This is a genomic window from Phyllobacterium sp. A18/5-2, from assembly GCF_025452215.1.
GTDB classification, from domain to species: Bacteria; Pseudomonadota; Alphaproteobacteria; order Rhizobiales; family Rhizobiaceae; genus Phyllobacterium; species Phyllobacterium sophorae.
Map to the genome: position 1 here is coordinate 1,261,235 of NZ_CP104967.1, position 57,671 is coordinate 1,318,905.

General features: G+C 56.3%; 48 protein-coding genes and 9 pseudogenes (1 of these 57 cut by a window edge). 28 read left to right on the plus strand and 29 right to left on the minus strand.

Annotated features, from left to right (window positions below; translation table 11 throughout):
- Both N8E89_RS24780 and N8E89_RS24785 read left to right on the plus strand, forming a co-directional pair.
- Positions 1-565: the 3' portion of a sugar phosphate isomerase/epimerase family protein gene (locus tag N8E89_RS24780; RefSeq protein WP_262262460.1), read on the plus strand. Its footprint begins 257 nt before the window's first position; the window shows 565 of its 822 coding nt (coding positions 258-822); its start codon lies beyond the left edge, outside the window; it ends in the stop codon at positions 563-565.
- Positions 566-642: 77 nt separating this feature from the next.
- Positions 643-1,903 (plus strand): annotated as a pseudogene (locus N8E89_RS24785) (Gfo/Idh/MocA family protein).
- A gap of 25 nt (positions 1,904-1,928) precedes the next feature.
- On the opposite strand, the pseudogene N8E89_RS24790 reads toward N8E89_RS24785, so the two are convergent.
- The 4 genes and pseudogenes from N8E89_RS24790 to N8E89_RS24805 all read right to left on the minus strand — a co-directional run bounded on the left by N8E89_RS24790 (position 1,929) and on the right by N8E89_RS24805 (position 6,586).
- Positions 1,929-2,700 (minus strand): annotated as a pseudogene (locus N8E89_RS24790) (sugar phosphate isomerase/epimerase family protein).
- Positions 2,697-3,704 (minus strand): hydroxyacid dehydrogenase, encoded by a 1,008-nt coding sequence (locus tag N8E89_RS24795; protein ID WP_410010415.1) that lies wholly within the window; start codon positions 3,702-3,704, stop codon positions 2,697-2,699. The pseudogene N8E89_RS24790 and the gene N8E89_RS24795 overlap by 4 nt, the downstream one beginning before the upstream one ends.
- A pseudogene (locus tag N8E89_RS24800) lies at positions 3,704-5,558 on the minus strand (DUF2264 domain-containing protein). The gene N8E89_RS24795 and the pseudogene N8E89_RS24800 overlap by 1 nt, the downstream one beginning before the upstream one ends.
- On the minus strand, positions 5,555-6,586 hold the full coding sequence (locus tag N8E89_RS24805; protein WP_262262462.1) for a LacI family DNA-binding transcriptional regulator: 1,032 nt from the start codon (positions 6,584-6,586) through the stop codon (positions 5,555-5,557). The pseudogene N8E89_RS24800 and the gene N8E89_RS24805 overlap by 4 nt, the downstream one beginning before the upstream one ends.
- A gap of 149 nt (positions 6,587-6,735) precedes the next feature.
- Here N8E89_RS24805 and N8E89_RS24810 point away from each other — a divergent pair, with 149 nt between their 5' ends.
- Entirely contained in the window at positions 6,736-8,028 is a 1,293-nt protein-coding gene (locus N8E89_RS24810; RefSeq protein ID WP_262262463.1) for an ABC transporter substrate-binding protein, read from the plus strand.
- A gap of 182 nt (positions 8,029-8,210) precedes the next feature.
- On the opposite strand, the gene N8E89_RS24815 is transcribed toward N8E89_RS24810, so the two are convergent.
- A complete protein-coding gene (locus N8E89_RS24815) occupies positions 8,211-9,269 on the minus strand; it encodes a LacI family DNA-binding transcriptional regulator (RefSeq protein ID WP_262262464.1) in 1,059 nt (352 codons plus the stop codon).
- Positions 9,270-9,494: 225 nt separating this feature from the next.
- Between N8E89_RS24815 and N8E89_RS24820 the strand changes: the two genes are divergently transcribed.
- The 5 genes from N8E89_RS24820 (at position 9,495) to N8E89_RS24840 (ending at position 14,916) form a co-directional block, all read left to right on the plus strand.
- Positions 9,495-10,481 (plus strand): autoinducer 2 ABC transporter substrate-binding protein, encoded by a 987-nt coding sequence (locus tag N8E89_RS24820; protein ID WP_262262465.1) that lies wholly within the window; start codon positions 9,495-9,497, stop codon positions 10,479-10,481.
- Between the two features lie 90 nt (positions 10,482-10,571).
- Positions 10,572-12,071, plus strand: a complete 1,500-nt coding sequence (locus tag N8E89_RS24825; RefSeq protein ID WP_262263322.1) for a sugar ABC transporter ATP-binding protein — start codon at positions 10,572-10,574, stop codon at positions 12,069-12,071.
- On the plus strand, positions 12,064-13,065 hold the full coding sequence (locus tag N8E89_RS24830) for an ABC transporter permease (RefSeq protein ID WP_262262466.1): 1,002 nt from the start codon (positions 12,064-12,066) through the stop codon (positions 13,063-13,065). Before N8E89_RS24825 ends, N8E89_RS24830 begins: the two co-directional genes overlap by 8 nt.
- Positions 13,062-14,057 (plus strand): ABC transporter permease, encoded by a 996-nt coding sequence (locus tag N8E89_RS24835; RefSeq protein ID WP_262262467.1) that lies wholly within the window; start codon positions 13,062-13,064, stop codon positions 14,055-14,057. Before N8E89_RS24830 ends, N8E89_RS24835 begins: the two co-directional genes overlap by 4 nt.
- A gap of 4 nt (positions 14,058-14,061) precedes the next feature.
- Entirely contained in the window at positions 14,062-14,916 is an 855-nt protein-coding gene (locus N8E89_RS24840; RefSeq protein WP_262262468.1) for a sugar phosphate isomerase/epimerase family protein, read from the plus strand.
- A 35-nt stretch (positions 14,917-14,951) separates the two neighbouring features.
- Here the strand turns inward: N8E89_RS24840 and xylB are convergent.
- From xylB to N8E89_RS24895, 11 genes and pseudogenes are all read right to left on the minus strand, one after another.
- Positions 14,952-16,431, minus strand: a pseudogene (gene xylB, locus N8E89_RS24845) (xylulokinase).
- A complete protein-coding gene (locus N8E89_RS24850; protein ID WP_262262469.1) occupies positions 16,431-17,516 on the minus strand; it encodes an ABC transporter ATP-binding protein in 1,086 nt (361 codons plus the stop codon). Before N8E89_RS24850 ends, xylB begins: the two are co-directional and overlap by 1 nt.
- Before the next feature lies 1 nt (position 17,517).
- Positions 17,518-19,125 (minus strand): FGGY-family carbohydrate kinase, encoded by a 1,608-nt coding sequence (locus tag N8E89_RS24855; RefSeq protein WP_262262470.1) that lies wholly within the window; start codon positions 19,123-19,125, stop codon positions 17,518-17,520.
- 37 nt (positions 19,126-19,162) lie between these two features.
- Positions 19,163-20,134 (minus strand): sugar-binding transcriptional regulator, encoded by a 972-nt coding sequence (locus N8E89_RS24860; RefSeq protein WP_262262471.1) that lies wholly within the window; start codon positions 20,132-20,134, stop codon positions 19,163-19,165.
- Between the two features lie 8 nt (positions 20,135-20,142).
- Positions 20,143-21,060 (minus strand): sugar phosphate isomerase/epimerase family protein, encoded by a 918-nt coding sequence (locus N8E89_RS24865; RefSeq protein WP_262262472.1) that lies wholly within the window; start codon positions 21,058-21,060, stop codon positions 20,143-20,145.
- A complete protein-coding gene (locus N8E89_RS24870) occupies positions 21,057-21,869 on the minus strand; it encodes a carbohydrate ABC transporter permease (protein WP_112760562.1) in 813 nt (270 codons plus the stop codon). Before N8E89_RS24870 ends, N8E89_RS24865 begins: the two co-directional genes overlap by 4 nt.
- On the minus strand, positions 21,866-22,768 hold the full coding sequence (locus N8E89_RS24875) for a carbohydrate ABC transporter permease (protein ID WP_262262473.1): 903 nt from the start codon (positions 22,766-22,768) through the stop codon (positions 21,866-21,868). The genes N8E89_RS24870 and N8E89_RS24875 overlap by 4 nt, the downstream gene beginning before the upstream one ends.
- Positions 22,769-22,811: 43 nt before the next feature.
- Positions 22,812-23,363, minus strand: a complete 552-nt coding sequence (locus N8E89_RS24880; RefSeq protein ID WP_262262474.1) for an SIS domain-containing protein — start codon at positions 23,361-23,363, stop codon at positions 22,812-22,814.
- A 77-nt stretch (positions 23,364-23,440) separates the two neighbouring features.
- Positions 23,441-24,760 carry an ABC transporter substrate-binding protein gene (locus N8E89_RS24885; protein ID WP_262263323.1) on the minus strand — a complete coding sequence of 440 codons (1,320 nt, stop codon included), beginning with the start codon at positions 24,758-24,760 and terminating at the stop codon, positions 23,441-23,443.
- Positions 24,761-24,794: 34 nt separating this feature from the next.
- Positions 24,795-25,835: a zinc-dependent alcohol dehydrogenase gene (locus N8E89_RS24890; RefSeq protein ID WP_262262475.1), complete on the minus strand. Its 1,041-nt coding sequence runs from the start codon at positions 25,833-25,835 to the stop codon at positions 24,795-24,797.
- A gap of 443 nt (positions 25,836-26,278) precedes the next feature.
- The gene (locus N8E89_RS24895; protein ID WP_262262476.1) at positions 26,279-28,051 is read right to left on the minus strand and encodes an SLC13 family permease; all 1,773 of its coding nucleotides are present in this window, start codon (positions 28,049-28,051) and stop codon (positions 26,279-26,281) included.
- Between the two features lie 348 nt (positions 28,052-28,399).
- Here N8E89_RS24895 and N8E89_RS24900 point away from each other — a divergent pair, with 348 nt between their 5' ends.
- The gene (locus N8E89_RS24900; protein WP_410010464.1) at positions 28,400-29,887 is read left to right on the plus strand and encodes a S10 family peptidase; all 1,488 of its coding nucleotides are present in this window, start codon (positions 28,400-28,402) and stop codon (positions 29,885-29,887) included.
- A 72-nt stretch (positions 29,888-29,959) separates the two neighbouring features.
- Here the strand turns inward: N8E89_RS24900 and N8E89_RS24905 are convergent, their stop codons facing one another.
- From N8E89_RS24905 to N8E89_RS24915, 3 genes are read right to left on the minus strand one after another with little or no spacing between them, the layout of a single operon-like run.
- Entirely contained in the window at positions 29,960-30,220 is a 261-nt protein-coding gene (locus tag N8E89_RS24905) for a hypothetical protein (protein WP_262262478.1), read from the minus strand.
- 32 nt (positions 30,221-30,252) lie between these two features.
- Entirely contained in the window at positions 30,253-30,825 is a 573-nt protein-coding gene (locus tag N8E89_RS24910; protein WP_262262479.1) for an alpha/beta hydrolase, read from the minus strand.
- Positions 30,826-30,860: 35 nt separating this feature from the next.
- Positions 30,861-31,646: an alpha/beta fold hydrolase gene (locus N8E89_RS24915; RefSeq protein ID WP_262262480.1), complete on the minus strand. Its 786-nt coding sequence runs from the start codon at positions 31,644-31,646 to the stop codon at positions 30,861-30,863.
- A 426-nt stretch (positions 31,647-32,072) separates the two neighbouring features.
- On the opposite strand from N8E89_RS24915, the gene N8E89_RS24920 reads away from it, so the two are divergent.
- Together N8E89_RS24920 and N8E89_RS24925 are read left to right on the plus strand one after the other, a co-directional pair.
- On the plus strand, positions 32,073-33,347 hold the full coding sequence (locus N8E89_RS24920; RefSeq protein ID WP_262262481.1) for a helix-turn-helix transcriptional regulator: 1,275 nt from the start codon (positions 32,073-32,075) through the stop codon (positions 33,345-33,347).
- Between the two features lie 110 nt (positions 33,348-33,457).
- Positions 33,458-33,610 carry a hypothetical protein gene (locus N8E89_RS24925; protein ID WP_262262482.1) on the plus strand — a complete coding sequence of 51 codons (153 nt, stop codon included), beginning with the start codon at positions 33,458-33,460 and terminating at the stop codon, positions 33,608-33,610.
- Between the two features lie 101 nt (positions 33,611-33,711).
- Here N8E89_RS24925 and N8E89_RS24930 read toward each other — a convergent pair whose 3' ends face one another.
- Together N8E89_RS24930 and N8E89_RS24935 are read right to left on the minus strand one after the other, a co-directional pair.
- On the minus strand, positions 33,712-34,179 hold the full coding sequence (locus tag N8E89_RS24930; protein WP_262262483.1) for a hypothetical protein: 468 nt from the start codon (positions 34,177-34,179) through the stop codon (positions 33,712-33,714).
- A gap of 882 nt (positions 34,180-35,061) precedes the next feature.
- On the minus strand, positions 35,062-35,511 hold the full coding sequence (locus N8E89_RS24935) for an SRPBCC family protein (RefSeq protein ID WP_262262484.1): 450 nt from the start codon (positions 35,509-35,511) through the stop codon (positions 35,062-35,064).
- Positions 35,512-35,726: 215 nt separating this feature from the next.
- Between N8E89_RS24935 and N8E89_RS24940 the strand changes: the two genes are divergently transcribed.
- The 4 genes and pseudogenes from N8E89_RS24940 (at position 35,727) to N8E89_RS24955 (ending at position 38,740) form a co-directional block, all read left to right on the plus strand.
- Positions 35,727-36,707, plus strand: a complete 981-nt coding sequence (locus N8E89_RS24940) for an adenylate/guanylate cyclase domain-containing protein (RefSeq protein WP_410010416.1) — start codon at positions 35,727-35,729, stop codon at positions 36,705-36,707.
- A gap of 46 nt (positions 36,708-36,753) precedes the next feature.
- Positions 36,754-36,834 (plus strand): annotated as a pseudogene (locus tag N8E89_RS24945) (AraC family transcriptional regulator); the annotation flags it as partial.
- A 165-nt stretch (positions 36,835-36,999) separates the two neighbouring features.
- Positions 37,000-37,744: pseudogene (locus tag N8E89_RS24950) on the plus strand (SDR family oxidoreductase).
- Positions 37,745-38,380: 636 nt separating this feature from the next.
- Complete coding sequence (locus N8E89_RS24955; RefSeq protein ID WP_262262485.1) at positions 38,381-38,740, plus strand: hypothetical protein; 360 nt, start codon at positions 38,381-38,383, stop codon at positions 38,738-38,740.
- A gap of 288 nt (positions 38,741-39,028) precedes the next feature.
- On the opposite strand, the gene N8E89_RS24960 is transcribed toward N8E89_RS24955, so the two are convergent.
- From N8E89_RS24960 to kduI, 3 genes are read right to left on the minus strand one after another with little or no spacing between them, the layout of a single operon-like run.
- On the minus strand, positions 39,029-39,370 hold the full coding sequence (locus N8E89_RS24960) for a cupin domain-containing protein (RefSeq protein ID WP_262262486.1): 342 nt from the start codon (positions 39,368-39,370) through the stop codon (positions 39,029-39,031).
- Between the two features lie 12 nt (positions 39,371-39,382).
- Positions 39,383-40,147 (minus strand): 2-dehydro-3-deoxy-D-gluconate 5-dehydrogenase KduD, encoded by a 765-nt coding sequence (gene kduD / locus N8E89_RS24965; RefSeq protein ID WP_262262487.1) that lies wholly within the window; start codon positions 40,145-40,147, stop codon positions 39,383-39,385.
- A complete protein-coding gene (kduI, locus tag N8E89_RS24970; RefSeq protein WP_262262488.1) occupies positions 40,144-40,989 on the minus strand; it encodes a 5-dehydro-4-deoxy-D-glucuronate isomerase in 846 nt (281 codons plus the stop codon). Before kduI ends, kduD begins: the two co-directional genes overlap by 4 nt.
- 329 nt (positions 40,990-41,318) lie before the next feature.
- On the opposite strand from kduI, the gene N8E89_RS24975 reads away from it, so the two are divergent.
- From N8E89_RS24975 to N8E89_RS25005, 7 genes and pseudogenes are all read left to right on the plus strand, one after another.
- A complete protein-coding gene (locus N8E89_RS24975) occupies positions 41,319-42,923 on the plus strand; it encodes an ABC transporter substrate-binding protein (protein ID WP_262262489.1) in 1,605 nt (534 codons plus the stop codon).
- Between the two features lie 75 nt (positions 42,924-42,998).
- Positions 42,999-44,016, plus strand: a pseudogene (locus tag N8E89_RS24980) (ABC transporter permease).
- On the plus strand, positions 44,013-44,921 hold the full coding sequence (locus N8E89_RS24985; RefSeq protein ID WP_410010417.1) for an ABC transporter permease: 909 nt from the start codon (positions 44,013-44,015) through the stop codon (positions 44,919-44,921). Before N8E89_RS24980 ends, N8E89_RS24985 begins: the two are co-directional and overlap by 4 nt.
- 10 nt (positions 44,922-44,931) lie before the next feature.
- Entirely contained in the window at positions 44,932-45,792 is an 861-nt protein-coding gene (locus N8E89_RS24990) for an ABC transporter ATP-binding protein (RefSeq protein ID WP_262262490.1), read from the plus strand.
- Positions 45,789-46,548 (plus strand): annotated as a pseudogene (locus N8E89_RS24995) (ABC transporter ATP-binding protein). The gene N8E89_RS24990 and the pseudogene N8E89_RS24995 overlap by 4 nt, the downstream one beginning before the upstream one ends.
- 64 nt (positions 46,549-46,612) lie before the next feature.
- Positions 46,613-47,326 carry a FadR/GntR family transcriptional regulator gene (locus tag N8E89_RS25000; RefSeq protein WP_262262491.1) on the plus strand — a complete coding sequence of 238 codons (714 nt, stop codon included), beginning with the start codon at positions 46,613-46,615 and terminating at the stop codon, positions 47,324-47,326.
- Complete coding sequence (locus tag N8E89_RS25005) at positions 47,323-48,378, plus strand: dienelactone hydrolase family protein (protein ID WP_262262492.1); 1,056 nt, start codon at positions 47,323-47,325, stop codon at positions 48,376-48,378. The genes N8E89_RS25000 and N8E89_RS25005 overlap by 4 nt, the downstream gene beginning before the upstream one ends.
- A 57-nt stretch (positions 48,379-48,435) precedes the next feature.
- On the opposite strand, the gene kdgD is transcribed toward N8E89_RS25005, so the two are convergent.
- Together kdgD and N8E89_RS25015 are read right to left on the minus strand one after the other, a co-directional pair.
- A complete protein-coding gene (kdgD, locus tag N8E89_RS25010) occupies positions 48,436-49,305 on the minus strand; it encodes a 5-dehydro-4-deoxyglucarate dehydratase (RefSeq protein ID WP_262263325.1) in 870 nt (289 codons plus the stop codon).
- Positions 49,306-49,411: 106 nt separating this feature from the next.
- Positions 49,412-50,561, minus strand: a pseudogene (locus N8E89_RS25015) (mandelate racemase family protein).
- 512 nt (positions 50,562-51,073) lie between these two features.
- Here N8E89_RS25015 and N8E89_RS25020 point away from each other — a divergent pair.
- Positions 51,074-51,508: a hypothetical protein gene (locus N8E89_RS25020; protein ID WP_262262493.1), complete on the plus strand. Its 435-nt coding sequence runs from the start codon at positions 51,074-51,076 to the stop codon at positions 51,506-51,508.
- A 310-nt stretch (positions 51,509-51,818) separates the two neighbouring features.
- Here the strand turns inward: N8E89_RS25020 and N8E89_RS25025 are convergent, their stop codons facing one another.
- A complete protein-coding gene (locus tag N8E89_RS25025; RefSeq protein WP_262262494.1) occupies positions 51,819-52,385 on the minus strand; it encodes a L,D-transpeptidase in 567 nt (188 codons plus the stop codon).
- Between the two features lie 509 nt (positions 52,386-52,894).
- Between N8E89_RS25025 and N8E89_RS29585 the strand changes: the two genes are divergently transcribed.
- The 3 genes from N8E89_RS29585 to N8E89_RS25035 all read left to right on the plus strand — a co-directional run bounded on the left by N8E89_RS29585 (position 52,895) and on the right by N8E89_RS25035 (position 54,984).
- Positions 52,895-53,230 carry an FAD-dependent monooxygenase gene (locus tag N8E89_RS29585; protein WP_410010465.1) on the plus strand — a complete coding sequence of 112 codons (336 nt, stop codon included), beginning with the start codon at positions 52,895-52,897 and terminating at the stop codon, positions 53,228-53,230.
- Positions 53,125-54,549 (plus strand): GMC oxidoreductase, encoded by a 1,425-nt coding sequence (locus tag N8E89_RS25030; RefSeq protein WP_262262495.1) that lies wholly within the window; start codon positions 53,125-53,127, stop codon positions 54,547-54,549. The genes N8E89_RS29585 and N8E89_RS25030 overlap by 106 nt, the downstream gene beginning before the upstream one ends.
- 273 nt (positions 54,550-54,822) lie before the next feature.
- Positions 54,823-54,984 (plus strand): KTSC domain-containing protein, encoded by a 162-nt coding sequence (locus N8E89_RS25035; protein ID WP_262263326.1) that lies wholly within the window; start codon positions 54,823-54,825, stop codon positions 54,982-54,984.
- 272 nt (positions 54,985-55,256) lie between these two features.
- Here the strand turns inward: N8E89_RS25035 and N8E89_RS25040 are convergent, their stop codons facing one another.
- Entirely contained in the window at positions 55,257-55,520 is a 264-nt protein-coding gene (locus tag N8E89_RS25040) for a hypothetical protein (protein ID WP_262262496.1), read from the minus strand.
- Positions 55,521-55,838: 318 nt separating this feature from the next.
- Positions 55,839-56,216, minus strand: coding sequence for a DUF982 domain-containing protein (locus tag N8E89_RS29135; RefSeq protein ID WP_315975710.1), 378 nt, complete (start codon positions 56,214-56,216; stop codon positions 55,839-55,841).
- Positions 56,217-56,766: 550 nt separating this feature from the next.
- On the opposite strand from N8E89_RS29135, the gene N8E89_RS25050 reads away from it, so the two are divergent.
- Positions 56,767-56,970: a DUF4167 domain-containing protein gene (locus tag N8E89_RS25050; protein WP_262263327.1), complete on the plus strand. Its 204-nt coding sequence runs from the start codon at positions 56,767-56,769 to the stop codon at positions 56,968-56,970.
- Positions 56,971-57,291: 321 nt separating this feature from the next.
- Positions 57,292-57,558, plus strand: a complete 267-nt coding sequence (locus N8E89_RS25055) for a hypothetical protein (RefSeq protein ID WP_262262498.1) — start codon at positions 57,292-57,294, stop codon at positions 57,556-57,558.
- Positions 57,559-57,671: the final 113 nt, after the last annotated feature.

Consider the following 57,671-nt stretch of genomic DNA (forward strand, 5'->3'; position numbering starts at 1 on the left):
CGCGATAGATGAGGCCGCCACGCTCGGCGCAGATTGCCTGGTGCTCGTTGTTGGCGGCCTGCCGGGCGGTTCGCGGAATCTCGACGAGGCACGCAAGATGGTCGCCGATGGCATCTCGGCCGTTCTTCCGCATGCACGCCAGGCAAATGTGCCACTGGCCATAGAACCGCTGCATCCCATGTATGCCGCCGACCGCTCATGTGTGAATACGCTTGGCCAGGCGCTCGATATCTGCGAGGTGGTAGGAGAAGGCGCCGGTGTCGCGGTCGATGCCTATCATGTTTGGTGGGATCCCGACCTTGCGCAGCAGGTTGCGCGCGCCGGACAGATGAACGCCATCCTCGCCCACCACATTTGTGACTGGCTTGTTCCAACTGCACACATGTTGACGGATCGCGGCATGATGGGCGACGGCGTGATCGACTTGCCGGGCCTCCGCCGTATGATCGAAGCGGCGGGCTTTCACGGCGCGCAGGAGGTTGAGATCTTTTCGGACAATTGGTGGGCACGCCCGGCGCAGGAGGTCATTGCGACGTGCGTTGGACGATATCAGGCGTGCTGCTGATCGGGACGCAACATTTTAACAAGCCGGGTTTGTACCGATAAGCTGAACCCGACACGGCAGGAACCACGAGGCTAGCCATGGAAAAAAAGCGGCGTTTTGCACTCATCGGCACCGGTAATCGTGGCACGACCATGTGGGGCACTGATCTGCTCGCTGGCTGGGCAGAACATGTCGAGATGGTTGCGATCGTCGACCGGAATCGACTGCGAGCCGAACGGGCCCGGGCAATGATCGGCGCTGAGGCACCCATCTACACCGAGCTCGATCCAATGTTGCAGGGGGTAAGGCCGGACCTTGTTATTGTCTGCACACCCGACGATTCCCATGACGATATTGTCGTGCGTTCGCTCGAGTCCGGCGCAGATGTCATCACCGAGAAACCAATGACCACCACCGTCGACAAGATCTCGCCGCATCATTGAGGCGGAGAAACGAACCGGCCGGCGCGTCGACGTCTCCTTTAACTATCGTTACGCACCAACGGCCGCCCGCATCAAGACGCTGCTTGATGCGGGAGAGATCGGCCGGGTGACCTCAGTCGACTTTCATTGGTATCTCGACACCTCACATGGCGCCGACTATTTTCGCCGCTGGCATGCCTATGCCAAGCACTCCGGCAGTCTGTTCGTGCATAAGGCCACCCACCACTTCGACTTACTGAACTGGTACCTCAGCAGTGACCCGGAAGCTATTACCGCCTTTGCCGATCTTAAGGTGTATGGTCGCAAGGGCCCATTTCGCGGATCACGCTGCAAGCACTGCGCACACAAGAACGAATGTGATTTTTATTTCGATCTTGAAGCTGATCCCTTCCTCGACGCCCTCTACGAAGAACCCTCAAAGCTTGATGGTTATTTTCGCGACGGCTGCGTCTTCCGCGATAACATTGACATTCCCGACACGATGGTCGCCGCCATCCGCTACGGCAATGGTGTCCATGTGTCCTATTCACTCAACACTTTCCAGCCGATCGAGGGTCACCACATTGCCTTCAATGGAACCGGGGGACGTATCGAACTGCGGCAATATGAGAGCCAGCCCTGGGAGGTACCTGCGCAAGACACGATCCTGGTCGTGCGGAATTTCCAAAAGGGCGCGCAAGCTGTTGAACGCATTGCAGTACCGCACGCCTCAGGGGGGCATTATGGTGGTGACGACCGCATGCGCAACATGATCTTTAAGCCCGGCATGTCCGATCCGCTCGCGCAGCGTGCCGGCTCCCGCGCCGGTGCCGTTTCAGTTCTTTGCGGCATTGCAGCGCTGTCCAGCGCTCGCGCCGGCACAACGGTGCGCCTTGCCGAACTGATGCCAGAGCTCCTGGGCGAACAAATGCTCTAGCTATTGCCGGCCGGTGGCGGCTTTTTCACGCTTTAAGGATCTGGCTGAGCGTTGCCGCGTCATCGAGAAACGCGAGCGGATCGTCATCGGCCACAAATTCCAACATGGCAAATCGCCGGCCGGTCCACCTTGACGCGGGCATGGCGCTGAGCACAGTTCGCCAGTACGCAGACGCCGTCTTTAGCGAGAAGCGATTACGGGTGCTATTCCAGGCGAAGACATGGACATGGGACACATGCGCGCCAATTTCGGCGATCTCGGCCAGCGCGTCATCAAGCGGCAATCCAGGCCGCGGCTGCCAATAGAGATAGACGTTGGAATGGGCAATCGCATCAATCAGACGGCGGGCGGAATCGGTATTGTCGGTCAGCGAGAGCGGATGATATTCGAGAGCGACCGTCAAGCCGGACCGCGCTGCCTCCGTTGCCATGTCGCGGATCGCATCTACTGTGCTGCGCCGTTCGTCCGCATTGTAATCCGAAGACGGACGCTCGCGCGTGCCTGGCCAGATGCGAATATTGGAGGCATTAAGGGCGATCGCTGTTTCAAGTGCTCGTCGGAAGACAGCCAGGTCCGCGGTTGGTGGCGCCACATAGGAACCATAGGACGTTGCAAATCCTGCCTTGCGGCACAGGCGCGCGACATGCGTGGCGATCATCGTGTCGCCAAGGGGAACATGCGCGTCCCCGGCCCATTCGATGGCGGCGAGCCCGGCATCGAGCAGAAAGCTCCACGATTTTTTCCGGGGTCAATTTGCGGAAGGTGACCGAGCAGAGCGCTGGTTCGAAACTGCTCATGCCATGCGCTCCAGATCGTCCTTGCGAACCTCGAAAAGAAGTGGTTTGCCCTGAACGAACCTGGTGATTTCGTCGACCGCCGTCGCGCCGAGGCGCATGCGTTCAAGGCCGATGGCGCCGGCAATATGCGGTGTCAGGAACACGTTCACAAGTTGATATAGCGGCGAGTTTTTCTCTGGCACTTCAGGATCGGTCACGTCAAGGATGGCATCGATCGCACCTGATTTCAGCCGGTCGATCAGCGCCGCTTCGTCGATCAGCGCGCCACGCGCTGTATTTATCAAGGTCGCACCGTTTTTCATCAGGGCGAGGCGCTGCGCATCGATCATGTGCCGCGTCTGAGGAAGCAATGGCGCGTGCACCGATACAATGTCCGATTGCGCCATTAGCGTGTCGAGATCCACTTTCTCGACTTTAAGCAAGCGAGCGCTGTCGTGCCCGACCAGCGGATCATAGAGCAGTACGGTATAGTCAAACGGGCGAAGAAGTTCGATCACCCGTCGCCCGATGCGGGAAGCGCCGACAATCCCGACCGTGCGGCGATAATTTCCAATCGGCTGCGCCTGGAGCAGATGGGTTCGCATGCGTCCCTTGTCGGCGACATACAGATCACGCAATCGAATGATCTGCTTGCCGGCAAAGATGATAGCCGCAAGGGTAAACTCGGCCACGGGCTGAGCGTTTGCTTCAGCCGCATGACTGACGGCAATTCCAGCTTCGAACACGCAATCGTCGATCACGCCCTTGATCGTACCGGCCGCATGGACGAGGAGTTGGAGGCGCGGTGCTGATGCGAGCGTTGCTGCGTCAAACACAGGCGCTCCCCAGCCGGTCACAAGAATTTCCGCCTCAGCCAGCAGCCGTTTTCCCCGATCGTCGTCGAAGCGCGTCATCGGTTCCTGATCGAGAATGCGTCCGATATCATCGATTTTCGACAAAAGTTCGGGCGGGAAAACATATTGGGTCCGCTCCGGTTGCATGGCAAAGGCAATCGTCCGGCGCATCACGGCTTGTGCCCCGGCGCATCCATCGCGCTGACGGTCGCGCCCCTCGCATTCATGGCGAGCAACACGTTTAGACCCGGAGCCACCGGTGGCATCAACCAGGTGTCCGACACGGCGCCGGTGTCGCGAAGAGCCAGGACCGCGCAACGAAGAATGGTTTCACCCATCGGTATCGTGGCGCGCAATTGCGGCACCAGGGTCTTTGCCACCATCAGGTTGGTATTCGGGGGCGCCTTTTGCACCACACCGGTGCGCGCAACGCTCGAACCGAGGTCGCAGATACCGCTGAAATCATCCGCGCCAACGGCATGGGCTGTGCCTGTGCCAGAGGAAACGAAATCGGCGTCGAGATCTCTCCTGGCGATGGCAAATCCACCTTCGGCTATCTGAAGCGGCCTTGGTGTCGTAATCCGGTGCACGCGGATATGCCAGGGTGCACACGGCAACAGCCAGGTTTCAACAACGACATCTGGCCAAGGAGACCATTTGGAGAAAAGCACCTTGCCGGCAAGTTTGGCCTCCTGGTTGGTCTCGCGTACTCTGTAGTGGATGCCGTCATCGCTGAAGGCCAGCATTGAATCGAACGCGCCGCCGTTAAATGCCCGCTCATCGCTCTCCACGCTAAAGCCGTACCGGCTCGAATAGGCGAATTTCGCGTATTTTTTCCGAACCGAAGCGCATTTGCAGGTTCTCCTGGCCGGAGGAAAGCGCGACAACATCACCCTTGCAGGGCATAATCACCATGCCTGGATGACGAAGGGCCAGGGTCACGGCGGGTGTCTCAGGCACTGTTTCAGGGGTCGTCCAGAACGGGTGATCTTTGCTCACTGCCAGGGGCAGGAAGGCCTTGAAGGCCCAATAGGGCGAGCCGGCCGAATTGTAGTTTTCCGACATCAGTAAATTGGGGTAGCCGTACCCGATCGACAGCACGCCATCGCGATGCGTCATGGGCTTGTCCGCCCACCACCGCAGGTGCCGAAGGCACAAGGATTTGATCTCGCCCCAAGGCAGTGCCTCCAGATCGGCGAAGGCAAGCGCGGACCAAAACCCGGCGCAGGCGAAGCGATAGGTCAAGCTGCGGCCAAAGGCTATCGTCGCGCCATCTTGCGCGAACCAGTGACGAAAATCTTGTGCGAATGCGATCGCTCGGTCACGGTATCGCTTGGCGTGATCGTCTTCGACCAGGCGCGAATAGATCAGGCCGTAAAAATGCATGGCAAAGGGAATGTAATGGTCAACGCGCCTTACATTACCATCGCGGTACCAGCCATCGGCAATGTAGAATTCATCGAGTTCGGCCAGATAGCTTTTTGTCAAGCTGCGGTCGTACTTTATGCCAAGGCGTTCAAGGGCGATGTCAACGAGAATGCGGAAGAATTTCCAGTTATTGTCGGCATAATCGAACTGCCGGGCATCAAGGAGATAGTTGACGAGGTTGTCTCGCGCCCGTGCATTGAGCGGGTCCCACAATTTCTCCGGCACAAGGGCAAGCGCAAAACCAAGTGCGGCAAGCTCTACCATGCGTTGATCGCGGCCCTTGACGGTGCCCCAGTATTCGGGATGCGCAGGATCCGTGCCATTGGCGATACCCTGCGCATAACGGTCCCAGTGGGCGAAAGTGCCGCCACCGGCGCCGAGCGGCGCAAGACCCCAAAGTGGCCTTGCAAAGCCTTCCAGATCGGCCGCAGCGCGGTCGAAATGCCCGGCGGCAGCATCAAGACGCACGCGCGCATTGCCTGTTGAAAAATGCGGCAACAGCGGATTGAAGAGGTCAATGAGAGCACGCTGCATGTCGGTGCGTGTTTGCATTGGATTCGCGGCAAGGGGATTGGCGCTGGCGGGATCAGGGATCATGCGTGCAATCCTTCATCGGCAATCGTGCCTCCGGCAACCGGAACGACCGCGTGACAAACGTGACGGGCGGGTGCGTCCCGGTCGTGGAAGCGGGACGTCATCAAGCCGACCGCTTCACGACCAAGTGCGGCGCGGTCGACCCGCATCGTCGCAAGACGTGGATTGGCCATCTGGGCGCAAGGCAGGTCGTCGAAACCGACAATGGCGAAATCCTCTGGAACGCGAAGCCCAATTTCAGTAACCGCCTCGAGAACGCCCACGGCAATAAAGTCGTTCATGCAAAAAGCGGCCGTGAACCCCGGCACCTCTGCCAGTGTTGCAATCGTCGCTCCATGCGCTTCGATGCTCGCATTGGCTTGCAGCGCCAGCTGGACAATGCGAGCCTCGCCATCCTTGACTGATGCGAGTGCAGCTTCAAAACCGCGCACACGCTCGCGGATTGTGTGGCGATGCGATCCAGTCAGGTGCAAAATACGGTGATGACCAGCGTCAAGTAGTCGGCGCGTCGCGGCATAAGCGCCGAAGAAATTCGATGGAGAGACGCCATCGAAGCGCAATTGCGGGTCGGTACCGTTGACCAGGACCACCGGAATGCGGCTCTCCTCCAGCCATCCGCACAGCGCATCAGCTGGATCGATACCGACCAGGAAGAGCCCTTGTGCACCGACGGACTCCATTAGACCCTGAACGGTCTGCGGCGTTGCCTTTGCCTCACGCACAAGCCTGATTTCAAACGGCATGCCATGCTCAACCGCGCCGGAACGCAGGCCTTCGACAATGCCCTCATAAAAAACACTCAACCCACCGGTGACGCCGTCACTGGCAATGAGTGCAAGCGCTCCATGACTGGTCTTTGGACTGATCTTCAACGGATAGCCGATATCTGTTGCGACCTGCAGAATCTGCCGCCTGACGCTTTCGCTGATGCCTTGCTCGTTAGCAAGGACGCGCGAGACGGTGGAGACCGAAACGCCTGCCCGTTCGGCAATGTCGGCTTGACGGAATCGTTTGGGTGCAGGGTTGATCATGCCGCAAATATTGCGCAAATGACGCAAATTTGCAAGATATAAACAATTTCTTGCATCATATCGGTTTTTTGCATAGGATTTGATCTGAAACTTCGCCCCGTCAGACGCCGGAGGAGCGCAGCGGGTCGGCAATGACAGGGAGGAATGTCATGCTACACAATCGACGCTCATTCATGCTCGGCGCGGCGGGCACCGCCGTTGGTATCGCGCTCAGTTCTGTGGCGCCCCGACCGGCCCATGCGCAAAACGTGCGCCTGCGCGCTATGTGGTGGGGATCCAACGATCGTTCAAAGCGAACATTGAGCGTTGCCAAGCTGTTTCAGGAGAAGCACCCCGATATTGCGATTGTCGGTGAAACGCTCAGCGGTGACAGTTACTGGACGAAACTTGCGACCCAGATGGCCGGCCGCTCCGTCGCAGATATTTTCCAGCTTGAGCCAACGACGATATCTGACTACTCCAAGCGCGGCGCATGCCTTGCCCTTGATCCCTTCGTCCCGTCGGCACTCAATATCGACGCCTTCGGCAAAGACGTGCTGAAACTGACGACAGTCGATGAAAAGCTCTGGGGCATTGGCCTTGGTCTGAACTCTTTCGCCCTCATGTACGACGCCGATGCCTTTGCCAAAGCTGGCATCACGCCGCCCGGTGCAGAAACCACCTGGGCGCAATACGCCGATATCGCGGTCGAGATGACCAAGGCCGCTGGTAAGAAAAACTATTGGGGCGGCCCTTATGGTGCACGCTACCAATACGTCTTCGACGCCTGGCTGAGACAGCGCGGAAGCAGCCTTTACACCGATAGCGGCCTTGGATTTACCGTCGATGAAGCCAAGGAATGGTTCGCGTACTGGGAAGATTTGCGCAAGCGAGGCGGTACCGTTGGCGCCGATATCCAGACGCTTGACCAAAATACGATCGAAACCAACGGCCTGGCGCTCGGTAATGCCGCTATAAGCATGGCCTATTCGAACCAGTTGGTCGGCTATCAGCTATTGGCAAAGAGCAAACTCGGCATCACCATGCTGCCGCGTGGCAAAAAAGGTGGCCCCTCCGGGCATTATTATCGCCCGGCCTTGATCTGGAGCATCGGCGCAACGACAAAACATGGCGAGGATGCTGCAAAGTTCATCAACTTTTTTGTCAATGACGTCGATGCCGGCAAGATCCTCGGTGTCGAACGCGGCGTTCCGATGTCGCCGGCCGTGCGCAAAGCGATTTTGCCGTCGCTCAATCCGACGGAAACGGAAACGGTCAATTACATTAACGCCTTGGCGGATCAGGTGGGCAGCTATCCTTCGCCCGCTCCGCTTGGCTCCACCGAATTCGACCAGCGCGTTCTTCGTCCCATTGCCGACGAGCTTGCCTTTGAGCGGATTTCTGTCGCCGACGCCGCAACACGCTTGGTCAGCGAGGGCAAGTCCACCATCAAAGCAGGCTGATTGACCATGACAAGACCAAGCCAGGGCGAGAAACGGGCGACCATTGCCGAAGCGACTTCTATGAGAGGCCGCAACGACGTTGCGGCTCGCAGGGCACATTTAATCCTTCCGCAGCCCTACCCTCGCCGCGACCTCCGGGTCCCCAAACGGCCATGCCGTCATGGCCGCGGCGTTGCGCACACCTATTCGATGTCCTTTATGGCATCGAGAGGGCCCTTCAGTGCAGTGCGTGGCGGCACAAGGTGCGGCTCAATGAGGTAGGTGCGCACCGCCGGGCGATTCTCCGACAGGATCTGAAACGCTTTTGTGATCATCGCGTCAGCATCCTGGCGGATCATGATAACGGGGAACGGCAGGAATGACCCGAAAGGATCATAATCGTAGCAGCCGACAACGATATCCGCGAACGCCTCGTCTGGATGCTGTGACATGAACCGCAGCAGCCCCTCGAAATTGATCGACGAGTTTATGAAGAGCCCTCGCGGCAGTTTTCCCTCGCGCTCGTAAAACCGTTCGAACGCCGTTTGCGCCGTGTTGGGCGAATAGCCCGTGGGTTCGATACATTTGTCAGCGTCGCCCTGCATGCGTTCGCGCTTGATGGCGCGAAAGCCGCGGATGCGTTCACGGCTGGCATGGTCGTCACGCCCGCCGAACAGATAGAGTTCATCGGCTTTCAGCTGCATGTCTTGGCTGAAATGACAAATTATCGCCTCCGTCAGCATACGCGCGCCTTGATAATTGTCGCTGATTACAGAGGGAGCCAAAGTGCCAGGCAGGTCGATATTCACATGCCTTAGTCCTGATGCGGCGCAAAGGGCATGAACACCGTCCGGATCAGTGGCGCCGGCCACAATGAGCTCGTCGACGGAATAGGCAATGAGCGTTTCGACAGTATGGCGCTCCTCTTGCGGATCGCGGCAGGCACTGACGACGATTGGGCATTGCCCTCGGCTGCGCACGTGCGCTTCGAAGGTTTGTGCCATGGATGAAAAATAGCGGTTGTCATGAACCGGCAGCAGCAGTCCGACCAAACCGGAGCGGGAACTGCGCAGGCCTCGCGCCTGAAGATTGGCGGTATATTGATGCTGCTGCGCCAGATCGCGAATAAGGTTGGCCGTACTTTCCTTGATACGCCGCTTGCGCCACGTGCCGTTGAGCACCGCGCTGACCGTCGAGGGTGAGCTACCGGAAAGCACGGACAGGTCGTAGATCGTCGCCTTTTTCTTTGGTTGATGTTCCATCCCACTCTCCTGGCGTCTTCTAGTGCCAAAGACCGCTTGACGAACAATTAAAACTGACTGATATTTATTGCACCATCGATTGTGCAAATATGCAACAACAATGGTGCAAGAGCATACCGCGAGGAGGCGGTGACCAGGCAACTGGAACGTCCGGGCCATTTTAGCTGTCTGCTGTTTGGTTGGATGATAAGCTCCCGCAAGGAGCAATGTGGAGGAGGAATTCAAATGAAAAAGCTTTTGATCGCTGCATTTGCGGCAGCGCTGTCCTTGGCGGCCACGTTTACGGCAACTGCAGCCGATGGCAAGGTTGGTATCGTTGTCAAGATTGGCGGTATTCCATGGTTCAATGCCATGGACGCCGGCATCAAGGAGCAAGGCAAGAAAATCGGCGTTGACGCTTTCATGGTCGGTCCAACAAGTGCCGATCCTGCACTTCAGGTTCGCGCCATTGAGGACTTAATTGCGCAAGGCGTGAAGGTCATAGGCGTCGTTCCGAACGATGCGAAAGTGCTTGAGCCGGTGCTCAGCAAGGCAAAAGAAAAAGGCATCATTGTCATTACCCATGAGTCGCCGAGCCAGAAGGGCGCCGACTGGGATTTCGAGCTTGCATCTTCCACCGGGTTCGGGGAAGCACATGCGAAGCTTCTGGCCGAAAAGATGGGCGGAAAAGGCGAATATGCGGTTTTCGTTGGATCGCTGACCGTGCCACTTCACAATGCATGGGCTGACGCGGCCAACGAATATATCAAGAAGAACTATCCGGAGATGAAGCTGGTCGGTGAACGCTACGGTGTTGCCGAAGATGTTGACAAGAGCCGTTCCACTGCCCTCGACCTTATTTCGGCTCATCCGGACCTTAAGGGTTTCCTTGCCTTCGGCAGCCAGGGTCCGATCGGCGCAGGACGCGCTGTGGAGGAACGCCGCAAGATCGGCGAAATATTCGTGCTTGGCCCCTTTTCGCCTGGTCAGGGACAAAAGCTTATCAAGTCGGATGCAATCTCTGGCGGCTTTATGTGGAATCCGAAGCAGGCGGGCGAGGTCTTCGTCACACTTGCCGACAAGCTCATGAAGGGCGAAAAACTTAAAGACGGCGATAACATCGAGGGGCTTGGTGTAATCCACCCTGATTTCGAAAACCACAATATCATCGTCGACCAGTTGGTGCCCATCAATAAGGAAACCGTCGGCGACTTGGCCAAAATGGGCCTCTGATCCTTTGCGGATTTTTCTGCTGCCGGCGGTCATGGCCGTCCGGCAGTCTCGACTTTCGGTTTTGACGGGCAGAACACAATGGCTGAGATTATGAGCACTGGCGGCGTTAAACCGCTGTTGTCGTTGCACAATATCAATATGACCTTCGGCGGGATCAAGGCGCTCAAGGATGTGAGCTTCGAGGTGCTGCCGGGCGAGATTCATTGCCTGGCCGGCGAAAACGGCTCCGGCAAAAGCACGCTCATCAAAATCATAACCGGCGTCTATCGTCCTGAAGCCGGTGCTGTCATCGAGTACGACGGACAGACATATACGCATATGTCTCCCGTCACCGCTCAGGCCGGTGGAATTCAGGTGATCTGGCAGGATCTGGCACTGTTTCCCGAGATGACGGTGGCCGAGAACATCGCCTTTCACACTGTAATCGGACGCTGGCCACGACTGGTAAACTACCGGCATATGCGACGAACCGCATTAAAGGCGCTCCAACGCCTTGGCGTTGCGCTTGATGTCGACCTCCCATTGAAAGACTATTCCATTGCGCAGCGGCAGATCGTGGCAATCGCCCGTGCTCTTGTGGGCGAGGCCAAGCTCGTATTCATGGATGAACCTACAGCCTCGCTGACACAGTCGGAAACCGATCACCTGATCGACATCGTGCGTTCCCTTTCAGTCTCCGGCGTCGCGGTGGTTTTCGTCAGCCACCGCCTGGCCGAAGTACTGGAAATCTCCAACCGTATCACCGTGCTGCGTGACGGCGCGCTTGTCGGCGTCTATCCGGTGGAAGGTATGACACAGTCGCGCATTACCGAGCTAATGACTGGGAAGACATTCGACCAGCAGGTTCGTGCAAAGCCGGTTGGTGATGAACCCATCGTTCTGGAGGTCAAAGGCCTGTCGCGTCCGGGGCAGTTTGAAGATATATCGTTCGCCGTCCGGCGCGGCGAGACCCTCGGCATAACCGGGCTCTTGGGCGCCGGCAGAACGGAACTTGCTTTATCGATCTTCGGCATGCTGAAACCCCGCTCCGGTCGTGTCTGGCTGAACGGAAGGCCGGTGCGTTTTTCCTCGAACCGCAAGGCAATCGAGGCGGGGGTTGCGTATCTTTCGGAAGACCGCCTGTCGCTTGGTCTCATTCAGCCGCAGTCGATTGCCGACAATTTGGCGATCGCCTCGCTCGACCGTATCAAATCCGGCGGTCTGCTGTCCGATGAACGCAAAAGAAGATTGGTCGGCCGTTGGATTGCTGATCTGGGAGTCAAGATCGGCCGGCAAAGCGATGCGGTTTCAACCTTGTCGGGCGGCAATCAGCAGCGCATTGCCATTGCCAAATGGCTGGCCACTGATCCGAAACTTCTTATTCTCGATGCGCCGACGGTTGGCGTTGATGTTGGCGCACGTGCAGGTATTTTTGAAATTGTCGCCAAGCTTGCCGAAAGTGGCCTGGCTATCATCCTGATTTCGGACGAAGTCCCGGAAGTTTATTTCAACGCCGACCGGGTGCTCCATATGGCGCAGGGCAAGATGGCCGGATGGTTCGATCCGCGCACATGCTCCCTTGGGCAAATCGAGGCTGCCGTCTATGCGTAAGCTCGTTCGATCCCACGCCACCGAGTCCGCGCTGCTCGCCGTCATTGCGGCGATGTGCGTTTTCCTTTCCCTTGCGACGAACAATTTCTTTTCCCTGGGAAATGCATTCGATCTGCTCAATACAAGCTCCGTCAACATCATCTTCGCTGTCGGGCTGCTGGTCGTCCTTATTGCGGGGGGTATCGATATCTCGTTCGCTGTCGCTGCGTCCGTCGTCCAGTACGGGGCGGCCCTGATCCTTGGCTGGATCGGCGGCGGCGGATGGATAAGCGGGCTGCTGATCGCCGGCGGCCTCGGGATCCTGCTTGGCGCATTCAACGCTTTTCTGATCCACCGGTTTCGCATTATTTCCATCGTCGCGACCATTGCCACCTTCAACATCTATTTCGGCCTGCTGATGTTCTTCACGCAGGGCGTTTCAATCTACGACCTGCCGGATTGGCTGACGGACAGGGTCATACTCTTCGAACAGGAGATGGCTGACGGTACGTGGGCGGAAATAACATTGCCAGTGCTGGTCATGGCAGTCTGTGTCTTTGCGACCTGGCTGCTTATTACGCGTACGACAACCGGGCGGCAGCTTTATGCCTTTGGCGACAATCCCGAAGGCGCGCGCCGCTTTGGTATCAATATCGGCGCGATGCAATTTATCGCCTTCGGCTGGCTCGGCATGATGGCAGGCATCGGCGGCCTGATCCAAGCGCATTATGCGCAAGAGGTCGTGCCCAATGCGCTTTATGGGCGCGAACTCGACGTGCTTGCCGCCGTCGTTCTTGGCGGCGCAAGACTTGGCGGCGGCAAGGGTTCTGTTCTGGGCTGTGTGCTCGGCGTGCTGCTGATTGCCATCACCCAAAACGGGTTGAATCTGTTGGGCGTTTCGCCATTTGCATTCAAGATGATCATCGGCGCCATCATCCTGGCAGCTATTACGCTCTCCAATACCAGTTTGGAAAAACTCCTGCCATTCATGCGCCAGCGGGGAGCGCGCCAATGAACAGTGTTGCAACGCGGATCAAGGATCTGTTGGGACCGGAGATCGCTGGACCGGGCTTTGCGTTTTTGGCTGTGATGCTGTTCTTCGGCTTTGCCTCGCCGCAATTCCTCAGTGAAGCAACATTTGGCTCAGTGGCGTTCCAACTCCCGGAACTTGGCCTGCTCACGCTGGCAATGCTTTTGCCCGTACTGACGGGCGGCCTCAATCTGGCGATCACTTTTACCGCAAACATCGCCGGACTGACAGTCGCCTGGGTGCTTCAGGCCAATGGCGGTGTGGACGCGGGCACTGCAATGTTCGCTCTTGGCTGTGTTCTTGCGATTGCCGTTGGGGCAGCCACGGGCGTCGTGATGGGCCTCGTGATTGCCTATACGCGTGCTCATCCGATCTTGGTCTCGCTGTCGATGATGATCTTTGTGCGCGGTCTTGGCGAGTTCCTGACCCGTGGTGGGGATGTTTCGGGGTTCCCGGCCTTCTTGCAACCGATCGGTCACGGCAGCATTCTGGGCTTTCCAATACCGCTTTTGATCTTTATCGCCTGCGTCCTCGTCTGGCACGTGCTTTTGACGCGCATGAAGCTTGGCTTCAACACCTATATGATCGGTTCCAATATTGAGGCAGCGCGTTATTCCGGCGTCAACACGCGTAAGGTGATCGTGCTGGTCTATACGCTGTCCGGAGCCATGTGCGCGGTTGCCGGCATCATTATGCTGGCGCGCTTCAATTCCGTGCGCGTCGGGCACGGCGAGTCCTATCTGCTGATCACCGTGCTCGCCTGTTTCCTTGGCGGCGTCAATCCGTTCGGCGGCTTTGGCCGCGTTATTCCAGTGTTCGTCGCCCTGGTCGTTCTTCAGCTTCTTTCATCGGGGCTGAACCTCATGGGGGCCAATCAGCATCTGGCAACCGCGGTCTGGGGCATACTTCTGATCGCGGTCATGATCCTGCGTTGGGTCGCCGCTCAGCTCATGATTCTCAATCGCAGAAAAGGGTAAGACAATGTCGGTTCAAGGATTTGGCGTCCATACCAGCATGTGGACAATGAACTGGGATCGCGCTGGGGCCGAAAAGGCCATTGCGGCAGCGGTCAAATACAAAATGGATTTCATCGAGATTGCCCTTCTCAATGCGCCGGCAGTCGACGCGGCACATACGCGTGCCCTTCTCGACAAGCACCAGCTGCGTGCCGTCTGTTCACTCGGCCTGCCCGAACCGGCATGGGCATCGGTTCGCCCCGATGCGGCGATCGAACATCTGAAAGTCGCGATCGACAAGACCGCCGAGATGGGAGCAGAAGCACTTTCCGGCGTCATCTTCGGTGGTATTGGCGAACGCACGGGTGTGCCGCCAACACAAGGCGAATACGACAATATCGCCCGTGTGCTGACGGCGGCAGCCAAACATGCCAAGACCCTTGGCATCGAGCTTGGAGTTGAGGCGGTCAACCGTTATGAAAACCATCTCATCAACACGGGCCGGCAGGCGGTGCAGATGATTGAGCGCGTCGGTGCCAGCAACATCTTTGTCCACCTTGATACCTACCACATGAACATCGAGGAGAAAGGCGCGGCCAACGGTATTCTCGATGCACGCGACTACCTGAAGTATATCCATCTTTCAGAAAGCGATCGAGGAACGCCAGGTTATGGCAACTGTCCGTGGAACGAAATCTACGCGGCGCTCGCGGCCATTGGCTTTAAAGGAGGGCTGGCGATGGAAAGTTTCATCAACATGCCGCCTGAAGTCGCATACGGCCTTGCCGTGTGGCGTCCCGTCGCAAAGGACGAGGAAGAAGTGATGGGCAACGGCCTGCCCTTTTTGCGCAACAAGGCGAAACAATACGGCCTCATCTGATCGGTGCCATTGCGGCGCGTTCGCGCCGCAGTCCGTCAGGCAACAGGTGGAGCTGAATACAGCCGAAGATAGCGATCGCGCCGTTTAGTGAGAATTGAGCTTTTGGCCGGATCAGGTTCGAAACGGGCACGGATCGCGGGCTTGCGGCAGATGGCCCTGACTGACCCCGCACCGGCAGCCACCATTGCCAACCGGGCTGCTCCAAACGCTGCGCCGATCTCGGCCCCTTGCGGCAAATCGAGTGATAGTCCCAAGACATCAGCTAAAAGAGCATTCCAGTATGCGCTGCGCGATCCGCCACCGACCAACATGCACGAGCGCGGGGCTGCATTGGCTGCCTTGAGCACGTCGAGACCATCTGCCAGGGCAAAAGCCACGCCTTCAAGTACGCCGTAGGCGAGCGCCCCGGCATCGTGCTCGGCTCGTAAGCCATCGAATTTGGCGGTGGCGTTAGGATCGTTGTGCGGTGTGCGTTCCCCGGTAAGATAGGGCAAAAAAACCGGCGCGCCCTCGCGGCGTCCAGGATCGGACGCGAATGCATTTGCCTTGTCGATGAGACCGCCGATATCGTGTTCGTGGCCGGTGAGACTTCCAAGCCAGCTGAGTGCCGAGGCGGCTGACAGCGTCACCACCATACCATGCCAGCGGTTCGGGAGCGCATGGCAAAAGCCATGCAACGTCCGCTCTGGCAGCGAAACGAGCTGATCGGTAGAAACAAACAGGACGCCGGACGTTCCCAGCGACAAAAAGCCATCGCCCGGATCAACAGCACCTATGCCGACGGCCGAGGATGCATTGTCTCCGCCGCCGCCAGCAATCGGGATTTTCCGATCTGTCAGACCCCAGGAAGCCGCCACGTCGCTGGAGAGGTACGAAGAGATCTCTGATCCTTCAACAAGATCAGGCATTTGCGCGCGTTTCATCCCGCTTGCGTTTAAAAGCACCCCATCCCACGACCGGCGGCCGACATCGAGCCATAGTGTTCCGGCCAGAATCCGACATGTCCGACACATACGCACCCGACAGCCGGAAACGAAGGTAATCTTTTGGTAACAGGACTTTGGCGGTCGCGGCGAAGATTTCCGGCTCGTGCCGTGCCACCCATAGCAGCTTTGGTGCGGTGAACCCTGGCATGGCCGTATTCGATGCGCGCGTCAGAAAATCCGGGATGCGTGCAATGAGCTCGGCACACTCCCTGCCACAACGTCCATCATTCCAAAGGATCGCGGGGCGCAGGACAGTCCCATGCCGGTCCAATAAGGTCGCACTGTGCTGCTGGCCGGACAAGCCAATGCCCTCCAGCTGCAGGAAATCTTGCGCGGCAACCGTGCGCACCTGCGAAATGGCTTTGTGCGCGGCCTTCCACCACGCGTGCGGATCCTGTTCCGACCAAAGGGGTTGGGGCCGTACGACCTCTATCGGGGACGAACCCTCGGCAATTACATTTTGGTCCTGATCGAGCAGGACCGCCTTTACCGAAGAGGTTCCAACATCGATGCCAAGATAGCTGGCCATCAAATTCCGAGGCCCTGCTTGTCGAACAGATAGATGTGATCTGGAGCAATCCCGATTGGCAAATCCTCGTTCTTGCTGATGGTTGGTCGTCCGGGAACAACGATGGTCATCAGTGCGCCACCATCCGGCTGGGCATAGATCTGGCTCGCTCCGCCGAGATATTCGGCAAAATCCGCCTTAAGGGTCAGTACGGGCCTGGCCGTTCGCAGTTCAAGATGTTCGGGTCTCATCCCGACGCTCACCTCGTCGCCAATACGTACCTTGTGCGCTCGCTTGGTGGCCACCGTCAGCGTGCCGCCGGTGAATGCAGGACTTGAAACGGTCAACTGCCCGTCCGTCGCAGCCGTCACGCAAGCTGGAAGGAAATTCATCCTGGGCGAGCCGATAAAACCTGCAACGAACATATTGGCTGGACGATCATAAAGTTCGGTCGGTGTGCCCACCTGTTCAACCAGCCCTGCCCGCAGCACAACAATGCGATCCGCCAGTGTCATCGCCTCGATCTGGTCATGGGTGACATAGACCATCGTAACTCCAAGCGCGCGGTGGAGCTTTGCGATCTCGACGCGCATTTGTGTGCGCAGTTCCGCGTCGAGATTCGAAAGCGGCTCATCGAACAAAAAGAGCTTTGGATTGCGAACAATCGCCCGGCCAATCGCGACACGCTGGCGTTGTCCGCCGGAAAGCTGACGGGGCTTGCGCTGCAGCAACGCTTCGATTTGAAGGATCCGCGCGGCTTCCGCGACCCGCCGCTTGATTTCCCCCTCGCTGGTCTTCACCATACGAAGGCCAAAAGCGAGATTTTCAAAGACACTCATATGCGGATAAAGGGCGTAGGACTGGAACACCATGGCGACTTCACGGCGCGCGGGTTCCACATGGGTAACGACTTTCTCGTCAATAAGGACATCGCCGTCGCTGATTTCTTCCAGGCCTGCAATCATGCGTAAAAGCGTGGATTTCCCGCATCCCGAAGGGCCAACGAAAACGACGAACTCACCCTTTTCTGCAGAGAAGCTGACACCTTGAACTGCGGAATGCTCGCCGTAGCGCTTGACGACATTGTCGAGACGAAGAAATGGCATGCTAAAGGGCTCCGCTGTGTTTATGGGGCAAAAGGGCTTCAAGCGCCCGGCCGGCGACCTCCACCTCGTTCCTGACGTTGAACAGCTTCAAGTAGATGCGATAGGCGGCGTCATGAGCCAATTGCCAATCGGGATCGGGTTCCAATGTCGTTTGCCGAGGTGCCATGGCTTCAAGGGCCGTGAACAGATCGGGATAAAGCCCCGCTGCGAGCGAAGCCACCATGGCTGTTCCTAGCAGCACCGGTTCTTTGGCGTCACTGACAATGAGTTTCGCGCCGCTTGCATCACGGTAAAGTCTCACCAGGAGGGGATTATGCAGATGGCCGCCTGCCAGCGCCACGCTATCGATGGCATAGCGGCCGCGGGCATTGAGATGATCGATAATGTGCCGTGTCTGCAAGGCAAGGGCTCGCGCCGTGGCGTAATAGCTTTCAAGAAACGACCGCTCGCCTGTTTCCGTGCCAAGACCCGTGGCCAGCGCGCGAACCCGGCCATCGCCAAGTGGCGCCCGATTGCCAAGCCAATCTGGAATAATATGGCGCGTTGCGGCGAAACCCGATCCCTCTTCGTCCAGCAGTTTCAAAATCCGGTTGGCGGTTTGCCGGTGCAGCTCGCTGCTCGGCTCGCCGGGGCTTGCCGGATGATGCGCGAGCACCGCGTCAAGAGCTGTACCGGAAAGGCTTTGACCAGCCTCATGCATCCAGTAGCCAGGAAAAACGGCATCCTTGAACGGGCCCCACACCCCGGGAACAAACCGTTCATCGCGTGCAAACGGCATGTAACAGGTTGATGTACCACCGATCATGGGCAACAGATTGTTCATTCGGGCAAGGTAGTTGCGTCCCAGAACGCCGAGCGCCCCTGCCTCCGCGTCGATCAAGCCAATAGCAACCGGTACGCCGGCCAAGATGCCAAGTTCTGCGGCCGCTTTCTTGGACACCGTTGCGTGAACCTCGCCGACCTTGCCGGGCCTGTCGCTCAGATGGTCGAGCGTTGTCAGGTCGCCGATACCAAGATCATCGAGCAAATCCTGGCACCAGGGCTCCGGATCATTGGGAAGGTAGGGCCATTTGCAAGCCAGACCGCAAACCGAATGACGCCCGACGGAGGTTGCACGCCGGGCAAGCTCGTCACAAAGGTCGCGCACGCCTCGCACGCTTGCCCAGGCCTCGGGGCGATTTCGCTTGAGCCACAAAAGCTTCGGCAGGTTCGTTTCTGGCGAGAGCGATCCGCCGACGTGGCTGAGAAAACGGTGTCCCGTCGCATCGACTTCCGCTGCTTGCGCTTCGCCGCGATGATCCATCCAGCAGATTACATCACCGCCACCATCAAGGGGTGGCTCTCCTTGTGCATCAATATAGACCGATGACGTCGCATCGAACGCTATTCCCGCGATCGTCTTCGCGCCGCCTGGGATCTGGGCAATGCATTGTGCAACTGCCCTGCAAACGGCCGTCCAGATATCTTCCATACGGTAGATCGCATGATGCTCGGCCGGCGTGATCAACTCGAACGAAGCAGCCGCGGTTGCATGCAGTGTTCCTTCACCATCGAAGATCCCTGCTCGGGCTGACAGTGTTCCGACATCGATTGCCAGGAGATGGTTCATCGCGTGTGCACCTGTGCCTTGCTTGATGCTGCCGTTTTCATGGCGCCCTCAGGATCGCTTCTGCAACATCTTCATCCGTGACCAGACGATTGACGTAGCCAGCACGTAAAACAGCCCTGATAATGGGAGCCTTGTACATGGCGCCCGACGCCAGGATAGACGATGGAATGCGTTTCAAGTCTGATGGACTCATGGCCATGACCCGCTGGTTTAGCGGGTGATCGACCGGCTTACCGTTTTCATCAAGGAACACGCCAAGGATATCCCCAACTGCACCGGCGGCTTTCAACGTTGGCAAATTCTCCGTAACGATCTGCGTCTTGGCAAGCAGCGATTGATCGGAAAGGTCGCCGCACGCGATCAAGGCGACGGACGTGTTGCGGCCACGTTCCATCACCTCGGCCAAACCATAATGGGTAAGCAAGGTCGTCCTGCTTTCGCTGGAGGGACAGTAGATGGGAGCGGCAACATAATAGCATTCAGCACCCAGAATTCGCGCAAATTCCGTCGATACTTCAAAGGTGTTTGTCCCCGAGCCGCGTGTCAACCCACCCATGAGGGCCGCGACCCAGGCATTGCCGAGGCGCCGCGGCGTCAGGTGCCTTCGCGCTGCCGACAGCGTCTGGCCCCAGCCAATGCCAAATCCCTTGCCATCGACGAGGAGAGGATCCAGCATCGCCGCGGTGGCGCGGCCCAAGACCCTGTGCAAATCGCCCATATGCGGAACCGAAGGCACGACCGAACAATCGACAAGCCCGAAGCGTTCCTTCAATTTCTCCTCCAGAACCACGCAATGCGTGAGCGGCATTCTGATGTCGACACTGACCAGACCATCGTTTCGCGCCTGCACGACAATCTTGTTCACACGCAAACGCGTTATCGACAGCTTGTCGGCAATCTCCTGCTGGGTCAGGCCGCCAACATAATAATACCACGCCACACGCGCCCGGATTTGCTCGGTATCGGCTTGAGAATATGAAAGTGCTTCGTCGGCAATGGTTTCGTTCAAGGGAGTTCTCAGGCAAAGGCCGGTTTGAGGACAGATATCGTATGGGCGAGTGCTTTGAGAATCGATGCATCATCCCGCTCGAATGGATAGAACACTTCAAGGAAAACCGGCTGGTTCGCAAGGCCGGCTTCGCGTTGCAATCGAGCAGCCTCAGCCGGGTTGACGGCGCCTGTTTCGGTAAAGTCCCAGTGGCGATCATATTGAAAGTCAGTTTGTTGCACATGCACCATGCCGACGTGCGGCGCCAAGTCTTGAAGCCATTGCGCCATCCTCGCCCGGTACCGTCCGTAAAGCGGCTCGAATGTCGCGTGTCCCCAGTCAAGGCAGAATTTCCAAGGAACCGGCGTACCGGCCAGGTCCGCCGCCATGCGCTGCGCCTGGGAAATTGTCCATGGCCATTCGCGCCGCATCGGCGTTGGTTCGATGTAAAGTTCAACGATTCCAGATCGTTGTGCTGCTACAGAGAGCCTGTTCAATCGGGCAATCAGATCATCGTAGTCAGACGCAGGAATGCTATCCATCTCGACGCCATCCGTTCGTGACGCAATTGCGCCGAGCGGACCGCCGACGCGGTTAATCCCCGCCAGACCAGCAAAACGATAAGCCCGTGTCATCCATTCTTCCGCCACGTCGCGAACACGCGCATTGGGGTGGAGCAGCTGGTTGAACGTATAGTGAGCCAGACCGATGAAAGCGCTGTGGATCGCGATCGAATATTGATCAGCCGCAGCGCGGATGTCTCTTGCACAATCTTGAAGAACGTCGTCTGGCCACATGGGATCGACGAGGTCGAACGACAATTGCACAAGATCAAGGTCTAGCTGCTCGCGAACAATCGGCGCCCAGAGCTCCGGCGTTACCCATCGCTTGACGCAAAACGAAAGATTGATCCCAAGTTGCATGGAAGGCGGTTGCGATCCAGTCATTTGGTTGCGCCCATAGTGAGACCCCGAACCATGTGTTTGGAGACGAGCAAGGCAAATATCGTTACAGGCAACACGATGACCGTGCCCGTCGCCATGATCTTGCCCCAGGGCAACTCGTAGCCAGACATAAAGCTCGTTGCGATCACGGGCGCTGTCTGGACACTTCTGCGTGTTAGAACAAGGGCATAGAGCAGTTCATTCCATGAAAAGATGAAACTGAAGATCGCCGAGACGGCGATGCCGGGCAATCCGAGCGGAATATAGATCTTGCGGAAGATCGTAAACTGATTGGCGCCGTCAAGGCGTGCGGCCTGCTCCAGTTCGATTGGGATGGAACGGAATTGATCGGTACAAATCCACACCACGATCGGCAGATTGAATGTCAGATAAATCAGAACAAGCACAAGATGGGTATCGAGAAGATTCATTTGCAGTGCGAGCAGATAGACCGGAAGAGCCAAGACGATCGGGCTGATCATGCGATTGGAAATGAACCAGAACCAAAGGTCTGATTTACCGCGAAAATCGAAACGAGCCAAAGCATAGGCGGCCGGCGCGCCCAGAAGCACTGAAAGCGCCGTTGTCAGCGTCGCGATAATCAACGAGTTGACGATGGCACCGAACACTTTCTCATCGGCGAAAATGTCAGCATAGTTGGCGAGCGTGGGCGTAAATAACCAGACCGGCGGCGAGGCCAACAGATCGGTTTGATCCTTGAAGCTGGAGGAAACCATCCAGTAAAATGGAAACAGCGTAAAGCAAAGGACGACCACAAGGCCCAGGCCATGGAGCAGGCGGCGAAGCATCATTCGATCTCCTTGTAGATAAGCTTGATGTAGAGCCGGCTTAGGATGATTGTGACGATCAAAAGCAGAATGGCCTGAGCCGAGGCGGTGCCCATGTCGAAGATACGAAATCCCACACGTTGAATGTAAACGGAGACGAGGTCGGTGGCAGCACCCGGCCCGCCCCGCGTCATGACGAAGACCATATCAAAGAGCTTGAGGATATCGGCCGAACGCAGGATCAACATTGCCGTCAGCCCGGGCAACAGATAGGGCAGCTGCACGTACCGCAGTTGCGCCAGTTTGGAGGTTGTCTCCAGCCTGGCCGCTTCCTCGATCTCAACCGGTACCATGGACAAACCGGCGAGAAAGATAAGGGCGCAAAACGGCGTCCATTGCCAGATGTCCATTACCGCAATCGCAATGAAAGCGCCCGTCGTCGAGCCAAGCCAGTCAAGGCCGCCAATTCCGATCCAATCGAGAAACTGGTTGGCAACGCCAAAATCACGGTTAAAAACCAATCGCCCGATCAGACCGACGACCGCATAGGTCGTGGCGAGTGGAACGACCAGTGACACGCGCGCCAAGGCACGCAACAGACCTTGACCTGGTTGATGCAAGAGCAGTGCAATGCAAATGCCAAACAGGAGTTCAAAAGGCAGCACCGTCAAAAAGAACTGCGTTGTCAGGCCCAGGGATTGCCAGAAGGTCTGATCAGACAGCACGCTGATATAGTTGTCGAACCCGACGAAGGGAAATCCGTCGCGCGGACGGGTGATATTGTATCGCCTGAACGAGGTCACCAACGCCGAAATCGTCGGATAGATGCCGATGACCAGCAAGGCAAAGACGGCCGGTGCAAGAAACCAGAATGGCGTCCAACGTCCGTAGCCCGGATTGAGTTTGGTCCGTGTCTGCCCCACGAAGTCTCCTTCCTTCCTCATCTGGTACAAAGCGCCCGGACGTTCATTCCAGATTGGTATGATTGGCGCGCATTGTCTCGGGCGATATGGCGAGCCGTTCCTTGAGTTTTAGAACGATCACCTCAAAGAGGACATACTGCGCACCTTCAAATAGCGAGCCCATCGGCAGAACGGAAGTGCGTGCGCCCCGATCATCGGCCATCGTCTGCGCTGGAATGGTCAATACGTGGTCAGCCCGCCCGGCAGCTTCGCCGTTGGGCTGCGCTGTGACCACAAGGGTTTTTGCGCCAGCTGCCTTGGCCTCCCCCATTAATCCGAGCACAGTTGAGAAGCTGCCGGGACCGGCGGAGACGATCAGCAAGTCCCCCTTGCCGACAGGCGGCGTTGTCATATCGCCGACCACTGACGCCTTGAGCCCCAGATGGAAAAGCCGCATGGCGAGGCCCTTGATCTGCAACCCCTCGCGGCCAACGCCATAAAGCGCGATGCGTTCGGCATCGCCGATTACATCAACGGCGGCATCGACTGCCTTTTCGTCGATACGATCAAAGACAGCCGATAGGTCCTGGAGAGCCTGATTGTATAAGCTGGACAACGCTGCCTCCTGAAGCTTTGAGCAAGGGAGCGGAAGAAATTTCTTCCATCCCCCTCCTTCAACACAGCAACACTGACTTACTGCAGCAGTTCCTTCTTACCGTCATAGTAGCCTTCCTTGCCAAGGATGCTCTCCATGCGGGTGCCAATCTCTTTGGCGCCGGCTTCGGTGGTAACCTCACCCAGCATCATCTTGGAGCCCCATTCGGCGACCACCTCGGATATTGCTGGCCAAGCCGGGAATCGAGGCCGGAATTCAGGCACACCTTTTTGCCAGGAAGCGACCATAGGCTCGACGAACTTATACTTCGCCTTGATGTCTGCCTGCTCATATATGGACGTTCGCCCCGAAACACCGCCGGCTTCGACATAGGGCCGGGCGATTTCCTCTGATGTCGCCCACTGAATAAAGAGCCAGGATGCTTTCTTCAGATCATCGGGAGCCTGTTGTGCGACGGCAAGAGAGAAGCCGCCAAGGGCGGGCAGTCTTCCGGCAGGGCCAGCTGGTTCTGGAGCTACGCCCAGACAATCACCAAGCTTGGACGTCGCCGGATCGGTCAAGGTGCCGTAAAAGGCAGACCATTCGGTGATCATGGACACTTGTCCTTGGGCAAGTGCGTTGACCGCTTCCGCGTGATCGAAGCTGACAATGCCAGGAGGCATATATTTCATCAGCTCCTGACGAAATGTCAGACCCTTTTGGCTTTCCGCACTGAGCAGATTGGACTTGAATTCCTTGGTCAGAAGTGATCCGCCAAATGGCCACAAGACCCGCATGAAGCTATCGGCGGACTGCGTTTCACCTCGCAGCGACTGCAGGGCGAATGCATAGCGATTCTTGGCCGCGTCCGTCAGCTTCGGAGCGTAGTCCTTCATCAACTCGTCCCAGGTCGCGGGCGGTTTTTCGAAGCCTGCCTCTTTCAACTGGCAGGAATTATAGAACAAAAGGCCCGAATAATTGTCGAAGGGAAGTCCATAGGTCTTGCCGCCCCAAGAGCCGAACGCATCAAGCAACAGCGGAAAGAAACCCTCAAGCTTCAGATTTGGATCGGTGATGGACTTGTCTGCGGTAAACTCATCAATGGGCGCGATCCAGTTGTTTTCGGCAAATTCACCAATCCAGACAAGGTCGACCAGAGCAATTGTCAGATCGCCGTTGGAGGTGAAGTTGAGCACCTGTTTTTCACGCGTGTTCTCATAGGGCACAATTTCGTAGTTGACCTTGATCCCCGTCTTCTTCTCGAACTCCGGCAGGAGCTTGATAACGGCGCGATAGCCTGGCCGATCCAGGAAAATCACGTTGATCTCTTTGCCCTTGAAGGGTTGGGCCGCAGTCTCAAGCCAATCTGCAGCGAGCGATACGGACGGCAACGATATGACGCCGGCCAAAAGCGCCATCGCGCTTAGTGATGCATATAAAAGCTTTCTCACGTCATCCTCCCAGTTTTGAAAAGCCTTTCGGGTAGATCAGACTCTTGATGTATCCTGGCACATTGTCCGCATGGTTGCGAAATGTATCGGGAGCCTCGTCCAGACCGACTTGATGTGTCACAAGTGAAGTGACATCGACCTTTCCTCCAGCGACGAGTTCGATTGCGCGCGGATAGACCTCTCCCATCCGGCGCGCGAATTTGATCTTGAGCCCGCGCCGACGCGCTTCGGCAGCAGGCAAGGTGTAGGTATCGCCGTCAGGTATGCCAACAAGCACGATGCGCCCGCCAATCTTTGCAGCAACGACCGCGTCACGGAAACCAAGTGGTGAATTGGTGGCCTCGATGACGAGTGGCGCGCCTGCACGATCCGTCCATTCACGAATATCGTCAACTGAAGTGCCCGTGCGGGCGGCGCCAAGTTGCCCGGCCATGTCACGGCGGTGCTGCAGTGGATCAACGGCGAGAATCTCGCCGGCGCCGGCGGCTTTGAGGACCTGAAGTATAAGGAGGCCAATGGGACCGCAACCGACCAGCGCCACCCGCTCCAGGAGTCTGGGCTTGGCAAGATCGACAGCATGAATTGCAACACCCAAAGGCTCAAGCATGACCGCTTCGAGCGGGGTGAAATTCTCGGGCAATGGCACAATCTGCGATGATGGAACCCAGATCCGCTCCGTCATCGCCCCGTTGAAAGGCGGAGCTCCGATAAATTCAACATTGGGGCAAAGATTGGCATAGCCTTTTTCGCAATACTCGCAATGCCCACAAGCACGGTTCGGGTCCACTGCCACAAGCGATCCTTTGACCAGCCCAAGATCATCAAAATCTTCGCAGAGATAGCCGCCAAATTCGTGTCCTGGAACAAACGGTTCTTTGACCACGGCAGAGCCGATCCCACCATCCTTGTAATAGTGGAGATCGGAACCACACAGCCCCACGCAAGCCACGTCGATAAGCACCTCGCCAGGTTGCCCCTCACGAAGGTTGAAGGGGGCGACATAGGCATCGTTGGCTCCACGGATAAAGAGGGCGCGGCTCATTTTGGGGTTCCAAATGCGGTAAATCGAATTGCATCATACAAATGTAAATTGAATGTTTCAAGTGTATTATGAAGGGAAGTCACGGCTGTCAAAAATTGCCGCAAGCCAGCCGCTACGTTTGGGGTTCGCGCTCCCGCTGACCTTCGACGTGGAAAGGGCAGTAATTTCAAACGCGTTGAGCCACTTTCTCTGGGACGCAAGACTTACGTTTAATGTCAATTATTTATATGGTATTCTTCATACAGCTGGTGAATTGACAGGCGCAGTTGGTGTTCGGTATCAGGAAAAGTCCGAATGAACCGAAACGAACACGGGTTCTGGCGCTTTGGCATGTCGCTGGCTGTGGAGCACGATACAACGCACTCCCGCAGAAGCCTGTCGCTTCAGGCACACAACCACAGATTTTGAGGAATGCGCTCAAAGTGCAAAGCGACAAACTGTCGTTACGTGAGTGGCCAGAACACCATCAATGCTGGCACCGCCGTCAGCACGATAATCAATGATAGCGGCAAACCAAGGCGCGGATAGTCACTGAACCTATAGCCGCCGGTGCCCATGACCAGCGTGTTGCATTGGTGGCCGATCGGTGTCAGGAAATCGCAGCCCGCGCCGATCGCCACGGCCATCAAGAAAGCTTCCGGCTTAAAGCCGAGGGTGCTGGCGAAGCTCGTAGCAATGGGCGCCATCACCAGTACCGTTGCAGCATTGTTCAAAAAGGGTGTAACCGCCATTGCGGCCACCAGTATGAGGGTCAGTGCGCCGAAGGGCGGCAACTGATGGGCGACCTGTGTGAGCCAGTAGGCGATCAGATCGGTGCCGCCCGATGTCCGCAAGGCGTCACTAACAGGTATGAGGGCGGCGAGCATAATCAGTATCGGGCCGTCAATGGCCCCGTACACCTCAGACAGTGGAATAGCACGAAACAGGACCATTGCGACGGCGCCGGAAAAGAATGCAATCGAGACCGGAAGCAGACCGATTGCCGTTGCTCCTATCGCACACAGCAGGATGAAAAGCGGTATGAGCCCGCGCCTGACACTTCCCAGCATGATCGTCCGTTTTGCCAGCGGCAGACATCCGAATTCGCGTAGTAGCGACGGCAGCACACTGCTTTGCCCCTGAAGCACAATAACGTCGCCAAACCGGAAGGTGATTTCGCCCAGACGCTGCTCGATCCGTTCACCATGACGGCTGACTGCCAGCAAATTGACGTTATACTGATCGAACATGGCAAGTCGCTGCGCTGACATATCGATAAGCGGCGAGTGTTCACCGATGACCGCCTCGATGGCCTCGATTTCGGCCGATTGCTCCTTATCGGATGGGAACCGGTTACTCGACAACTTCAGCCGCCCCGCCATGACGATGGCGTCGAGCGCATGCGGGTTACCCTCAAGCACCAATACGTCACCTTCTGCCAGTACAGAATCGGGAAGCGGTGTAACGCGGTGATTGGCCCGAACAATAGATGTTACCTTCGCGCCACCCTCGGCCGGCTTCACCAGATCCATCACCGTCTTGCCGACCGCTGCAGAGTCCTTCGCCACGGCCGCCTCGGACACATAATTGCGAATTTCGATCGCTTCGGCGACAGAAACGGTTTCGCGCGTCCTTTCCGGTACAAGCCGGTAGAACAACACCAGATAAATGATCCCGGCAGCAGCCAGCGTCGCGCCAACGGGCGTGAAATCAAACATGGAAAAACTTTGTCCAACCATTTCCGCACGTACGCGCGAAACCACAATGTTTGGCGAGGTGCCGATTTGGGTCATCAGACCGCCGATCAGTGCGCCGAATGCCATGGGCATCAGAAACACGGACGCCGATACATTGGACCGTCGGGCAAACTGAAAGGCGATTGGAATCATGATTGCCAATGCCCCAATATTTTTTACGAAAGCCGACAGGACAGTTACAATGAGCACGAGTACGGCAAGCTGGGCCCTGACGGAGGACAGGTCCGGCACAAAACGCTGTACAGCCGCTTCCATCAGGCCGGAGCGCGCCACGCCGGCACTCACAACAAGTGCACTGCCGACGATAATGACGATTTCATCGCTAAAACCGCTGAACGCCGCCTCAAGGGGCACGATCCCCACGGCGAGAGCTGCAAGGAGCGAGCACATCGCCACGATATCATAGCGAACACGCCCCCAGACGAAAGCAATCATCATCAAGCCGATGACGGCGAAGGCCAGATATTGTTGCGTTGTCATGGAGTCTCCCGTCTCTACGAATGTCGATAGACCAGGAACGCTCTTGGCTCAATGAATTTTCCTGGCGCGGCTCGAGCGCTTGACCGAGCAATTCAATAGCGGGCGATCAGCTGAGAAACACATTTCAACGCGCGCCTCTACAACAGTGCTTGAAAGCAGATCAAGATGTATTGAGTTCCCTCCTCCAGGCAAAAAGCCATACACTCTGGTGATTTCCTTACGGGAGGGTTGAGATTGTCTTTAAATCGCACCATTGCATGTCTTGCAGTCGCCTTTGGGCTTGCGGCTTCTCCTGCCCTTTCGCAGAACGATGCGCGGCAAGACAGTGGGGCGAACGCGCACAATGCGATGATCTCGCAATCTCAGCCGTCTTCCGGGAAAGCAGCCCCGCAAAGGACAAACGGCATCGCTTCGACAGGAATTTTGAGCCTCCTGCCGGCGGATTCGGTTACTGATCACATCCTAAAGATCAAAACACAGGATCTTGCCTATAGTGCAAAGGCTGGCACGCTCGATCTCTTCGGGCAAGATGGCGCGCGATCTGCCAAGATTTTCTATACGGCCTATGTGGCGCGCAATGGTCAATCGGGGCGTCCCCTCACCTTTGCCTTCAACGGCGGACCGGGGGCCGCTTCAGCCTATCTTCATCTTGGGCTGGTTGGGCCACGCATTCTCGATTTCGGTCCGAGCGGACACGATGGTACCAGCCCCACCCTCGTGGATAACCCCGATAGCTGGCTGGAATTCACCGACCTTGTGCTGATTGATCCCGTCGGCACGGGCTGGAGTCGTGCAGCAAACGACAGCGTCGCTTCGAATTTCTATGGCGTAAGCCAGGATGCGGAGAGCATCGCCAAGGCGATCGCACTCTACGTCAATCACAATGACCGCATGGCTTCGCCGAAATACCTGCTTGGTGAGAGTTATGGAGGATTTCGCGCGGCGAAAGTTGCCTCCGCACTGAAAGATGGCCAAGGTATTCTTGTCTCTGGAATTATCATGCTGTCGCCATTGATCGAGGGGCAGCTGTTGTTTGGGGCGAGCCAATATCCGCTGGGCGCGGCCCTTCAACTTCCCTCACTTGCAGCCGCAGAAATGGAACGCCGAAACACCTTCAGCACGCAGGCGATTGAAGAGGCGGAAGCATTTGCCATGTCCGACTATCTTGTGACGCTTGCAGGACCCGAGCCCTCAGGAAAAACGGCAATAGACTTCTATGCGCGGGTTTCGCAATTGACCGGCATACCCGAAGCGGTGGTAAGCCGCACGCGCGGCTTTCTCACAGACGCTTACGTCAAACACTCGAAGGGCAACGAATTCGAGGTGGTCAGTCCCTATGATGCATCCTTTGCCGTTGCAGACCCTTATCCTGAGTCCGATGCGGACCGAAGCAGCGATCCGGTCCTTGACGGGTTCACCCGCGCCTATGGGGCGGCCTTGGCCAGCTACGCCCGCAATGAACTTGGTTTCCGCACGGAAATGACCTACACGCTGCTTGCCAGCGATGTAAATGAACGTTGGGAATGGGGCCGCCGTGGCCCCAATGGCGGCGCGCGGGCCCAAGCGAGCGCGACGGACAATATTCGCGACCTGCTTTCGGTTATACCATCTTTCCGCGTGCTGGTAGCGCAGGGCTATAGCGATGCGATAACGCCCTATGGAATCAGCAAATATGTCATCGATCATCTGCCGTCATCGCTCGCAGCGGGCCGGGTTGGCCTCAAGCTTTATCGTGGTGGTCATATGTTCTATACGCGGCCAAGCTCACGCCATGAACTGAGCTCAGATGCCAGGGCTTTTGTTTTGGCAGCGACTGGAAAAGCGCATGGGGAATAATGGAGCGTGGGGCTTGCACGCTTGACCTTCGCCGGACAAACAATCTCGCATCCGTCTTGGGCCGGCACGCGTTCATTTTATTGCAATGCTGATGACCATATTATTATGGGTCTCGCAGACATAGCTCGCACCACCCGTCGCCTTCCCCTCAACCGTCACACGATTGCCTCTTGGATTGAAGGTCGCTGTCGGTGCGGAGACGGGTTTCAGGTTCTTTTTCGCAAGTGCTGTCGTGCACGCGACAACAGACCGTTGTTTCTCGGAGGCGGCCTGCGCGCCAACGCTGAATAAGGCAGTGCAAAGGGCCACTACCACGACCAGACATTTTCTCATGAACCCCTCCAAAAGCTTGAGTCCAACCCAATTTATCTGTGCAACATTGATGGCAGCACCGATACAGTCATGAGTTCATCGGTATTGTCATCCTCGGGTACTGAAAATTGAGGAGCCGACATCTCCCGCACACAGGATGTTTTGATCCGGTCTTGAGGATTTGTCAGAAAGTCGGCGACCACGTCTCCACCGCATTTCGTGGCATCAATCACATCATGGCCAACGCCGCGAAACAGTACCAACTGACTGCGCCCCATGCTCCTTGCCAAGTCCTCTGCCCAGGTCGAGGGAGTAGCCGGATCATACTCTCCTGCTAGCAGCAGGACTGGAACCTCATTTTTCTGGCGCGGTCCATTTGGTTCGACCGATTTTGCAAAGGGCCAAAGCGGACAAGCCCAATTGTAGAAATTATCCCGCGCCCAGCTCTCCAACAGCGCAAATTTTTTCGGCGTCGCTGCAGGAGGCATGCGGTCACCGCATACGACCGACAAATGCATACCATCGGCGAACGCGCGACTGTCTTCCTTCATGTCGTAAAAGCTGAGCATCTGGGCAAGCGGTCCATAATCCTGGTCCGCAGTCTGCCGGATCAACTGGGGTAACATTTCAATCGCGCCCCGATCATAGAATTGATTGAATATCAATTCCAGAAAGTCGGCTCCCGACACCCGCGTGAACACAGTTGAGCGGTCCTCTTTTTGAGCCGCAGCAACATTGGTTCGGCATCCAATTGTTGCACAATCTCGTTGATCAATGCCTTTATATTTCCAATGCCACCGCGGCAGTCGCGGTGCGCTGCACAATCCTTATCAAGTTTATTTAGGACCCTGTCCAAATTCGCAGCATCATGATCCACGTAGTTGACGTCGAGCGGCAGCGTTGAATCGAGCACTGCGGCAATGATCTCCTGGGGATGATGTTCCAGGACGTGCAAGGCAACCTTCGTTCCGTACGAAATGCCGAACAGCACCCATTTTTCTATTTTGAGCGCCACACGCAAGTCGTGAATGTCGGCAGCGTTCTCGCTGGTATTGTAGGCGGCCAGATCAATGCCCTTGCCGATCAAATCATCACGGCATGCCTCTACTTCGCGTTTTTGCGCCAGCTCAAAATCGAGGGGGTCATTAGCGTGTGATATAATTCCATTCCAGACCGCAGGACTGTAGTGTTTCGAACAGCTCAGTGACGGTTCCGACAGGCCGGCGCCCCGCTGGTCCAATACGACCAAGCGGCGCCCGCGTAACCATGCGCCATTGTCGATGAAGCTCCACCATTCTTCGATGTCACCCTTGCTCTCGATCCGCGCAGCTTGACCCGGTCCCCCGCTTAGATAGACAACAGGCTCATGCCGCTCGCGATCCGGCTCGAAAATAACAACCGCCAACTTGATAACGGCGCTGTTTTCTTTGGTACGGTTTTCCGGCACCACCAGATGCCCGCACCGCATATCGCGATCCTTGGGGACGGTGAACCAGCATGTGGTCTGCTTGAATTCCGCTTGCATTGCAGAAACCGGACCCGCAATCAGCACGATGACGAGCAGGATGAGCCAAAACAGGCTTCCGGCAGGGGCGGTCCAGTCGGACGGTTGCAGACAGATTTTGGATTTGATCGCGCGCATCGTCACCCCCAATACTCAGACCGCTTTCATTATCCGGTGAAATGGCGGTTTTCGAAACACCCATTTGGGTGGCATTGCCGGTCATCTTTTAGGATGCATCGCCGTGGCAGCGGTCCTGCCGGCTTCTGTGCCCAACCGCAGTGTTTGGTTGCTGCCTCGGCAGGTGACGCCGCTATCTCAGTTGTGCAACTTACGTATATTTGACTAGGTGGCCTGAGGGATTTGTCCCTTTTGGTCTATTTTGTCGTGAAACAACGTTGGGTATTGTCATGGTTCCGCACTGGTTTGCGTTTGGCGGATGGAGGGGAAGGCGTGCCGATGGGACAGGACCGCCTGACGGACAGGGTTGGAAGATGGCCTGGCCCCGTCTACGACGAGAAACGCGTTGCTACTATTGGCAGCGCCGTTGCTGAGGCAATCGACGCGGCGGCGCTAGGGAGCGCTGCGTGGGACGAGGTTCCGCGCGTGCTGGGGGAGGCATTCCCCGGATCGTTATGCTCCCTCCTCAATCACAATGTTGCCGAGAACAAACTGAATTTTCAGGCAGTGCACAATATAGACCCAGAATTCCTGAAATCTTATGCGGAACACTACGCTCCATTGAATCCTTGGATCTCCTTGTGGCAGAGGGTCGAAAGCGGAACCGTACTGATCGCCGAAAGAGACTGTCCTGCACGTCTGTTCTCCGATACCGAATTCTACAATGACTGGCTTCGTCCGCAAAACATTGAGGCGGCGGTCGGTATCAAAGTTGAAGGATCGCTGCGAGAAGTCATCCATCTTCCCATGCACTATCCGCTGTCCAAAGCTGGCACATATGATCGCGCCGCGGCGGAAGTCTTCGCCCGCATACGAGGACACCTGCGAAGGGCGGTTGATCTTGGTCACCTGCTTCGGAAACGAACCGAGGACGCTATGGCCGGAGCCGCCTTGGTAGAACGTGCCTGCTGCGCGGCCTTTGTCATTGATGGCGACCGGCAGCTGCGTGAAGCGAACCAGCGGGCTGTTGACCTGTTTTCAGAAGGTTCGGTGACTGTGCTGCGGCGCGGCGGCGTGTCCCTCGCCGATACCTGCGCCGACAAGCTGTTCCGCAATGAGATTTCTGCGCTCTCCAAAGGGTTGCCGGCGACATTGTCCCGAATTCCTTTGTGCACGGATCACCGTAACTGGCAAGTTTCGCTTGCGCCGCTTCCCACCATGTCAGGGGCTGCAAGCGGCATCCTGTCCCTTTTCCCGATAAGGCCGATGGTCCTCGTCTCGATCCGGGATTTGGATGCGCGCGTCCGCGATCCTGGCGACTTGTCGGCATTTGCCCTACAGTACCGGCTAACTCGCGCGGAAATAGCGTTTTGCGAACGGTTAGCCGATGGGCACTCGCTTGCTGAAGCGGCCGATATGCTCGGCATCAAGGTTGAAACAGCGCGCGACCGTGTCAAATCGATATTCCATAAAACCGGAACGCATCGACAGGGACAACTTGTGGCGATGCTTGGTGTGTGCATGTAAGGCTGATGTTTCAGGCACAATCCTACTCTCTGGCGTATGGCGACTGGGTGTCGGCAGATTGGAACAATGTTTCCAATAATCGGTTATCTCCAAAATAGGAGGCAACGACAATGAGCGAATATCTTTGGGTTCTGGCCCTCGTTGGCGTGCCGGCCGTCCTTGGTGCAGCAATTGCATTCGGCATGATGTTTCGGAGGCGATTGTCCGGAAGTGATCGCCAAGACAGTGCGATCGACAGGCTGTATCACGATGCGACCGAATAAATAGTTGGAATGGTTAGAAGAAAATTCCACGCCAGGAGCGGTGCCATTTCCGGCATTCGTTTCCCACACCTGAAGCGGAGACCTTAACTTTGATCAATGGGTTAATAGCGGAACGCGGCAATGCTGTGTTCCGTCGTTCCAATCAGTTGAACAACGTTCCATCCGGTTAAAAATCCCTGAATGTTCAGTGGAGCGCCAATTTGAACAAGACCAGTATCGATATTCACTGCCATGGGGGTGGGCTCATGATGCATCAGCAAGAAATTCGATCCGGCACCCACACCTATCCAGCCCGCGTGGCCATTCGTTGCGGCCACGAATTCTACTGTTGATGGCTCACCGTAGGCAACGAACCTGCAATTCTCTAGCTCAAATACGGGGTCATTTGATGGTGGCGAGAACGCCTTGGATGCGGGATCATCGAGGTTGAGAATGTACATGTCTTCATTGTCTGCCTCGCCCCAACCGAAGACCAGACCTGGAAAAGAAACCCCGTGCCGTTTAGCGATAACAATACTGCCAAAAGGGACATTTTTTGCCTTTTGAAAATGACCGTTCGATCGAAACATCTTAACGCTCCCCTCCTCAGAAATACTCTTGGGCTGAGCAGTCATTGGAGCAAGCCTTTGTTTCTGAACGATGCCAGCGCGCGCAAATCTTACAATTGATGTAAGCGTTCAGAGATTGCATCCACGCCAAACCTTTATTTGTCCTCGTCAATCTCACCCCGGCAGTTTGCAACGAAAAGAGGCTCGGGGCTCGGGAAGCAGGCCGAGCCTCTTGCTGGATTCTAACACCAAACTGCTAAACTGTCCTCCCGTCGCCATGTCCAGTCAAATCAAAAAGCAGGAAAGATGTCGGCGCCTTGCGCATACTCACGACGCGCGCCTAGCAAGGCGACATTTTGAATTCCAACCTGTCCAGCCGCCAAGCACAGTTCACCCGCGCTCCCCCGCTTCATCCATGGAATTTTGGCTCTCGCGGCCAGGCCAACTGCTTATGGGCGTGGGTTGGCTGGCCACGCATGCGCAAAAAGAAAGCCCTCCCAACAGCTGACAGGGAGGGCGTCAGAATAACGGTGTTTCCACTCCTGTATTTTAACTCTTAACCAAGGGAATACGCAATGAAAATGCATGGTGAAAGAAGGTTCCTTTTTTGCAAGCGAGGGATTCAGTATGTGAAATAATTGGAGCAAAGCTGACGCCGTTAGGAAGCTTTGAGAAACGCGGCTTGCCTCAAGCTCCGGCCCTGACTGAATAAAAGCTTTTCAGGGGAGGACGACAACTGGGCGATCTTGTTCGCCTGCACGTTCGCACAACGCCGGTCCAGCGGTTGTACGTCTTTTGAACTGGCACCCAAGGTACCACAGTATTGAAGCACTCGGGCGCCCCGTTCGGCGAAACCGAGCAATCGCTCGCCCGCCGCCGGTCGAAATCTCTATCGGCTTGCGATTATCGTCGGGCCTTCGCATCGACAGGTCTATCCGGTCCCGGGTCGCCTCCCGCCGCGGCGACGGCCAGCCGGCGCAAATAGTGGTTCCAACCCTTCTCGTGGTTGGCGCGTTCCTGCTCGTCGGGCAACCCGGCATGGGTAAAGCGCACCAAGGTGCCCCCATCCTTCTCGACAAGGTCGATTTCGATCAGGCCCGACCCCGGCGGCACATTCTCGTGCCCTTCCCAGCCGAAACTGTAGGCCAGGCGGTGGACCGGGATCACCTCCGTGAACTGCCCGCGGGCCGTTTGTGTGTCATTCATGCTGAGGAGATAGATGCCCCCGGGATACGGCTCAACCGTCGCCTTCGTACCCATCCAGCGCAGGATCTTGTCGGGATCGGTGAGGAAGGCGAAGACCGTTGCCTGCGGGGCTGCGATCTCGATCTCACTGCGATATGTCTCGGTCATGGACTTCCTCCCAGCTAAGGCACTGTCGTACCGGCCTTGGGGCAATCTAAGCCAATCGAGATATCGCGCAAGAAACAAAAAATCGTGACAGCTTGCGGGCATCGCTGCATGATGACGCGTATGCAACTGCCATCTGTTCTTTCCTTCCTGATCGACGAGGCGACCGATGTTCCGGACGGCGACAAGCTTTCCTGACAGCGCTCGCTGCACGGCTTATGGCCGACGGTGTGCCGCTGGCCGGTGGCGCTCTTACCCAAGCCGCCCCCCACCCACTCATCGAGCGGCGGACCTGGCTATGGCGCGCCGACACGGGAAGGGTGATTGAGGCGCTGGGTTTGGCCAAGCCTGCCGATCCCGAACATGCGGATATCGCTGGTAACTGGCTGACTGGCCTCGGTAGCGGTCTTGTGCAGGAGGATATAGTCGGCAGCCCGGCAAATGGTGCCGTGCTTGGCTGGACCTCAACCCGGCCGTTCAGCGGGTTCGAATCGGAGCTGCTGCGAGAGGTTGCGCGCTTTGCCGCTGCGCCACTTGCCTTGCTGGCCGCGCGCTCGACGCTGGCGGCGCTGCTGACGGCCTACCTTGGCCGGCGCAGCGCGGCACAGGTGCTGGCCGGCCGTTTGCGGCGCGAGCCCGGTGAGACCATAAAGGCAGCCCTGCTTTTCGCCGACCTTCGTGGCTTCACCGAGTTGTCGGAGTCGACCGAGCCGAAGGAGGTGATTGCCGCCCTCGACGCCTGGTTTGACCGCATCGCCGGTGCTGTCCATGCCTTCGGCGGCGAGGTTCTAAAATTCATTGGCGATGGCGTGCTGGCGATCTTTCCAATGGGCGAGCGTGATGCTGCCGCCGCATGCGAAGCAGCGCTACGCGCCGTTGTCGCCGCACGCGCCGGGATGGATCACCTCAATCGCGCTCGCGCTGCGCAAGCCGTGCCGCCTCTGTTGTTCGGCACGGCGCTGCATCTCGGCGAAATGCTGTGGGGGAACATCGGCACAGCGGACCGGCTCGATTTTACCGCAATCGGCCCCGCGGTGAACCTGGTGAGCCGGTTGGAGGGCCTTTGCCGGCCGCTTGGCCACACAGCTTTGCTCTCGGGCGCCTTTGCAGCGGAAACGACGCAGCCACTGACCGCACTGGGCCAACACACGCTGCGCGGCATCGCGTCGCCGTGCACGGTGTTTGCGCTGAAGGAGTGAAATGCCGCGCTTCTTTCGCAATCCCTCGCCCCGACCCCACCAATGACTCGATGTTGGTTACTCCAGCCCCAGCCATTTCGCGCAGGTATTTCGCCGCGCAGGAGGCGTCTCGCCCACGGATTATCGCGGCCAGCGAGCCCGCGGGTCATCCCGCGCCCATTTTGAGCAAAAGTCCGACAGCTCGAGCAAGAGTCATAGCGACGGCCGTGCCGATCTTCCTGACGTTGTCTCGTCAACAGCAAGCCACTGCCCCGACAACGCTGGGGGTGGCAGAAGCACATAGGAGATTGTCATGACTATCAAAGGACAAGTCGCACTTGTCACCGGGGCATCCAGCGGCATTGGCGCAGCAACTGCACTCAAGCTCGCGGAAAACGGCGTCAAGGTCGGGTTGGCGGCGCGCCGCATCGATCGACTAATGGACCTGCAAATCAGATCCATGCAGCGGGCGGCGCAGCCATCGCCATCGAAATGGATGTGGTGGATGAATCCTCCGTCGCCGCCGGCGTCGATAAACTGGCAAGGGAATTCGGCACCATTGACATCGTCTTCAACAATGCGGGTTGATGCCAGTTTCGGACGTGGAAAGCCTCAAGACAGACGAATGGCATCGTATGGTCGACCTGAATCTCACAGGCTTGTTGACTACGACGGCTGCTGCGTTGCCCTATATGACACGACAGGCTTCCGGTCACCTCATCAATACATCGTCTATTGCCGGCCGCAAGGTGTTCAAAGGCCTGTCGGTATACTGCGCGACAAAGCATGCAGTCGCCGCGTTTGGTGACGGTTTGCGCATGGAACTTGCGCCCAAACACAACATCCGCGTGACCTGCATCCAGCCCGGCGCGGTTGAGCCGGAACTCTTTGAACATATCTCGGACAAGGACTATGCGGACCAGATGGAGGGACTTAAAGACCAGATGGAATTTCTAAAGGCAGCTGACATTGCCGAGACGATCTTGTTCGCCCTCAATGCCCCCCAACACGTGAATGTCGCCGAACTATTCGTTTTGCCGACCCAACAGGCCTGGTAACTAACGTCCAAAAACCTGACGTCACAGCGCGCACCTTCCGGCAACAATCGGAGCGGTGCGCGTTGCTGGTCAGCGCCCGTCCGTAGCGAAGGCTGCGTGATTAGCAGAGGAGAGATCAGCGAAGATCTTGTTGCCTGACCGCACCCGTTTTGCTGCAGATAAAAGTGTGCTCGCCGCTCTCAATATTGCTGCTGCAGCTGTCCGGATGAGGCTGCTCAACTCGACCGCTGGATATGATTGTCGATGCTGCGATCCAGATATCGCGATTGCTGGGTTACCCACCTCTGCGACCAACGCTCCGATCATCGTAGAATCTGGGCGGCGGGTCGTATTTCACCTGTCCTGCAAAACCATTGGCTTTCTTGTCGGCTGCAGGAACCGCTCGCGACGCAATTGGCGGCGTAACTTCAGGACTTCCGAGAAATGGCCGCGGCCAATGACAGCCGGAAGAAGAGAGCGTCCGAGCGTATACTTGGGCGGCTGGCGCTAACGACAATCGCATCATCGGCTTGTCGTGCCGCCAAAGAGGTTCTAAATCGTATCTCGCCAACTTCGCACCGCAGGTTTGCCCAAATATTGACCATTACCGGCGACCCGCTTCACATACGCTATCAGTTGCCAAGAGGAAACGTCTCCATGAAAATCGCCGGACTTGTCGCCATAGGAATCCTTTGCGTATCGACGGTTGAGACGTATGCCCAATCGGCAGATCAGATCAGGCAGACCGCGATGACCGGTGCACAGGTTTCTGGCGGAGTCGCCCGAATTGCCGCCGATATCTGTCAGATCGACGCTAAATTGATTGACGCCTACAAGGAACGAGCGCGCAGCGCATATGCTGCCGACCAAAATTTTGAAGGCAACTGGATCATCGGCTGGAACAACCAGCAGGGTGCCATCGACGATATTTCGAAGTTGCAGGCAAATAGTCACGATCAGTATGCACTTCGCCGGTCGGAAACCTGCGCACGGATCCGTAGCGAGATGAAGTTGTGACAAAGGTCAAAGGATGTGCGGCAGGATAGGCCGAACTGACCGCCGAGGGGTTGACCGCTTCTGGCAGGCCGCAATTCGGTTTTTGCCACGATGAACTGCGCACGCTATGGCGAGCCGCGACCGCTGCGCGACGCACAGTAAAAGTACGCCTATCTGCCAGGCAGGACGGCGAGCCAGAGATATTATTGCCCGCCGGTCCCGCGTCGATCATACCATTCGCGTCCTGGCCCCCGCAGAGTTTTGGAGGTGGCGGAAACGATCTTGCGCTGGCTCTCTGCAAAAACGAGGTCATGCGCCAAGGAAATCCGAACGGAGCGGTGTGAAGGTGTCAACCAAGCGGCCTTTTTCCAGTGCTTTGACCCCATGCAGCGCACCGGACGGGACGATAAAACTCCCGCCCTTGCCAATAACCGCTGACTTGCCGTCTATCGTCACCTCAAAGCGACCTTCGGCAACGTAGCTTGCTTGCACATGCGGGTGCGAATGCATTGCACCGATTGCGCCTGCTTCGAAGTCAAATTCGACCTGCATCAATTCATCAGTGTAGACAACAACGCGGCGGCGGTTGCCGTTGTCGAGGACTGTCCAGGCCACTTCATCTGGCTGCGCGAATAATTTGGTATTTGACATTTTTTGCTTCTCCTATCTTGCCAGCCAGCCGCCATCGACTGGAACGACTGCGCCATGCATGTAATGTGAGGCCTTGGCCAACAAGAACACGGCAGCATCCCCGATATCATGAGGGTCGCCCCATCGTCCGGCCGGTATGCGGGAAAGAATTGCTTCATTGCGTTGAGGATCGCTGCGAAGCGCTTGCGTATTGGCGCTGACGATATATCCAGGCGCAATCGCGTTGACGTTAATGCCTTTCGCCGCCCACTCGCACGCCAGCAAGCGCGTGATGCCGACAAGACCTGATTTGGAGGCAGTATAGGAGGCCACCCGTATGCCACCCTGAAAACTCAGCATCGAGGCGATATTGACAATCTTGCCGCGCCTGCCTTGTGCGACGATATTCTTGGCAAGGGCCTGAGACATGAAGAAAACGGATCGTAGATTGACATCCATGACCTCGTCCCAATCCTCAAGGCTGAAGTCAAGCGCGTCCGCGCGCCGGATAATCCCCGCATTGTTGACAAGCCCGTCAATTGCCCCCAATTCCTGCCAGATTTCCTCGACGACACGGATCGCTTGTTCCACATCACGGAGATCGCAAAGGACTTGCGTGAATTTGCCCCCGGTCGTCTCAACCATGCGGGCAGTTTCACTCATGTCTGATCGTCCGACACCAACAACGGATCCACCTGCTCGCGACACTGAGACTGCAATACCCTGGCCGATCCCGGTATTTGCCCCGGTCACCACAATGGTCTTGCCTTCAAGACTGAAGGAACTGAGCTCCGTCATGCGAGTTCTCCAACTGCAACGGGATCAACATCGGTGTAATCCACATTGTCCCCGGCCATCGCCCAGATAAAAGTGTAGTTGGACGTACCGGAGCCGGAATGGATTGACCAGCCGGGTGACAATACTGCTTGCCTGTCGGCGACAATGAGGTGGCGTGTTTCTTGGGGCTCGCCCATCAAATGCACGACACGCGCATCATCCGCCAGGCCGAAATAGAGATACGCTTCCGACCGGCGGTCGTGTACGTGCGCGGGCATGGTGTTCCAAACGGACCCTTGTGCGAGTGTGGTCATCCCCACGACCAGCTGGCATGTCTTTGCGCCTTCTGGATGGATGAATTGAAAGATTGATCGCTGGTTTGAAGTCGCCTGTGATCCCAGATCCACCCTTTTCGCATCATTGATACCAATGCATTTCGTTGGATGAACTTGGTGAGCTGGCGCGCTGATAAGGTAAAAGCAAGCGGCTTCTTCCTGCGACACGGATGTAAACCGCACATCGACGGCCCCCATTCCGACATAGATCATGTCCCGGTGACCAAGTTCAAAGCGCTGCCCGTCGACAGTGACAGTGCCGGCCTTGCCGATATTGACCACAATCAGCTCGCGCCGATCCAAAAATTTGGCTGTCCCTGTCGGCTTGATCGTTTCGAGCTTCAGTTCCTGCGTGACCGGATTGGCACCACCAATTATCATCCGATCATAGTGCGCGTAAGTCAGATTTATCTGATCGGGACTAAATAAGTCCGTCACAAGAAAATTGGCGCGAAGCTCACTTGTTCCGAATTTCGATGCTTCCGCGGGGGACACCGCAAAGCGCGACGTGAAAAACGTTCCAGTCATACTATCTTTCCTTTCACAGAGGTCATTTCGCCCCGACCAAATTCATTATCGGCCAGTTATGACCGTTAGTGCAAGATCCGATCCCCATCATTTCATACATCCTACTACGCGGCGCCCTTTGTTCAATTGTTCACACAACACTCTGATATATCTACATAATCAGCCATGACGGTTCAAAACGAACGCCGCACCTAGCTTCGCAATTCTTGATAGATTTGACACCACTTGTAAGATGTCATATGTTTGAAATCAAGTTGCAGGAGGCAACTTTTCAATCATTCACGATATGGCCAGCAATTTTTGAGGCCGCGGGAGGAGGAGCTCCATTTATGAATGTCCTTACAAAGGCTTTAGCGGCCGCAATGCTTGGTACAGTTGCGTTTGCAACGCCCTCACTTGCCGAGACACCGCCCAACCAGCTTGTGGTTGGTTTTTCCATGTCGAATATCCTGACGCTTGATCCAGCAGCAATCACGGGCAAAGAGACTGTCCAAGTTCTTGCCAACATTTACGAGGGATTGGTTTCGCTCGATCCGGTGAACCGTTCGCAGGCCAATCCTCAACTTGCCGAAAGCTGGACAATCAGCGAGGACAGTTCAAAAATAACGTTCAAAATGCGCGCCGGTGCCAAATTTGCCTCGGGCAATCCCGTAACGGCCGAAGATGTCGTATGGTCATTCAAACGGCTGATGAAGCTGAATCTGGCCCAGGCATCCTTCCTGAAGACCCATGGATTTTCAGCCGCCAACGCGGACGCAAGCTTCACCGCCCCTGATCCCTCAACGATTGTCGTCACGCTTCCCAAGAAGGTAGATCCGCAGATTATCGTGTTGACGCTGGGCATTGTCGGACCGGGCTCGGTCCTCGACAGCAAGACGGTCCTGGCAAATGAAACAAATGGCGACATGGGAAGCGCGTGGTTAACCACGCATTCTGCTGGATCGGGACCGTTTGTCCTGCAGGATTGGAAATCCAATGAGCGGGTGCTGTTGAACCGCAATGACGCTCACTGGGGCAAAGAAGCCGGCATGCGCCGCATTATCATGCGCCACCTGCCTGAATCACAAAGCCAGCGCTTGATGCTGGAAAAAGGTGACATCGACATCGCGTTTTCAATGTCTGCGGCGGATTTAACCGCCCTGCAGTCCAACAAGGAAGTTGTCGTACAATCGATCCCTGGCAGTGGATTTTACTATCTTGCCGTGTCGATGAAGGACGAAAAATTCAGCAAGCCGAAAGTGCGCGAGGCGCTGCGCTATCTCATTGATTATGAAGGCTTGAACGCGACCGTTCTTCCCTTCTTTGGCAAGCCGCACGATCGCCCCATTCAGACGGGCCTTCTTGGGGTGCTTCCCGATGCCGGCTACAAGCTCGATGTCGAAAAGGCAAAAGCTCTGCTGGCCGAAGCGGGATATCCTGAAGGATTCGCCACGACATTACGTGCCCTATCGGATGCGCCGTTTCTCAATCTTGCCACCGCCATTCAAGCAAGCTTGGCGCAGGGAGGAATCAAGGCTGAGGTCATTACAGGCTCTGGAGACCAGATTTACGGCGCAATGCGTGAACGCAAATTCGAACTGATCGTGGGCCGCGGCGGCGGCGGCCAGCTCCCTCATCCTGACTCCAATCTACGCGCCATCGCTTATAATCCCAACAATGCGGACGATGCCAAACTGACCAATTTTCAGGGCTGGCGAACATCGTTTTACGATGAGAAGCTGAACAAGATGATCGACGATGCTCTCATTGAGACCGACACCAAACGCCAGGCGACCAGGTATGGTGAAATACAGACCTATTATGCGGACATGATGCCGTCCATCCAGCCGTTTTCTGAAGTTGTCGATTCGGTAGCGTCGCGCGCGGATATTAAAGGACTGGCTCTCAATCCGTCCTGGTCGACAGACCTTAGCACCATCACGAAGGCGCGCTGACTTCAATCACGGCTGCTGCCGCACCAGGACCAAGGCGTGACAGCGGCCGGACATACTAACGCAAGAGACATTCATATGACTCACGAACGTGTTTACGCCGGAGTACGCCAAGTTGCCACGATTTTGGTGACGCTGTTCGGCCTTCTTGTGCTTACCTTCTGTATCGGTCGCCTCATGCCGGTCGATCCGGTTCGTGCGATTATTGGCGAGGAAGCAGACGCTGCGACTTATCGCATGGTCGCGGAACGTCTCGGCATGGATAAACCTGTTTACGAACAGTTTTTACGCTATCTCGGCGATATCCTGACCGGCAATTTCGGCGTGTCGATCCGCACCGGCCAATCGGTGATCAATGACATCGCCCACGTCATGCCCGCCACAATCGAACTTGCCACATTCGCAATTATCTGCGGTGCCGGTCTTGGAATACCACTTGGAATCCTCGCGGCGGTGCGCCGCAATCGTTTGACAGACCACGTTATTCGCGTTGTGACTTTGCTTGGACATTCCATGCCCATTTTCTGGATAGGCATGATAGGCCTCATCGTCTTTTATGCGGCAGCTTGGCCTTGTGGGTGGCGGCGGACGAATGTCAGACTACAACATCGGACTTGTTCCAGAGACGACCGGATTCCTGTTGATTGACGCCGCTTTAGCGGGGGACTGGGACGTTTTCCATGACGCGGTCAATCATCTTGTTTTGCCTGCAAGCATACTCGGCTACTCATCGATGGCCTATATCACCCGCATGACGCGCAGCTTCATGCTGGATCAATTGAACCAGGAGTATGTGGTCACCGCAAGGGTTAAAGGCCTCTCCAACAGCCGGACGATTTGGTACCACGCGTTCGCCAATATCCGCGTACAACTCGTGACTATCGTGGCCCTGGCCTATGGAAGCCTGCTTGAGGGAGCTGTGCTGATTGAAACAGTGTTCTCGTGGCCTGGCTTCGGACAATACATGACGAACAACATGCTGGTCGGCGACATGAACGCTGTCATGACCTGCGTACTCATTGTCGGCATCATTTTCATCTGCCTGAATTTGCTTTCCGATCTCCTTTACAAAGTGTTCGATCCGAGGACGCGATGACAACCAAGAGCCTGTACAATCCCAAAGCCATGTCAACGCCAGGTATATCCGCGCGGTTTTCTGGACCGCTGAAAGCACTGGGCGCCGTTTTCAAACGGCTATCGAGCGACGTGTCGTCGTGCTTCGGCCTCGTTGTCATTGCCATATTGGTTCTAAGCGCAATCTTTTCTCCGTGGATTGCAACCCACGATCCAAATCTCGTCAACCTGCCCAATGCGCTTCGGGCCCCAGATGCCGTCAATTGGTTCGGTACGGACGAGCTGGGGCGTGATATCTTCAGCCGCATTGTTCATGGCACCAGAATAACGCTGTCGATCATCACGATCGTATCGATTGTTGTTGGACCAGTTGGTCTTTTGGTGGGGACAACCGCGGGTTATTTCGGCGGCTGGTGCGACACAGTCATGATGCGGATCACCGATATATTCCTGTCGTTTCCCGGATTGATTCTATCACTTGCTTTCGTTGCAGCGTTAGGCGCGGGGCTGGAAAATGCGATTATCGCAATTGCCTTGACTTCCTGGCCGCCGATTGCCCGACTGGCGCGAGCCGAGACCCTTACATTTCGGTCGGCCGACTATATTTCGGCCGCGCGCATGCAAGGCGCTTCGTCGATACGTATCATCGTGAAATCGATCATGCCGATGTGCCTCCCTTCGGTTCTTGTCCGGATAACTTTGAGTATGGCAACCGTTATCCTGACCGCCGCCGGCCTCGGTTTTCTTGGTCTGGGCGCGCAACCGCCATTGCCCGAATGGGGGGCGATGATTGCAACAGGCCGCCGGTACATGCTTGACAGCTGGTGGCTGGTCGCATTTCCGGGCATGGCCATATTGTTGGTAAGTCTTGCCTTCAATCTACTGGGCGACGGGTTGCGCGATGCTCTCGACCCCAAACAGCGTTAGGGAGAAGTCCATGAATGATACGGATCAGCTGCTTGACGTTTCCAACCTTTGCGTAAGCTATCGCAAGGACAAGGGGTATTCCGATGCGGTGCGGGGTGTATCTTTTGCTCTCGGTCGCGAAAGGCTGGGTATTGTCGGTGAATCAGGTTCCGGCAAATCGACGATCGGCCGGGCGTTGCTCAAGCTGCTGCCTTCTGCTCGCATCACGGCAGACAGGCTTCAATTTCAAGATACCGACCTGGTGAACGCCAGCGAACGCGAGATGCTGACGATCCGCGGCCGCCGCATCTCAATGATCCTGCAAGATCCGAAGTTTTCACTCAATCCCGTGCACCGTGTGGGCAATCAGATCTCGGAGGCTTACCGCGTACATACGCGTGTATCGAACCAGCAAGCCCGACGTAAGGCGTTGGAAATGCTGGAGGCTGTTCATATTAGGGATCCAGAACGGGTGTACGACCTCTACCCGCACGAGGTATCCGGCGGCATGGGCCAGCGCATCATGATTGCAATGATGCTGATACCCGAACCGCAACTGATCATTGCCGATGAGCCAACTTCGGCGCTCGACGTAACTGTTCGGATGCAGGTGCTCAATATTCTCAATGAGCTTGTGACAAGAAAGGGCATCGGACTGATCATGATCAGCCATGATCTCAATCTCGTGCGCAACTTCTGCGACAGGGTTCTGATCATGCGCTCGGGCGAGATCGTGGAATCGTGCGCGGCATGCGATCTCCTGCGTGCCTCCCACCCCTACACACGAGGATTGCTTGCCGCGCAGCCACATATTGGCGGGAGCCGAGGCCCCCTGCCCGTTCTCGGCCGGGACACTGGCCTTGCGAAAATTGCCGCGGGGGAAACACGATGAGCGATGTAACCGTCAAAGGGCTCACGATCGATCTTGGCACCGGTTCTGCCCAAAAGAAGATACTCAATGACGTCAGCTTTGCCGTTGCGTCCGGTGAGTCATTCGGTCTTGTGGGCGAGATCCGGCTCGGGAAAGTCAACGATCTTGCGTTGCATTGCCCGCTTGCTGACATTTTGGTCAGGCGAAGTCACCATTGCCGGGCAACCGGTCGCAAAGATACCAGGGGCTGACTATTGTCGTGTGGTGCAAATGGTCTTTCAGGATCCATACGGATCGCTCCACCCGCGCCAATCCATCAAGACCGCGCTTCATGAACCCTTGCGCATTCACAGGCTTGACCATCAGCAAGAACGTATGGAGAAAGCGCTCCTTGACGTCGGCTTGAATGGTTCATTCCTGACGCGCTATCCGCACGAACTTTCGGGCGGGCAAAGACAACGTGTCGCGATTGCCAGAGCGTTAATTCTGGAGCCCAGCGTATTGCTGCTCGATGAACCAACGTCCGCGCTGGACGTGTCTGTTCAGGCAGAAGTACTTAATCTGCTCAACGAGATCAGGCGTGCACGAAAACTGACCTATTTGTTCGTGTCTCACGATCTGGCTGTGATTGATTACATGTGTGAGCGATTGGCCGTGATGCAGTCGGGCAGCATTGTCGAAATCATGAATCGTTCCGAGCTTTGTGAAGGTCGTGCAAAACACCCCTATGCGCGTGAGCTTATCAACGCGAGCATTGAATATGATCGAGTAGCGTGAGCAGGAGTGCTCAACGGATTTGCACCCGGTACATTTGGGGGTGGACTTGTCCAACGAGGATCGAATGAACACAAGAAGGCGCGAAACGCTCACCGCCCAATTGGTCCGGCAGGTGGCAGACCGGATCAAATCGGGCGAATTTGCTCGTGGCGCAAGACTTCCGACCGAAAAGGAAATGATCGATGAATTCGGTGTCAGCCGAACTGTCGTTCGCGAAGCAATCGCCAATCTGCGCGCAGGGGGAATGGTGTCAACACAACAGGGCGTGGGCGCCTTCGTCGTGCAAAATACCCCCTTGCCGGCGTTCCGCATCGCGGAGGAGGATCTTTCGGTCCTCGAAGAGGTTGTCAAGGGCCTGGAATTGCGCATTGCGGTCGAGTCAGAGGCGGCAGCGCTTGCTGCCCAGCGCCGGAACGAAAGTGACATTGTTGCAATCGAGTCGGCTTGCGACAGCATGGCCGACGCCATCAAGACTGGCAGTGACAGCATTGAAGCGGACCTGAATTTTCACCGGGCGATCGCCCGTGCAAGCAGGAATGATCACTTTGTGAACATTTTCAACTATCTCGGTGAAGTATTGATTCCCAGGGCGCGCTTGCAGAGCCACCGTTTCGAGGAGTTCACGCTCTCAGAATATCTTCAACGCATCAATTCCGAACACCGTCAGGTCCTGTTTGCCATCCGCCGGGGCGATACAGATGGCGCCCGCGCAACAATGCGAATGCATTTGAGTGGTAGCCGCGATCGCCTCCAACAAACGATCCCGGTACGCAGATGATCGATCAGGACAACATGTCCGCATTGTCGAGACAATTGCGCGACACGGTCCGGTTTGCCAGGTCGTTCAATGCGCAAGCTTCATCGTTCGCACAATGGCAGTCCACAACACGGGCATTTGTTGTGGAAGCCCTTGGCGTTGGAAATGCACGCGCTGCACAATCCCGGACGCTTGAGCAGCAGGACCATAAAACTCACCACACGCGCCTTGTGGAGCTCACCTTCAGCAGCGGAGAGAAAACCGAAGCCTTTCTTCTCCTGCCTTTCACCAAGAACAAGAGCCCCGCGGTGTTATTGCTGCACGATCACGGTTCGCGCTTTGACATCGGCAAAGAAAAGCTAATCCAAACTTCCGACCCCGACAAAGCACGGTCGTCAGAAGAATGGATCAAGCGCTGCTACGGCGAGCGCTACCTTGGCGATATTCTCGTCAAACGCGGCTACGTCGTTTTGTGTGCCGATGCCTTGGGTTGGAGCAGCCGCGAGGGCAACGGCTATGACGCGCAGCAGGCTCTGGCAGCAAATCTGATGCAGTTTGGAACGTCGCTCGCTGCGATTGTGGCTTCCGAAGATTTGCAGGCCGCGCTGTATTTGAGCGCATTGCCGGAGGTCGACGAACGCTTCGTGGCGAGCATGGGATTCTCATTTGGAGGTTTCCGCGCATGGCAAGTGGCTGCTCTCACCCCAGCAATTTCCGCCTCGGTGGCTATCAATTGGATGGGGCAGTTGGCCGGGCTGATGCAGCCTGGAGCCAATTTATTGCGCGGGCAATCGGCGTATTACATGTTGCATCCACAGCTTGCCGGAAAACTTGATTATCCCGATATTGCTGCACTTGTGGCTCCGCGCCATGCACTTTTTTATGCCGGAGACCAGGACCCGCACTTTCCGGGGGAAACCGTGGAAGCGGCATTTGCTGCACTTGCCTCCGTTTGGACGGCCGCAAGCGCTGCAGCGCATCTGGAAACGAGAATTTGGCCAGCGGGTCACGTCTTTGGTCCGACCCAGCAAGACGCTGCCATCCAATGGATGGATTCGGTATTCGGTCGATAGCCGACAAACGCGGCATGTCTGTCCCGGACTTAGTTGCGCGTCCGGGACTCGCGCGCGTTATTGCGCTCCAAGCTTTTCGATCAGCGCCTGCAGATCTTGATGGTCCCGTTGTGTGCACTCTGCAAGTGGCGGGCGGACGGGTCCGGCTGATTTTCCGACAAGGCGCGCGCCGGCTTTGACGATACTGACCGCATACCCGCCACCCCGATTGCGGATGCCAATGTAGGGCAGGAAGAACTCCTTCAGCAGCCGCTCCGTAACGGGGCGGTCACCACTGCGCACAGCGGCGTAAAACTCCATCGCAGTCTTTGGTATGAAATTGAACACGGCCGACGAGTAGACAGGAAAGCCGGCCGCATTATATGCCTCTGCATACACTTCTGCCGTTGGGAGACCACCAAGGTAGCTCAACCGATCACCAAGTCTGCTGCGGATGACGGCAACGGCCTCAATATCACCAATTCCGTCCTTGAAACCTATGAGGTTGCGATTCCTTTGCACCAATCGTTCGAGCGTATCGGCGTCCAATCGGCAGACATTGCGGTTATAAACGATGACGCCAATTTCTACCGACCGGCACACGGCTTCAATATGGGCGGCGAGGCCCTCTTGATTGGTCTCGGTCAGATAGTGGGGCAGAAGCAGTATTCCCGCAGCGCCCGCCGCCTGGGCACTACGCGCCATCTCCATCGCCATTCGTGTGCTATACCCCGCACCGGCAATGATGGGCGTATGGGAACCGCAGGTATCGACGGCGGCGCGAATTACCTGTGCATGCTCAGGCAGAGTCAATGAGAAGCCTTCGCCCGTTCCCCCAGCTGCGAAGAGAACTGTGGCCCCATATGGCATCAGCCATTCGAGCCGAGATTTATAACCGGAAGCGTCAAACTCACCTTGTTCATCAAAATCGGTCAGCGGAAATGACATTAATCCAGACGAAAGAACGGATTTGAGTTCCTGCGGATCATATACGGACCGGCTGTTTGAATTGTAGTTCACTGTTGTTTTCCTATTCGTTGCCGTGCAATCGTTGTCAGTCGACCAGATTGTCATTGATGAAATCGAAATTGATGTCTTCGCCAAGTCCAGGTTTGCCGGAGAGATGGACAAAGCCATGCTCGTCCATCGGATCGACGAGTGAATTCAGATATTCGAACCCATCGTCGTATTCCAAAAATGGATGCAGGAGACCGCGCTCATACCACCGGACGTTTTTTGAAACGGCCGTGACGATGAGATTGGGTGCGCCGTTGCCATGAACTTCACAATTCATCCCGAACGATTCAGCAAGGTGCATCGTCTTTAGCGCGGGAGAAATGCCACCCACGTCATGTACCCCGGTGCGCAAAATATCGCACGCATTGGACGTAATCCATTCGGCCCGGTTGTAGTGCTTGCCCCCCGCGCTTTCCGGACCGAGAACAGGAATATCGAGATTTGCCGCCAGCCACGTATACGAGGCGGAGCTTTGCTCATCCATTGCCTCTTCGATCCACGCAAATCCAAGTTTTTCCAGGCCCCGGCCAAGTTCAAGTGCTTCTGTTCGGGAATACCAGTGAAACGCGTCAAGCATCAAATGGATATCCGGACCGACGGCCTCGCGCACTGCGGCGCACGCCCTGATATCCATTTTGACGTCGGGTGCCCACGAAACGGGTGGCATCCAGGTATGCAGCTTGATACCCTTGTAACCGCGCTTCACCAGCTTTTCGGCGAGATCGAGCGTAATCCTCGGGCGTTGCCAGCCCTCCTTCCAGCTCATCGCCGCACATGATGGATCCGTATGCCGGAACCTTATCGCGATAGCTGCCGATGAGCTTGTGAACTGGAATCGCGAGTTTCCTGCCGGCCAAATCCCACAAGGCGCAATCGACGATGGCAAGCGTGCGATCTGTGAGCTGCGCGGCGCTGCCTCGTTGCCATTGTGCGAGATCCTGCCAGAGGCGTTCACGATCGAAAGGATCCTGACCAAAGAGTACTTTCTTGACAAACTTATCGACAACATGTGGCCGCACGACCTCCGCTGGTGAGAAGCAGTAGCCCTCACTTCCGTCGTCGGTGGCGATAGTGAGCAAAGCAAGCTCGACCTTGTGTGCCGGCCCAGGATGGGCGTGGCCGGCGCTGTCGGCATGTCGATGAGTTGTATGTTTAAAGCGCCGAACACTGACATCAATTATCTTCACATCTCGCCTCCATCTACACGACCTCGTCCGACCGACAATTCACGAAGAAATCCAATTTCCTATCAACGGAATGTTTGCTGCTATACCATGTTGTATGATGACATACAATATAAAATCGTGCCTGCTGTCGTCCGGCGGAGGTCTTTAACCCGATAGAATCCCAACAGATAGCCCGAAAATGCGGTCTTGCAGATTCCGGCCTCCTATTTGCCCTGGTACTCTGACGCATCATTGTATGACAAATGCCCCCTTGCCCTCCACGTCCCGACAAGTGTTTGTCCAGCCGCCGGCGGTCGAACGCATGAACCTGGCTCCACCGTCGGTAGGGCGACACGGGGCCGAGCCCATCCAGCGCTAGCGTCCACTGTTTCCAGACCTGGTGGGCGCGTTTAACGCTATTGATCAAAGGCCGCTTGCCCGAAACTTCCAACATTTTTTTATGCAAGTATGGACGAAGCGGGAACATTTTTCGCCACACGTAGTTGATGTCGCATCATCGACAGGAGGCCAAAATGAAACACCATGCACTTGCGCAATTGCAGGCAATCGCTGAGGTCGATCGAGACCATCCCGAAAAACTCATGTCGCGTAACCAACGTCTTGAGCGCTGGGCCGCGCTTCTCGAACAGAACCCTGGTCAGCGGCTTTCGACGCTGCCTCAGACGGAGAACCAACCGGTAATCGCCCGGGCGTCCATGCGCGCCGACGGCTCTCCCATGTCGATAGCGTTTGCGGATCCCGTCTTTCGCGCAGCCGGTCTGGCGAATGACAGTTATGGCGAGGCAAAGCGGTTCTTCGAATTGACGGACCGCCAACTGCACCGGACGATCTGTTATTGCCATTTCGGCGCGACCGTCAGCGCTGCGACGGCAGCCCACTATGTTCGAAAAGCAAGCGGACGATCGCGTGGCTTTCTTGCGTGGCTGGGTAATCTATTCGGGAATTAATGCGGCAACGAAACGTCTTGCTGGTCACTAACTGCCCAGGTGCCGGATGGCGTTACCGCCATATCGGTTTCCAAAACCATCGGGCTCATCCCGAGGGCGTCGTGAGCCCGTTTGGCTCGTTCAGGAAGACAGATGGGCCATCACATTGATGCCGTATAGGTTTCTCCCGCATCGTCATGCCACGCAACCACCAGGCCTGCCAAAGGAATAGAAGGCGCTGCGCGCCTTAAGGTCATCGACTGGGCACGAGAAATGCACTACGCATCAGGAATCCATCCGGCAACGGACATTTGATCAAATACGTGGTGCGCTAGCCCAAAACGACGACCGTCGCACCGACACCGACGTAGTCGTACAACTCAATGACGTGATCATTTATCATTCGGATGCAACCATTCGATACTGCCTTTCCGATGGTCCATGGTTCATTTGTTCCATGTATACGGTAATAGGTATCGCGGTTATCGCGAAACAGGTAAAGAGCACGGGCCCCGAGAGGATTTTCTGGACCGCCATCCATGCCAACTGCGTATTTCCCGTATTTGGCAGGATCCCTGGTTATCATGTCATCTGTAGGGATCCACCGTGGCCAGACGGCCTTTCGGCCCACGACCGCTCTACCCGACCATGCAAGTCCTGCACGACCAACGCCGATGCCGTAGCGGCGTGCACCGTACGGACTTTCAATGAGGTAGAGGAACCTGTTTTTCGGATCCACCACTATCGAACCGGCAGGCAGATCCGTTTCATAAGGAACACTGTGCGGCTCGAACTTCGGATCCAGTTCAAAGGGCCTTTTTTTTGACTGGCCCAAGGCGGTTCCTGGCATAAGCGTCGTTACCGCTAATCCTGCAGTGAACCATCGTCTGGTGATCATGACATCCTCGTTGGATCTGTCGAATGGAACGAAGTGCGCACTGTTAAAGCATATCCGGAATAACACCTGAAAAGGGCGTTGTTTAAGCACTGATTTCAATATTTCGTTATTGATCTGCTTTTACCAAGGGATCGCGTGGCGTTTGACGAAATTGTCTAAGCCGTCATCCCATGCAAGCGAAACCGCCTTTACATACGCTAAGGGCGGCTATTGGGACGTCAGCTAAGGATAACCTTTGGAGCATCGGCAGCCATCAAAGGACGGGGGCGATCCACCAAAGGGCTACGTCCTTTACCCATCACGGCGCATTCTCCTATGCCGGCTACATGCTCTATGATGGCGTGCGGGTATTCTAAGGGAAAGTCGGGGGCGACATGTTACCTTTTAATTCTGGGTGAAGTGATCTCCAATATTGAATCCGTTTTGCACGACAGGTTGCTCTGCATCACAAGATGCCGACTGGGCTGGCGTTCGCATTCATTTGTTTATTGTTTTGGGGTCTTAATACTATGTTTATAGATGCTAGGGGCGTTCCAAGTGACTCTATTCTGGATACGGAAATCTGCATCGTCGGAGGCGGGGTAGCCGGCATTACCCTTGCTCTGGAATTTGAGCGCAAGGGTATCGAGACATGTGTTGTTGAAGGCGGGGGCTCCACTTCAATTCGGCATCGCAATCCCTCTATGAGGGCGATAATGTCGGTATTGATTACGATCTTCAAGCCAGCAGAACGCGGCAGTTGGGCGGCAGCTCCAATTGCTGGGGCGGCTGGATACGCCCGTTTATTGGCATTGATTTCGAGGAACGCGACTGGGTGCCCAATAGCGGCTGGCCGTTCAAGCTGACGGAAGTTGAACCGTTTTATCGCCGCGCAAGTGAACTGGTTCAGGTCAATCACCATAACTTTGAGCCCCAGTTCTGGCACGAACACCTTTCCGGCCACCATGCCCAACTGCTGGAACTGAATGGAGCCGCTCTTGAGACCGTCGTCAGCAAGTTCAGCCCGCCGACGCGCTTTGGCTATGCCTATCATAAACATCTCGCGGCCGCCGCAACAACAAAGGTGTTGCTCAACGCCAATGCGATCGAGATTGCCACCAGCGATGACGCCGCGACGGCGACCGGTGTCCACGTCGCAACCTCGGCGCACAAGACGTTCTTTGTACGAGCGAAACGCACGATCCTTGCTGCGGGCGGCATCGAAAATGCCCGCCTTATGCTGTTGTCCAACAAGATCGATCAACGTGGGCTTGGCAACGAGCATGACGTGGTCGGTCGTTATTTCATGGAACATCCGCGCATTCGCATCGGCCAGATGGTCCCGTCAGGCAGTGCCGCCGCATTCCGTTTTTACGATGCACGCTACACTTATCACAATCGCAAGCTAGCCGTGGATGGCACCAGTGCCAGCGCTCATGTCGGGCTGGCCGAACACCTGCAGCGCCACGAGAAACTCGTGCAGTGCCGGAGCTATTTCCGCGCCTGCCGGCCAGGCGAGGACGGCGAAGTGACCGAACGCTTCCACGCGCTCTACAATGCCATTCGTTCGCGGCATTATCAGGACCTTAAGCTGCGAACATTTGCCACCGTTGCGCGTGGCAGCCCCAACCTGATGGCATCGCTGCTCTATCGTAGGCTGAAGCTGGCAGCGAAATCGGACTATTTCCAGATCGAGAGTGTTGTCGAACCGGTTCCGGATCGCGAGAGCCGTGTGACCCTCTCGCCTCAACGTGACAGGCTGGGACTCAACCGGGCAGCCCTGAACTGGCGGGTTGGCGATCTGGAAAAACGGACGCATTTGCGTATGCTGGGATTGATCAAGGAACAGATCGAAGATTCTGGCATGGGGCGGATTGATTTGGAGGAGGCGGACGCTGGAAAGCGGCTTTCGATCATTGGCTGCAATCATCATATGGGAACAACGCGGATGCACGCCGACCCGCGCCTGGGTGTAGTCGACCAGAACTGCAAGGTCCACAATATGCACAACTTGCATATTGCCGGCAGTTCCGTGTTCGCGACCGGCGGCAACGACATGCCGACATTGACAATTGTCGCCCTTGCGTTGCGTCTTGCCGAGCATGTTAAGGCCGAGCGCGACTTTGGCGAAAGCATAACGACGAGCCTGTCACGAAAATCGAAGCGCCAGCAGGCAATGGCGTAGTTGCGAAGAAGGAACCTAATCTTATTCCGCTACAGGATCACGGAATTCACACGCAACGGCTCTCGCCGATCATGGCCCTAAATGTCAACGGCCTCATCGCCAGCATCCAGAGCGATGAGATTGGAACGAGATACAGTTACATTCGTTTAACTATCGATTTCACATCGGTTCGCTGAAAATCCAGTGTCGTTGGTAGCGGAATTCGCCATGCCCTCCAACCTGATTCAAAAGACGGCCTATGATGAGGTAACGCAGACTCTGTCAATCTGGTTCATGCCAAGCGGAAACCGCTATGACTATCAAGATGTGCCACCGGAGACCTACGCTGGGCTTCGGCACGCCTTCTCCAAGGGCCGATACTTCAACACTTTCATCCGCAATCGTTTCCGATGCACCCAACACGGCGCTCCACGGACTGGGGGGCTTGATCTCTGACCCTGGATTCTTCGCTCTTTGACCGGTCGCGCAGCGTTGAATGGCAAGGGCGCCCGATGGGGGATGCTGCCTCTAGCAACAGGCAGCCAAAGTGCCGTTCTGCTGGAAGAGGCATTGTGGCACCAAAGCCGTGCACAAATCGCACGCTTTGGTGCCTGGTTTGCCGGCCAGCCTAAGATTAAAGGCCGCATGGGCAGTCCCCTTTACGGGGCTTTATTGACGCTCCGCCGCAGGCAGGGCGTTCGACAAAGGGACTGTTGAACGCTAAGCGCTCAGCTTTTCTTCATCGCATTCATCGCGTTCTGCAGATGCGTTAGGCATTCATCCGTCTTTTGTGCGGCCAAGGCTTCTTTTGCCTTTTGCATCTCCATCTTGGCTTGTTCTTTCTTGTCATTGACGGCCGGATCTACCATGGCATCCATATCCGCTGTCATTTTAGCCAAGGTGGCTTCATCGCACTTCATCGTATCTTGAGCAAACGCCAAGGGTGTGCATGCGCATCCAAGAATTGCTGCTAAAAGCATTGATTTCAACATTTTTTCCTCCTCCATCCGCTTAAAAGGGTAAATTTCTCCCCTTAGAACGTCGAACGTGGAACTTTGTTCCGGTCGGGGGGTACGGTGATTTATTTGGAACTTCCAAGACGCCCAATTGCACACTTTGCTGGTGGCGCGGCCCAGGATCGGCCTACCCACCCTTTGGCAGGGCCTCACCTGCTCGAACTGCAAACTTTAAGCATTGGCGGGCTGTGCCAGCTCTATGCTTGGCCATCCATGGGATGGGTTCACACGGATTCCCATGAGGCAATTTTCAATCAGGCTACACAGGGCGCGTCTGTTTACTATTGCACTAAACTAAGGGTTGGCCAGCGAAGGTGTCCGCTCTCGGATATAAATATCGGCTTCCTTTGCAGCTGCAATGAACGCCGATCTTGCATGCTTGGCGGTTTCCTTGCCCTCCAGTGCGTCGAGGCACACCTGCCGGGCTGCCCTGTATTTTCTACCCTTCTCGTCGGGTGGCCAATGCTGCAAAAGGCATTCAGTCGCTTCCTCGACTGACGCAATGTTCAATACTCGGCCAGCGGCCCCAGTCATGATTGTCACGTGGTGAAAAGGCAAAACGCGCATCACCGTAAACGCGGAAAACACATTTGCAGTTCCACATGCAGAACTATCGAAACGCCCTAAGTGCCACGGTTGCCCCAAAAACTCATTGCAAAGACGCCGATTCATGGCAGTTCATGGGATGAATTTCGGGGTGGCTAAGCGAGAATAACGCCTCCATATGGTCATTTGGCATGCTTGGGCACCCGCGAGATAGTGGAAAGCCGCGACCCCTCTCTCGATGGCCAGTGTCATCCTGAACGGACTTGAAATGACCCCGCCGCACACCTACATACGTTTGGTCGACGAGATAGTTCGGCCAAGTTCTGCCAGCTTTAAGCGCAGAGTCATCTCCGTACCAATTTAAGGTTTTATCGCTGCCGTATCAGCAGCTCATCCGCCGTTTGCTTGCATTCGGTGTTTCTCGCCGCGCGACCCTTGCGGCAGCTAACGGACCAAATATGCAAAACAATACTGAAATAAAAACGAGCGTGGCCAGGCCACGTCCATATGAACCCAACCATTTGAATACAGCGCTGCAAAAACGGCTGCTTGCGCCGAAGCTAAACAGTTCCGGATTTACCCGAGAGGAAATGCGCCGAATAGTAGCCGAGCAAATCGACTAGTAACAAACGCTCAGATGGCGCCAAGAGGAGTCGCCGTGCGGCTCATAAAGAGAATGAATACAACCAGAACCTATTCAACGAACAATCGACAGACATTTGCGGTGCAAACTCCCGGTCGTCAAAATGCCCAATCCAACTATGAGCGCTCCCTTTCGCTGGCTCGTAACGAGGCAACCGCTGGAAATCGTGTGGACGCAGAATACTGGTATCAACATGCGGAGCACTATTTCAGGACAATGCAACGCCACCAAAATTAGCAAAGACAGATCCTGTCGAAGAATGAATGGTCCCTCCCCCCACGAAACGTGGTTCGCCCTGTTGCGCACGTATCTCGTATAGGCCGCGCTCTTGAAGTACAATGAGAAGCCGGGAGCCGAACGCCACGATGTGACCGAAGCCGGGATGGCATCCGGGGTCACGGATTGGCGAATGGTTTGCGTACCGAATGACAGATGCCTGTTGCGTGGGAGGAAGAATTACACTGATCGGCACCAATGCCGGTCAAAACGGAACCGAACCCAAGGAAATGCCGCCCATTGAAGCGATTTGCCCCTTGAGTTCTTTCATTGGAGTGTTCCATGAACAAAGTAGCTGTAAAGTGGTCCGGCCGCCCCAACCGTTCCGCCATTGTCGCATGGGATACAAGCGACAAAGCTCTCTCCAACACGGCAGTAAAAGGCGCAGGCATATATCCTTCCAAGGAGCAGCGCGCACAAGATGCACGGCAGGCTGTGCACGAATATGAAAGCGGCATGCGCGCCGTCCAGGAGAAGACCGAACGTCTCCGTGCGCTGAGGCTGGCGAAAGCGGCTGTGACTATTCCGTCCGGATTGCGTAGCAATTGACGGTGATCACTCGGCCAGGGGTGGGCTCAAACCATCCGCCAATTTAGAAATTGATGGCTCACCAAGGCATGGTCCAAGTTTTCGCTTTGGAATTCCAATGCTCCATTAACGTT

Coding starts and splice junctions, on each gene's coding strand:
- N8E89_RS24795 (WP_410010415.1), bottom strand. CDS start 3,704: ATGCGCCGGACGATTGCCTTTGCCATGCAACCGGAGCGGACCCAATAT.
- N8E89_RS24805 (WP_262262462.1), bottom strand. CDS start 6,586: ATGATCAACCCTGCACCCAAACGATTCCGTCAAGCCGACATTGCCGAA.
- N8E89_RS24810 (WP_262262463.1), top strand. CDS start 6,736: ATGCTACACAATCGACGCTCATTCATGCTCGGCGCGGCGGGCACCGCC.
- N8E89_RS24815 (WP_262262464.1), bottom strand. CDS start 9,269: ATGGAACATCAACCAAAGAAAAAGGCGACGATCTACGACCTGTCCGTG.
- N8E89_RS24820 (WP_262262465.1), top strand. CDS start 9,495: ATGAAAAAGCTTTTGATCGCTGCATTTGCGGCAGCGCTGTCCTTGGCG.
- N8E89_RS24825 (WP_262263322.1), top strand. CDS start 10,572: ATGAGCACTGGCGGCGTTAAACCGCTGTTGTCGTTGCACAATATCAAT.
- N8E89_RS24830 (WP_262262466.1), top strand. CDS start 12,064: ATGCGTAAGCTCGTTCGATCCCACGCCACCGAGTCCGCGCTGCTCGCC.
- N8E89_RS24835 (WP_262262467.1), top strand. CDS start 13,062: ATGAACAGTGTTGCAACGCGGATCAAGGATCTGTTGGGACCGGAGATC.
- N8E89_RS24840 (WP_262262468.1), top strand. CDS start 14,062: ATGTCGGTTCAAGGATTTGGCGTCCATACCAGCATGTGGACAATGAAC.
- N8E89_RS24850 (WP_262262469.1), bottom strand. CDS start 17,516: ATGCCATTTCTTCGTCTCGACAATGTCGTCAAGCGCTACGGCGAGCAT.
- N8E89_RS24855 (WP_262262470.1), bottom strand. CDS start 19,125: ATGAACCATCTCCTGGCAATCGATGTCGGAACACTGTCAGCCCGAGCA.
- N8E89_RS24865 (WP_262262472.1), bottom strand. CDS start 21,060: ATGACTGGATCGCAACCGCCTTCCATGCAACTTGGGATCAATCTTTCG.
- N8E89_RS24870 (WP_112760562.1), bottom strand. CDS start 21,869: ATGATGCTTCGCCGCCTGCTCCATGGCCTGGGCCTTGTGGTCGTCCTT.
- N8E89_RS24885 (WP_262263323.1), bottom strand. CDS start 24,760: ATGGCGCTTTTGGCCGGCGTCATATCGTTGCCGTCCGTATCGCTCGCT.
- N8E89_RS24890 (WP_262262475.1), bottom strand. CDS start 25,835: ATGAGCCGCGCCCTCTTTATCCGTGGAGCCAACGATGCCTATGTCGCC.
- N8E89_RS24895 (WP_262262476.1), bottom strand. CDS start 28,051: ATGACAACGCAACAATATCTGGCCTTCGCCGTCATCGGCTTGATGATG.
- N8E89_RS24900 (WP_410010464.1), top strand. CDS start 28,400: ATGATCTCGCAATCTCAGCCGTCTTCCGGGAAAGCAGCCCCGCAAAGG.
- N8E89_RS24905 (WP_262262478.1), bottom strand. CDS start 30,220: ATGAGAAAATGTCTGGTCGTGGTAGTGGCCCTTTGCACTGCCTTATTC.
- N8E89_RS24910 (WP_262262479.1), bottom strand. CDS start 30,825: ATGTTACCCCAGTTGATCCGGCAGACTGCGGACCAGGATTATGGACCG.
- N8E89_RS24925 (WP_262262482.1), top strand. CDS start 33,458: ATGAGCGAATATCTTTGGGTTCTGGCCCTCGTTGGCGTGCCGGCCGTC.
- N8E89_RS24930 (WP_262262483.1), bottom strand. CDS start 34,179: ATGTTTCGATCGAACGGTCATTTTCAAAAGGCAAAAAATGTCCCTTTT.
- N8E89_RS24935 (WP_262262484.1), bottom strand. CDS start 35,511: ATGACCGAGACATATCGCAGTGAGATCGAGATCGCAGCCCCGCAGGCA.
- N8E89_RS24940 (WP_410010416.1), top strand. CDS start 35,727: ATGGCCGACGGTGTGCCGCTGGCCGGTGGCGCTCTTACCCAAGCCGCC.
- N8E89_RS24955 (WP_262262485.1), top strand. CDS start 38,381: ATGAAAATCGCCGGACTTGTCGCCATAGGAATCCTTTGCGTATCGACG.
- N8E89_RS24960 (WP_262262486.1), bottom strand. CDS start 39,370: ATGTCAAATACCAAATTATTCGCGCAGCCAGATGAAGTGGCCTGGACA.
- kduD (WP_262262487.1), bottom strand. CDS start 40,147: ATGACGGAGCTCAGTTCCTTCAGTCTTGAAGGCAAGACCATTGTGGTG.
- kduI (WP_262262488.1), bottom strand. CDS start 40,989: ATGACTGGAACGTTTTTCACGTCGCGCTTTGCGGTGTCCCCCGCGGAA.
- N8E89_RS24975 (WP_262262489.1), top strand. CDS start 41,319: ATGAATGTCCTTACAAAGGCTTTAGCGGCCGCAATGCTTGGTACAGTT.
- N8E89_RS24985 (WP_410010417.1), top strand. CDS start 44,013: ATGACAACCAAGAGCCTGTACAATCCCAAAGCCATGTCAACGCCAGGT.
- N8E89_RS24990 (WP_262262490.1), top strand. CDS start 44,932: ATGAATGATACGGATCAGCTGCTTGACGTTTCCAACCTTTGCGTAAGC.
- N8E89_RS25000 (WP_262262491.1), top strand. CDS start 46,613: ATGAACACAAGAAGGCGCGAAACGCTCACCGCCCAATTGGTCCGGCAG.
- N8E89_RS25005 (WP_262262492.1), top strand. CDS start 47,323: ATGATCGATCAGGACAACATGTCCGCATTGTCGAGACAATTGCGCGAC.
- kdgD (WP_262263325.1), bottom strand. CDS start 49,305: ATGTCATTTCCGCTGACCGATTTTGATGAACAAGGTGAGTTTGACGCT.
- N8E89_RS25020 (WP_262262493.1), top strand. CDS start 51,074: ATGAAACACCATGCACTTGCGCAATTGCAGGCAATCGCTGAGGTCGAT.
- N8E89_RS25025 (WP_262262494.1), bottom strand. CDS start 52,385: ATGATCACCAGACGATGGTTCACTGCAGGATTAGCGGTAACGACGCTT.
- N8E89_RS29585 (WP_410010465.1), top strand. CDS start 52,895: ATGTTTATAGATGCTAGGGGCGTTCCAAGTGACTCTATTCTGGATACG.
- N8E89_RS25035 (WP_262263326.1), top strand. CDS start 54,823: ATGCCAAGCGGAAACCGCTATGACTATCAAGATGTGCCACCGGAGACC.
- N8E89_RS25040 (WP_262262496.1), bottom strand. CDS start 55,520: ATGTTGAAATCAATGCTTTTAGCAGCAATTCTTGGATGCGCATGCACA.
- N8E89_RS29135 (WP_315975710.1), bottom strand. CDS start 56,216: ATGAATCGGCGTCTTTGCAATGAGTTTTTGGGGCAACCGTGGCACTTA.
- N8E89_RS25050 (WP_262263327.1), top strand. CDS start 56,767: ATGAATACAACCAGAACCTATTCAACGAACAATCGACAGACATTTGCG.
- N8E89_RS25055 (WP_262262498.1), top strand. CDS start 57,292: ATGAACAAAGTAGCTGTAAAGTGGTCCGGCCGCCCCAACCGTTCCGCC.